Genomic DNA, 57671 nt, shown 5'->3' with positions numbered 1-57671 from the left:
CGTCCACGGCGAAGAGCCCGGCCTTGCCGCCGGCCTCGATAGCCATGTTGGCCATGGTCAGGCGGCCTTCCACGTCCAGGGCGTCAATGACAGGGCCGCCGAATTCCAAGGCCTTGTACAGGGCGCCGTCCACGCCGATGGCGCCGATGAGCAGCAGCATGAGGTCTTTGGCGCGCAGCCAGCGGGGCATCTCGCCCCTGATCTCGACCCGGATGGTGGGCGGCACCTTGAGCCAGGTCTCGCCCAGGGCCATGGCCGCCGCGATGTCCGTGGAGCCCATGCCCGTGGCAAAGGCCCCGATGCCGCCGTAAGTGCAGGTGTGGCTGTCCGCGCCAATAACCAGGTCGCCGGGGGCCACCAGCCCCTGCTCGGGCAGGAGGGTGTGCTCCACCCCGCAGTCGCCGCCCTCGTAATAATGGGTGATGCCCTGCTCTTCCGCGAAGTTGCGGCTGATCAACACCTGATTGGCCGAATCAATGTCCTTCTGGGGCGTGAAGTGGTCCATGACCAGGGCGATCCTGTCCTTGTCGAAAACCTTTTCCGCGCCCATGCCGCGAAATGACTTGATGGCCAGCGGGCCGGTAATATCGTTGGCAAGCACCATGGATACCCGGCACTGGATGATCTGGCCGTCGCACCGCACGGCCTCGTCGGTATGGGCTTGCAAAATTTTCTGCGCAAGCGTCTGAGGCATGTTCAAACTCCTTCCTGACAAATATGTATCTGATTAGCGGGCGCATTTTGCCTTCCGGCACAAGGAAGGCAAGTCGCCCACGACAGGCGCGTAGCCGTCTACGTAACTGGAGTGGGCGGCGTAGCCTGACGCAGCCCGGAAGGCAAAAGACGCCTGCTAATCATGCTGGCAGTGGAGGCGTGTGCCTTCTTCCTCCCTCTTGGCCAGATGATTCAGGGCATCCACATAGGCCTTGGCGCTGGCCACAAAAATATCCGGATGCGTGCCGCGTCCCACGGCGGAATGCCCGTTCTCCTTGATGCGCACAGTCACTTCGCCCAAGGCGTCGGTGCCGCCGGTGATGGCGTTGATGGCGTACTGCTCCAGCTCCGGCTCGCGCCCCACCATATCGGCGATGACGTTGAACAGGGCGTCCACCGGCCCCACGCCGAAGCCCGCGCCGCTCTTTTCCATGCCGTCCACATCCATGAGCACCGCGGCCGTGGGCGGCACGCCCCCGGCATCCGAGCTCTGCACGCTGACGTGCCGCAGGCGCAGGCGGTCCGGGATCCGGTAGATTTCCTGCTGGACCAGGGCCATGAGGTCGTCGTCGTGCAAAGTTTTTTTGCGGTCGGCCAACTGTTTCACGGCCTCAAAGACCAGGTTGAGCTGCTCGTCGTCCAGCTTGTAGCCCATGCTCTCGAACTTATTGCGCACGGCGTTGCGGCCCGAATGCTTGCCGATGACCAGATTGCTCTCGGTGCGGCCCACGGACTGCGGGGTCATGATTTCATACGTCTCGCGGTTCTTGAGCATGCCGTCCTGATGAATGCCCGACTCGTGCGCAAAGGCATTGGCCCCGACCACAGCCTTGTTGTTGGGGATGGGCTGGCCGATGGTCATGGCGAGCAGGCGGCAGGAAGGATAGAGCTGTTCGGTTTTGATGCCGTGCTCCAACCCGTAATAATCCCGGCGCACATGCAGGGCCATGACCACTTCTTCCAGCGACGTATTGCCCGCGCGCTCGCCGATGCCGCTGAGCGTCACTTCGGCCTGGCGCACGCCCACTCTGAGCGCGCCCAGCGTATTGGCCACGGCAAGCCCCAGATCATCGTGGCAATGCACGCTGAACACAGCCTTGTCGCTGTTGGGCGTGTTTTCAATGACATAACGGATCAGGTCCGCGTATTCTTCGGGCTGGGCATAGCCCACGGTGTCCGGCAGATTGATGGTGGTGGCTCCGGCCTTGATCGCCGCCTCGGTCACACGGCAGAGAAAATCCCGTTCCGAGCGCGAAGCGTCTTCGGCGGAAAATTCCACGTTGTCCGTGTAGGAGGCACAGCGTTTGACCCCGGCCACGGCCATCTTGAGCACGTCCTCGGGGTCCTTGCGCAATTTGTGCTTCATATGCAGGGGCGAGGTGGACAGGAAGGTGTGGATGCGCGGATTCTTGGCGCACTTCACGGCTTCCCAGCAGCGGTCGATATCGCTGTCCACGCAACGGGCGAGCCCGGCCACCTGAATGTCTCCGGCCTGCGCGGCGATGGTGCGCACGGATTCAAAATCGCCGGGACTGGAGGCGGGAAAGCCCGCTTCCATGATGTCCACGCCCAGCACTTCCAGCTGATGGGCAAGGCGCAGTTTTTCCTGGAGATTCATGGTGGCGCCGGGCGACTGCTCGCCGTCGCGCAAGGTGGTGTCGAAAAAATAAACGCGGTTTTGCATGTTCGTACTCCTCTGGGTTGACAAGATATATCTGCTTGCATAACGGCCGCCGTAAAGGGCGGCTGTCCAGGGAGCGCGTCTTCCGCCCGACGGGCGGCGAACCGTTACGCAGCCTTAATCGCTCTGGGGCGATAGGGCGCGTAGTAGCTGACGGTTGCGGCGGGGAAGAATCACAAAGGTGTAGGCGAGCCCGCCCGCGATATAGATAGCGCAGAGCAGAAAGCCGAACAGGCGGGGCAGGGAAACCACCAGGGCGAGAAGGAAAAGAAAAGTCACCATGGTGCGGACCGGATGGGCGCGCAGGAAATCATATTCCTTGAAGGAGAAATAGCGCACCCGGCTGACCATCAGCACGCCCACGCCCACGCTCAGAAGCAGGGCGAAGTAAGGCGTGACGGAAGCCAGGAAATCCGGAAACAGAGAGGCGAAAAAGACAAAGGTCACCACAGTGCAGCCGCCCGCCGGAATGGGCAGGCCGATGAAAAAGCGTTTGCCCACGGCGGCGCTGCTGACGTTGAAGCGCGCCAGGCGCAAAGCCCCGCAGGCCGCGTAGATGAACGCTGCGGCCACGCCCAGGCGGCCGAAAGCCTGCAGCTGCCATTGCCAGAGCAACATGGCCGGGGCAAGGCCGAAGGCCACCAGATCGGCCAGGGAGTCGTACTGCACCCCGAATTCACTGGCGGTGTTGGTCAGGCGGGCCACCTTTCCGTCCAGGCCGTCCATGAGGGCCGAGACCAGGATAGCCATGCCCGCTTCTTCAAAGCGGCCCTGCACTGCCCAGACCATCGACAAAAAGCCGAGAAACATGCTCAGCGTCGTGATCATGTTGGGCAGGAGATAGACCCCTTTATGCGGCTTTTTCTTTTCCATAACATCCATACTGTGGCCTGATCGGCGTATCCGGCTCAATGGACCCGGGCGATCACGCTTTGTCCGGCGAAAACCTGTTCGCCGATGCGTACAGCCGCAACATAGCCCCGGGGCAGATAAAGGTCAACTCGCGAGCCGAACCGGATCATGCCGTAACGCTGGCCGCGCGCCAGGGGATCGCCGGGCTCCGTGCGGCAGACGATGCGCCGGGCCACCAGGCCCGCGATCTGGACCATGCTCCAGACCTGGCCGTCGTCGCCGCGCAGGCGGTAGGCGCAACGCTCATTGTCCGTGGAGGCCTTGTCAAAGGCGGCGTTGAGAAATTTGCCGGGCCAGTAGCGGACATCCTCCACCACGCAGTCCACGGGCGCGCGGTTGACGTGCACGCTGAAGACATTCATGAAAATGCTGACGCAGCAGCAGGTTTCGTCACTGAAAGGATCGGCCCTGTCTTCGACACGGATGATTCTGCCGTCCGCCGGGCTGACGGCCAGGCCTTCGCCCTGGGGCACGACCCGCTCCGGATCGCGGAAAAAATGCAGGCTGAACCAGCAGAGCGCCAGCAGCGCCAGCGCCGGAAACCACCAGTCCAGAAGTGCGAAAACCAGAGACGAAAGCCCGGTCAGGCCGATGCAGGGCCATCCTTCGGGCGTTATGCCGCAATGTGCTGGGCGCATGGCAACTCCAAGGGAAACGTCGCGCTGTCCCGCGCGGCGGTATAATTGCAGATGAAGCCAAGATTATAGTCTGAGCCGGAGCGCAAGGCAAGGACGGCGCGGACCCGCGTCGCGGGCGGACGCCTCCCAGCCAGCTTTTGCCGGCTTCTTATTTGCCGCATTATCCGTCAAAACCACGCTTATTCCTTGCCAACGCTGAAAAATCTTATTTTTATTGTGTGAACAATAACAGCAACGGCCATAAGGCGGCAAAGCGCAACTTGCCGGGGAATTGGGGAGCCCCCTCAACAAGCGGATTTTGCAGGTTTGGGCCGGAGGCGCAACACAAGGAAGATCGCAAAATAAAAATTACAACTACACGTCAAAAATGAGAATAAAATACGTTCAATTTATACTGATGATTATGACAACAAATGTTTATAAGCGCTTACTTTTCTAAATTTGCCCAAATCTTCTGTATCGCGGTATTTTTTTATCGATTCCATATCAAATACAGCATACACCAAGCCTTCAAATTCTTCGTCAGCGACGATTATGCTGTTTTCTTGATGTCCCCAAACCATAGGATGAAATGCGCAGGAACAGCCTGAATTTTCCCCTGGTGGGTTTGCCATTGCAATGCCCACCATATTCTGCATGGCCTCCACTGACAATTCTCTTAATCTGAACGGTCTGACACAATCACAATCATTTGGCACCAGTATCAGCTCTGCGCCCTGCATCATTAGCTCTCTTGCACTTTCAGGGTATTCCCGGTCATAGCAAATCATAACTCCAATACATATCCCGTCAAAGTGACATACCTTAAATTCTTTACCGCTTTCAAGATAGCGTTCCAAATCAAAATCACAAGTATGAACTTTGCTGTATTTCAAAATGATTGAACCATCTCTGTCAATTATAAATGCAGTATTTTGAGGATATTTCTTCCCTTTGGTGAGACAAGTGATCTCAACACCGATGCTTAGTTCTTTCGCGACCCGTCTTATCTTTTCAAGATAAGTGCAGTCATCGTCTAAGGCATCTTCACACCACTTGGCAAATTCATCATTAGTTTCAATCTCTTCAACGGGCTGTAATGGTTCACAGATTTTCGGAAATTGATAAGCCGAAAGGAAGCATTCGGGAAAAAGAACAAAATCAGCGCCTTCCGCTTTCGCTTCTGTGATATATCGTATCGCTAGTTCCGTGTTCTCTCCGACATTTGACGTAGGTACTTTGTACTGTACCATTGCGACCTTAAATTTTCTCATAGCTTATTTTCCCTTTTCAAATAGGGGGCTATCAAAAGCGCCTTACCCGCCGACTGCGAACAAATGGCTCTTTGCAGATGAAGCGACTCATAATAAATGAAAAGGCAGTATTAGGGGATTGGTTCAACGTGCTGGAAAGGCCAGTACAAACAGCAATAAATCAGATACGTTAATCAGGCATTCGCTGGCAGCGGTTTTCAAGCAGCTCTGTCCTGCCGAACCCGCATCGCGGGAACACAGGGCCGCCCCGAAAAAAGCTGGGGAAGCACAGAGTAATGAGGATTTTTGTTCTCTGCCGAACGGCGAGTTGCGGGTGGAGGAAGTATATTCAAAGCCGACCTTTGCACGGAGTGAACCGGGCGCGGGCAGAGGGCAAAAAGGCCATCAACCCGCGTTCCTATGCGTCCTCGTCCCCGTACAGACAGATCCGGTCGCGGCCCCCGGCCTTGGCCCGGTACAGGGCCTTGTCCGCGCGGGCCACCAGTTCCGCCCCGGAGCAGCCCTCCCCCCGCCGGGCCACCGCCACCCCGATGCTCACCGTCACATACGGGGCCACCGCCGAATCGGGATGCGGCAGGCGCAACGAGCGGATTCTGTCCATGATCCGCTCGGCCACGGCCAGGGCCTGCTGCGCGACGACATCTTCCAGAATCACGGCGAATTCCTCGCCGCCGTAGCGGAACAAGGTGTCGTCATGCCGATAGAGCGTGGCCTGCATGGCCCTGGCCACGGCGACCAGACATTTGTCGCCGGCCAGATGCCCCAGAGAATCATTGTAGTTTTTGAACAAATCCACATCAATCATCAGCATGCCCACCGAAGCGCAACAGGCGCTTTGCGCCAGACGCGCGTCAAAGCTGCGCCGATTGGCCACGCCGGTCAGGGCATCCACCAGACTGAGGTTCTCGTATTTGTTCTTCTCCTGCTCCAGTGCGCCGGAACGCGCGGCCAGATCTTTCAGGTAGCCGCGCAGGCTGGGCACAAGATCCAGCAATTGCTGCAGCTCACGGATGCGCACGGGCGGCAGCGCCTTGGCCGGGCTGCCGAAGCGGATCTGGCGCAATTCCTGGGCGGCCAGGGAAATGGGCGAGAGGATATGCCGGTGCAGCACCGCCACGGTCCCCAGCACCATGGCGGCCAGCAGGGCGATGGAAATGTAAAAGCCGTTCCGCATGCTGCGGGCTTCGGCCCGCAGGCCTTCCATACCGGTATAGGCCCGCTGAAATTCCTCGCTGGAAGCGGCGTTGCTCAGGTCCTGGAGGGAGGCGTCCAGACTTCTCCAGAGCATCAACGCCTCCTGATCGGCCTCGCCCTTTTCGTTCCAGGCCTGCCCCACCACACGCAGATCACGCTGGAAGGCCGCGCAGTCCTCGCTCAAGGCGGGGGTGAGGTCCATACGGCGGCAGAGAGCCAGCACCGGCTCAAAGCTCTTCCGGGCCCGTTCATACTGGGCTTTGTCTTTCTCCCGAGCGGGCGAAGTGACGTGGCGCGAGCTGTGCGTGGGTTCAAGGGTGTGCACGTCGCCGGCGGCATGGCGCAGGAGCGCCAGCACTCCGGACAGACGCAGTTCGTTCAGATGCAGCGCGTCCGAGGCCTCGTCGCTGCGCTTGCGGGCATTGTCCAGCTTTTGCGTCAGTTCCTGCACGGTCTTGGCGAAGCCGGTGATCTCCGGAGAGCGCTCGAATACGGATTCGGCCACCAAGGCCTGGACCTTGAGCCGGGCCGCGCGCCGTTGGTCGGGATCCTCAGCCATAAAGACCACGGCGGCTTCGCTGCGCAGCACATTGATATTGTCCACCGTGCGCTGGCTGTCCAGGATGCCGGGCAAGTGCTCTTCTTCCAGGGAATCCGTGATCTGACGGATAGTGTCTAGACTGAGAAAGACCGCCAGTCCGGCCACGCCCAGCAGGAGCGCCGCGGGCAATATGAGCAGCGCCAGGAAGCGGTAGGCGCTGATGCGCCTGATTTTCCGGGATGGGGCTTCGGGCCGCCCCTGCTCTGCATCCATGCCGTGGCTCCGTCAATACAAGGTGTACGGGAAATAGTTGCGATTGATCCGCCCGAACACGCCGCTGAAACGGATGCTCCGGATGGCGCGGTTCAGTTCCTCGCGCAGCCCCTCCTCCCCCTTGCGCACGCCGATGTTCACCAGGCTGGGAAAGGAGTCCAGCGGCAGAGGATCGCCCAGCACTTCGAAATCCCGGCCCCGCTCGGAAAGCAGAAAACTGTAGCCCGCCAGGTCATTGGCCAGAACCAGATCCAGCTCCCCGGCGCAGAGCATGTCCAGCAGGCGGCCGAATTCGGCCTGGACAACCTCCGCCCGTTCAGCCCGGCGGTTTCGAAGATGGCCTATCTGCACGCTGCCCCCGCGCGCGCCGATCCTGACCACGCCGTCCTTCCCGGCCCCCACGTCGCCGGGCCTGCCGATATAGCCGGAACGCGCGCGAAAATAGGGCTTGGAGAAATCCATGAATTCCCGCCGCCCGTCAGTCTCACTGACCCCCAGCAAAAGGTCGAGCCCGCCGTTGCGCATGCTCTCAAGCAGTCCGTCCAGCGGCAGGAAGACGAATTCGCATTGGCGGCCCATGGCGCGGCACAGTTCCTCGGCCACCTCCAGGTCAAAGCCCGAGGCGTGACCGCGCCTGTCCACCAGGGAAAACGGAGGATAATTGCTGTCCAGGCCCACCCGCAACGGGGAGGCCCACGCCGGGGCCGACACGCCGAAGAACAGCAGCGACAGCGCAAGAACGCCCGCAAGGCGCAGCAGATCCGGCGCTCCCCACACCCTTTCCATGGCAATCCTCACCCGGATAATTCAGATAATCTGCAATGCCGCACTGCCGGCGGCGCATATATTTCAGGGATATAGGCCCTCTTGACTTCAAATGCAACGAGCCTTTCTCCGCCACTTGCCGGATGGGCCGCGCATGTCTATACTGAGAACCATGAAGGTCCTGGTAAAAAAAATCCGCGCCGCCCTTTCGGCGAAGCTCGTTCCCCTGGTTCTGGCGGCCCTGCTCTTGCCGGTTCTGGCGGGTTGCGGCCCCAAGGGCATCGGGGCGGGCTCCTCCTCGGACGGCGAGCGCGGCGCTCCGGCCCCGTCAACGGCGGAACAGCTGCGCTATCCCATGACCGGAGCCGGCAATACCCAGCGCATGCTCTACTATTACAACCGCCCGGACGTCATGAGCCGGATGCAGGACTGGCAGATCAGCCGCTTCAACCGCCTGACCGGCGCCCAGCCCTCACCCGAAGACCCGGCCTATCGCGCCGTGCCCAAGCAGCGCAGCCCCTTCCGGCAATAAAGGCCTTATGGATCCCATCACCCATGCCGCCAGCGGCGCCGTGGCCATGCTGGCCCTGTCGCGCCGCCCCCTCACCCGCTGGGCCGTGCCCTTGGCCGCCCTGGCCGCGGCCTCGCCCGACCTGGACCTTGTTTTTGTCTCCACGCCGCTGCAGTTCCTGCTGCTGCACCGGGGCATTACCCACTCCCTGGCCGCCATGCCCATACTGGGCCTGCTGCTGGCTCTCTGCTGTTACCCGCTCTGGCGTTCCACCACGCCGGGACGCTGGAATTTCGGCAAGGTCTGGCTGCTGACCTGCGCCATGGTATTGCTGCACATCTGGCTGGATGTGGTGACCACCTACGGCACCATGATTTTTCTGCCCTTCTCGCACGAGCGGGTGCGGCTCAACGGCGTTTTCATCATTGACCTGCTGCTCACCCTGCCCCTGCTCTGGGCCGTGTGGCGCTGGCGGCGCAAACGCGGCCTCATGCTCCTGGCCCTGGCCTGGGTTTTCGTCTATCCGGCGACGGGCGTGGGGCTCAACGCCTGGCACGCGGCCCAGGCGGAAGCCCTACTGCGGGCCGAAAACCGCCAGGTCAGCCATCTGACCGTGCTGCCCGACGCCTTTTCGCCCTTTTTCTGGCGGGTATTATTTGAGGAACAGGGGCCGGACGGCATGCTGGTGCGTGAGCAGAGCCTCAACGCCCTAGGCCGACCGCGCGCGCCCGAAACCACGCATCAGGCCGCGCCCTCAAGGCTGACAGAGGAACTTTCGCGCCAGTCCGTGACGTGCGAGACATTTTTTCAGTTCACGCTTCTGCCGGTCATGACGCCGCTGCGCCCCGAGGATGCCCCAAAGGCGCCCTCCGGCGTTCAGGACGCGCAAAATCTCCTGTTTTACGATCTGCGTTTCGGCAGCGGTCTGGCCTTTGTCCGCAAAATCATGGCCCTGCGCCCCCACGCGGACATTCCCTTCCAGTTGATGGTTGAAGTCGCCCCGGCACAGGCGCAATCCGGTGCGGAAACTGCGGATATGCTCCTGCTGCGCCAACGTCTGCGCTTTTCCGACAGTCGGCGCGACTCGCATTGGCAGCTGCCGCGCGTTCCCCGGCCGCCGTCACTGGCGGAATGGCTGGTGGGCCTGCGCTGAGGATTCCGGCGACTGCCCGGCGGCTTGCACCGCGCCCCTACTTGCAGTATGTGGCGTATATCAGCACATGGCTGGTTGTAACAAAAGCATAGGTTCTCGATAAGGATTCGCAGTATGGAACATACATTTTCACATCTGGACGCCCAGGGCAACGTAACCATGGTGGATGTGGGCGACAAGGCCCCCAGCAAGCGCGTGGCCATTGCCGAGGCCGTGGTGGAGCTGGCCCCGGCCACCTTGGAACTGCTGAAAAAATCCGCCCTGCCCAAGGGCGACGTGCTGGCCTGCGCCAAAATCGGCGGCATTATGGCGGCCAAACGCACCAGCCAGCTGATTCCGCTCTGCCACAGCCTGAATCTGACCTTTGCGGACGTCCGTTTTGAAGTGCGCGACATGCCGCCCCAGGTGCGTATTGAGGCCGAGGCCCGCACCGTGGGCAGCACCGGCGTGGAAATGGAAGCCATTGTGGCGGCCCAGAGCGCCGCGGCCGTTATTTACGACATGTGCAAGGCCGTGCAGCGCGACATCGTCATCAGCCGGGTGCGCCTGCTGCACAAGAGCGGCGGCAAAAGCGGCGAATTCAACGCTCCGGAATTGCCCGCATGACCATGCCGCATATTGATCCCGTAGCCATTTCCATCGGCAGCCTCCAGTTGCGCTGGTACGGCCTCATGTACCTCATCGGTTTTGCCGTGGGCTGGGGCCTGGGCCGCTGGCGGGCGTCGCGCCCCGGTTCGGGCTGGCGTCCCGCCGATGTGGACGACCTGCTGACCTGCGTCATGCTGGGCATCATTCTGGGCGGCCGCCTGGGCTATGTGCTCTTTTACGATCTGCCGGTCTACATCCATGATCCCGTGGAAATCCTGCGCATCTGGAACGGCGGCATGTCCTTCCACGGCGGGCTGCTGGGTGTGCTCGGGGCCTTCTGGTACTTCGCGCGCAGCCGCAAAAAGTCCTTCCTGGAAGTCTCGGACTTTGTGGCCCCATTGGTGCCGCAGGGCCTCTTTTTCGGACGCCTGGGCAACTTCATCAACGGCGAGCTTTGGGGCAAAGTCAGCGACGCGCCCTGGGCGATGGTCTTTCCCGGCGGCGGCCCGTATGCGCGTCATCCTTCCCAGCTCTACGAAGCCCTGCTGGAAGGCCTGCTGCTGTTCATCGTGGTCTGGGTATACTCCGGCAAGCCGCGCAAGCCCGGCGCGGTGTCCGGGCTGTTTGCCGTGGGTTACGGCCTGTCCCGTTTTATGGTGGAATTCGTGCGCGTGCCCGACGCCCAGCTGGGCTACCTGGCCTTCGGCTGGCTCACCATGGGGCAGGCGCTCTGCCTGCCGTTGATTCTGGTGGGCTTGTGGCTGCTCTTCCGCAAGGACGACAGCCCGCACGGTTCCGCACGGACCTGAACAGGCTCTGAACGCGCCCGGAAGCGCCACGGGGCCAGGCCCGCCGCGCGATACGCCGGGCTTGCGGATGCCGTGCGCCGCTCCGGTTGACAGGTGCGGGCTTTTTTGTGAAGCTGTCCGCCGTTCAGAGCGGCTTAATTTCGGGAAGCCGGGCCGTCTGTGGGATTTCAAAAAAATCCCCACCGCGAGGGCGGCAGCGCCGCTTTGCCGTCACACAACACGTTCACGCGCACATTGCCAAATACGTTTTTTACGGAGGCCCCATGGCTAAGGAAGGTTCCATTGAAGTTGACGGCGTGGTGCAGGAAGCACTGCCCAACGCCATGTTCCGCGTGGAGCTGGAAAACGGCCACGAAGTGCTGGCCCATATTTCCGGTAAAATGCGCAAATTCTATATCCGCATTCTGCCCGGCGACCGCGTCAAGGTGGAACTCTCCCCCTATGATCTCACGCGCGGCCGCATCACCTATCGCATGAAGTAGCGCCGGGCACGGCGATTTCTTTTTTCCGCTTTTCCCTGCATATTCCGCCGGAATCCGTCGGTGCGCCCGCTTTGCGCGGCGCTCCGGCGTCATGCCGCGTGTCTTCGGAAAAATCCCGGCTGGGGCCTGTTGACGCTATAGAATTTTTGTTCGCCCGCAAGGAAGATAAGCCTGCTTTGAGGGAGTGTACTCTTTGCAACGCAGGAGCTTTAGCCGTAGGCGAACTTGTGAGCCGTACGGATAAAGACAGCAACGCCCAACTACGGATGAAGACAGCATGCGTAACGACACAGCCTTTTCCATGCAATTACTGTCGCCATCCGTAAGTCCTTCGGACAACGGCTGCCGCGCATAGTGAGCGGGCAAAAAGGCATAGTGTCAGCAGGCCCTAAACCAGCCCGACCCAGTGCAACACCCCCACGCACAGCAGGGCCCAGAGCCCGGCCAGCACGTCGTCCAGCATGACCCCGAAACCGTCGGGCAGCCAGTTTTCCGAGGCGCGCACCGGCCAGGGCTTGGCGATGTCGAAAATGCGGAAGAACACAAAGGCCGCGACCACCAGCGAGACCCCCGGTGTGGCAAACGGCAGCAGCACCAGCCAGACGCCCACCAGTTCGTCAATGACCACTTCGCCGGGGTCTTTGCGGCCCAGCAGCTTTTCCGCGCGCGTGGCGGCCAGCGCGCCCAGCACAAAGAGCAGCAGCAGCGCCAGCACGCGCCAGCCCATGCCGAGCGGCAGAAAGACAAAGGGCGCCAGCAGGCAGGCCAAGGCCGTGCCCCAGGTGCCCGGAGCCTTGGGAGCCAGCCCGGCCACGCCCAAGCGACAGAACGCCAGTACGCAGGTATCCCGGAAACGCATAGTTCCTCCTGTTCGGAATTGCCGCGCGGCGGCCTGTTCCGTGTATATTTCGTGTATAGCGGCTTTTCACTCCCAAGACCAGCCGCGTGTTGCCTAATGCCGGGCTTTGACATATAAAAATCGGCAGATTGAGGCCGCCATGGACAAAAATCGCAGTGAGGTTTTCGGGCAGTTCAGCTACGACGAAAGCCTGACCTACGAAGAACTGCTGGATGTGGAAAGCACGCTGATCGCCGACCTGGAAGCCCTGCTGCTACGGGCCGGAGCGACACACCTGGATTTCACGCCGCTGGGCGACGCGCTGATGTGCCAGTGCGCCTTTGAAGCGCACAAGCTCTACGTCTACCGCAAAATCGCCCAGGAAGCGGCGGCCCTGCTGCCGCGCGGCGTCACGGGGCGGCTGCTCTGCCTGGACAAAAGCCTGGCCGCCCTGCATGTCTACTGGATTCAGGCCGGTCAGTGGCAGGAAGAGGAGCGTCCCGTGCCCGAGGCCCCCCCCCAGGGGCTGAAAACCTGGCGCGTGCCGCCCGCCCCGGCGGCAACGGAAGGAGAAGAGTGACGGCGGCGCGCCCTCGCGGCAGCGGCCTGATGTGACGCACTATGCCCGGATGGTGGAATTGGTAGACACAAGGGACTTAAAATCCCTCACGCACAGCGTATGTCGGTTCGAGTCCGACTCCGGGTACCAGGAAATCAACAAACATCCCGGATTCGTTCAGATGGCGAATCCGGGATGTTTTACTAATCCTGAAAATGCGCCGGCCGGTTTATCCCCGCCAAGCCAGATACAGCAGAGGATAGGGCCGTCCCGCGTTGTCCAGGGCTGACCGCCCTGTCACCGCAAAGCCTTGGCGCTGATAAAAGGCCAGAGCCCGCGCATTCTGCTCGTTGACTTCCAGGCTGAGCGCGCCGTGCAGGTCCCGGGCGTGCCGCAGCAGGACCTTGCCCACGCCGCGCCCGAAATATTCCGGTTCCACAAAAAGCATTTCCACATGCGCTCCGTCACAGCCCAGAAAGCCCACCGGGCAGCCTTCTTCTTTCGCCAGCCAGACTTCATCCACACCCGGCAGATAGACGTCTGCCACTTCCGCGTAAATCCGCTCCAGATCACCGGGCAGCAAAAAGTCATGCGTGGCCTCCACGCTGCGCCGCCACAGTTCAGCCAGGGCCGGGAAATCATCGGCCATTGCCCGGCGGACGGGCCAGGACGGATTGCCGGAAGCGGCGGAAGCGGAATGTGGCGGTACGGACATGGCGGCCCTTCCATTATACGACACAGGCGGCGACGGACGGATCAGTAATTGTACTTCCAGCGCACGCCGCCCCAGGTATCCTGCTGTTCGGTGCGGAGTTCCAGATTGATGCGCGGGGTCAGTTCCAGCTGGATGATAAAGGCCGTGCTGTCCGGCTTCATGCCCTGCTCCACGCCCACGTAGATCAGGTCGCCGATGTACTTGCCCATTTCCAGGGTGGTGCCCCCCGCGGTCTGGTCACCGGGTTCTCCGGCGGCCCCGGTGGACGTGGTGCCGAGGCGCAGCACGTCCACGCCCAAGGCCTTGCGCGTGAAGTCGAGCATGCCTCCCCCGCCCGAGCCGAAACCGGCCAGCTGGGCCACGGCCCCTGCCAGCTGCAGGGCCTCCAGGCGGCTCAGCTCATTGGCGCTGCGGCCAAAAAGAATCCGGGAGAGGATTTCATCCTTGGGCAGGCTGGGCTCGCTGCTCAGGCTGAGCTTCATCTTGCTCACCGTGCCGCTGATGGTGATGTGAGCCGTGAGGTCCGGCGTTTCATTGGTCATCACAATATCCAGCAGGGGATTGCTCAAGGAACCGCCGCCAAAGGTGATGACCCCGCGCGTGAGCGCGAAATTCTTGGTCAGGAAATCGAAATTGCCCTTCACGGCGCGCAGTTCCCCGGTAATCAAGGGCGCGGCCGGGCTGCCGCTGACCAGCAGATTGGCCTGCCACTCGCTGGTCAGGCCATGTCCCTCAACGATGAAGCGGCCCGGAGCGCGGATGCGCAGGTTCAGGGAGCCCTGTCCTTCGGCGGCCGCCGCGGGTGCCGCCGGGGCGGCGTCCGTCACGGTAGCGGCTTCCTGAATGGGCAAGGTGGTGATGCTGCCGCCCACGGCCAGGTTGTTGAGCAGCAACGCGCCTTGGTTGATGATGATTTCACCGCGCACGTCCGGAGCCGTGGCGCTGCCCGTAACCTGGGCCTGGCCGGAAAGATTGATGCGCAGATCCCGGCGGCGCAGAGGACGCAAATGGTCCAGCACAGCCCGCAGATCCAGATTGCGGCCGTCCAGCCCGCCGCCGCCCGTCAGGCGCAGGCTGCCGCCCAGGCCGTCGGCCGCGCTGAGTTCCAGATGCATGCTTCCGGCCAGCGGGCCTGTGCCGCCTGCCGCATTCTTCTTTCCGGCCTCTTTCCCGTTCAGGTCCAGGCGCAGATTGATGTCCGTGAGCAGCACGCCCAGCACCAGGTCCTCATAACGGGCCTTGTCCACGCGCAGGCCGCCGGTCACGCGCGGCGCGGCCAACGTGCCCCCCAGATCGAGATTCAGGGATATCCGGCCGTTGAGACGGCGGTCCGCCAGGGGCAACAAGCTCCAGACGGGACCCACGGCCCCCTCCCAGCGTACCTGCCCGGCCAACTGCCCCCGGGGAGCGGGTTTGGGCAGGCCGTCCGGACCGAAAAGCAACGGCAGGCGCAGGTTGAGGCGGGCCTCGCTGCCGCCCAGGGCCTTGACGGCCTGGGGGTCCAGCTCCAGCCGCGCAGCCAGCGCACTGCCTGAGGCGCCGCGCTCAATGCCGCCCACCAGGGCCAGATCCAGCGGGGCCACGGGACTGCCCGGCACGCGCAGACGGCGTACGCCCAGCCGGAAATCCCCGCCGGGCCGGGCCGGGCTGCCGCTGAGCCGCACGCGGGCCTCGGCCGTGCCCAAAGGCAGAGCGGGCACCAGCGCGCGCCAGGGTTCCAGGGCCAAGCCGTCCAGAACGATCCGCAAATCAAGTTTCTCCGGCGCCAGCGCGCCCTGGGCCTGCAAGCGGCCCGAGGGCGACAGGGCCAGATCCAGGCCGGAAACCGCCAGCCCGGCGTCGCCGTAGCGGATCTCCGCGCCGCGCGTGGCGCGCAGTCCCAGAGCCCGCCCTTTGCTTCCCTTGCCGCTGTTGCCCTCGGCCAGCGCCGCGTTCAGGCGCACTTCCAGGGTTTGCAATGCCACCAGGCCGGGCCGCCACTGGATGTTGAGCCGACTTGTCACGCCGCCCGAGCTTTCCAGATTGAGGTCCAGGGGCCCCTGCAAGGGCCCCGAGGCCCGCGCCCGCGCGCCCAGGCGCAGATCGCCCCGGCTCACCCCTTCCAGATCCAGACGCGCCGCCAGCGCCGCCCGGCCGAAAAGATCCGTGAGCCGGGCCTCGCCGTCCAGGCCGCGCACATGCAGCGCCGCATCCCCGCCTTGCGCGGAGCTGAGATTGAAACGGGGAATCTTCCAGCGCAGCAGGACCTGCTGCGCGCCGGGCCCGGAACCGTTTTGCGGCGCTTCCGCGCGTAATTCCAGATCCAGCCCGGCTTCGCCGTCCAGACGCTGCCCCGGCACAAAGGCGGACAGAGCCTGCCAGTCAGCCACGCGCAGCCGGATCGCGCCGTCCAGAACGGGCGCTTTGCCCGGCGTGAGCACGGCGGTCACGTCGCCCGTGCCTTCCAGGCCCGCCGCGCCCAGGCGCAGCTTGCGCAGACCGGCCACAGCCGCCTCCGGCGCGACGCCCGTCGCGTTTTCCGGGCCGCTCCTCAGGTCCGGCCCGTAAAAAAGTTCCGTCGTGAGGCTGAGAGGACGCTGATCCAGCTCGGCGCGCAGGTCCAGCACCAGCCGGGCCTCCCCACGGGCGCCGTCCAGGCCGAGCGCGTCGCCCCAGGCCAGGGGCGCGCCCGTGAGCGCCAGCGTCGTATCCTTGAGGGCATGGCCGTTGCTCTGAATATCCGCGCAGGCCAGACGCAGGTCCACGTCCGGCCGCCGCAACGCGCCCTTGGCGGCCAGCGTGAGGGAGAGCGGCGCGCGCAGCATGGCCAGCACATCCCCGGCCTCTTCCGTGCTCTCTGCGGTTTTTGCCGGAACGGCGGCCGTGTCCGTCGCCGGACTTTGCAGATTGACGTTCAGACTCAGGTCCAGAGGGCCGTCCGGCCAGCCTTCCCGGCCGCTGTGCCACTGCCCCTGCCCTGTGGCCGTCACACGGCCCGCCGTCAGATTCAGGTCGGCCAGGGCCAGCCGCGCCGAGGACGCCGGGCCGGATTCCCTTGCGGTCGTCCCGCCTGCAAGGGCCAGGTTCAAGCGGGCTTCGGAACCCAACAGGTCCGGCGGCAGAGCGTCCACATGGAGCACAGGCCGCCGCAAGACCGCTTCCAGGCGGCTGTCCACGGCCAGGCCCGGCCCCGGTTCCGCTGCGTTGCCCGGCCCTTTGTCCGTCCCCCTATTCGCCCTGGCCGATGGTCCGGCCTGGGCTTCCAGGCTGACTTCCGCCGCCGCGCAACTGAGCACGGACACGGCAACTGGCGCATCCTCCGCGCCGCTCAGGCGCGCCCGGACGTGCAGCTTCGCGCCCTCTTTTCCGGCCGTGAGCCCGGCGTCCAGATCGGCCCTCAAGGCTTGCACTGCGGGAGCCGGAGCAGGCGCGTCAGCAGTTTTCCGCTCCGGCGTCTGTGCTTTTGCCGGGTCCGGCGTTGGCGGCATCGCCGCGCCGCCCAGCAATTCCGACGGCAGCAGGGCGTTTTCCACGCTCAGCGCGTCCAGACGCACCGCGGGCAGCCAACCGGGCAGGTCATTCAAAGCGCGCGCCGCGTCGCCGAGCATCACGCGCAGGCCCTCCACGGTCAGGGGCTGCCCTGGGGCGGGCGGTTCCGGGGCGGGGGGCAGATCGGGCAGACGACGCATTGCCGGATTGGCGCTGTGGATGGACGCAATACGCACAGTGCCGGGCAGGGCATGCCAGTCCCAGGCAAAGCTGTTTTCCGGAGCCGTAAGCCAGACGCCTTGGGCGTCGGCGGCTTCCAGGCCGAAGGAGCAGGCAAAGGGCAGCGGGCCGGAGAGGTGGGTCAGGCGCACCTGCAGGCCGCTTTCCCGCAGGGAGCTTTCCAGAGCGGCATTGACGGTTTCTGTCAGCCAGGCCTGGCCGCTTTCACTGCGCAGCACCCAGGCCAGCCCCCCCAGCGCCGCCAACAGCAGCACCAGCAGAACGGCCAGCGCGCGGCGCAGCCAGCGCGTCCTCCTTTTGGGATGCCTGGGGCGTCCGCTGTGCCCATCCTGCACGGCGGCCGAAGATTGCGTCGCCGGGTTCGCCGGCCGCTCTTCCTTTATCCGCGCCATCAGAAGGACTGCCCTATGCTGATATAGACCTGCACCGGCGGATCACCGTCAATGCGCCGCAGGGGCGTGGCCACGTCCAGGCGTACCGGCCCGATGGGCGTGTAATAGCGCAGGCCCAGGCCCACGCCCCAATCCATGTCGCCGATGATGCGCGGGAACTCGTCCGTATAGACCATGCCGCCGTCCAGAAAAGGCACCAGGCCGATGTTTTCAGTCACTTTGAAGCGCGCCTCCAGATTGACGATCTGGTAGGAGCGCCCGCCCAGGGGGTCGTCCTTGCTGTCGCGCGGCCCCAGGGCCTGATAGGCATAGCCGCGCACCGAACCCGCGCCGCCCGCGTAATAGCGCATGCTTGACGGGATGCTGTGCAGCGGCGAACCGGCCATGGCCCCGCCTTCCACCCGGCCCGCCAGCACCAGGCGGTCGTCGGGACGGCCCGTCTTGTCGCGCATGGGCGCGTAATAGACGCTGGCCGCCAGGCTTCCGGCCATGGCGCTGAACGACTCCTGATAAAAGCCGCCGAAGGGCGTGAGCTTGATCTCCATTTCCGAGCCACTGCTGGGATTGAGCACATTGTTGCGGCTGTCGCGCCGCAGGCTCACGCGGGGGCTGAATACGCCGTAAGGGTGCTCGCTGTTCTCATTATCCTTGAGGGAACCGCTTTCCATGAACACGCCGACGCCGCCCCACCACTGGCGGGCCAGCTTCCGGTCCAGGCCCGCCGAGGCGTTGCCCGCCATTTTGCGGTAGGCGCTGGTATCTTCGCGCAGGGCCGAGGCCGAGGCCAGCAGGCGCTGCTCGCGCACCAGAAAGGCGGGTTTTTCAAAAGCCGCCTTGATGCCCTGGATTTCCGTGGCCAGAGGCGCGGTGACCGTAAGTTTTTCCCCGTTGTGGAAAAGATTGCGGTGCTCCCAGACGCCTTCCAGGCCCAGACCCGTATCCGTGTCATAGCGGGCGCTGCCGCTGATGGAACGGAAGGGCGCTTCGGCCACGGTAATGTCCGCGGGCAGCACGGCCACGCCGCCGCCCTCGCCGCTTTTTTCCAGATCCGCCGAGGCCGGGGCCGCCTCCACGGAGCGGAACAGACCCAGGCCGCGCAGGGTATTGGCGTAATCGTCCAGCAATTCGCTGTCCCAGGGCTCGTCGCCCGGCGTCCAGGGCGTCAGCCGTTGCAGATATTCGGCGTTGACATCCTGCGCGCCGTGCACGCGGACGGCCCCCATGAGCGCGGGCGGTCCGGTCCGGACCAGGATATCGGCATTGAGCGTGCGGGCCTCGCGGTTCAGGGTATAGCGGGCGTCGGCCACCTTGGCCAGGGGATAGCCCTCGCGGCGGAAGCGTTCCGGCAGGGCGTCCACGGCGGCCAGCATGGCGTCGGCGGTCACCGGCTGCCCCACGTTCACGCCGGGCAGGCTTGCCGGAAAGGACGGCGGGGGCACCGCCTCCCGCTCCAGGCCCCAGAAGCCCGTTTCGCGGCTGCGGTTCTTAAAGGATTCCGGCACCACGGGCGCGGGCTCGTAGCGCACGTCGGCCCGGCCCAGCGTGTAGCGCGGGCCCGGTTCCAGCAGCAGCGTCACCTTCACGGGGGAGGCGGCCTCGTCCATGCTGAAAGAAGCCTTGCCGTCATAATAGGATTGGGAATGGAGCAGCTTGAGCGCGGTTTCCGTATCGGCGCGGGCACGGCGTTCCAGGGCCAGCATGCTGTCCGGCGGCTCCTTGGCGAGCTGGGCGAGCTGGCTGGCGGCCTTCATCTTGCCCTCCAGGGAGGACGGCCCGTCGCGCACCTCAATGCGCAGGGCATAGGGAATGGGCTTGCCCTGCCAGGCCGGGTCCGGCTCGGCGCCCTGTCCGGAGTCCGCCACCTCGGGCCCGGCATCGCCGTTCCTGGCCAGCAGGCCGCAACCGTTGAGCAGGCCCGGCAGAACCAGCAGGGCGGCCAGCATCAGAACACGCGCCGACTGCCCGGCCCGTGGGCGAGGCCGGGCGTCGATAAAAAAAAGCCGTCCGCCGACGGCGTGGAAAAAACATAAAAGAGTAACGAATGCGCAACGCATAGTATATTCCATATACGCTTGAGCGTCAGCGCGCGCAAGCCGGGTTTCACACGAGGGCGAAAAAAACGCCGCAGCGCCCGCCCGCTTGGCAAAGCCGCGCCGCTTTGCTAGCGTAAATGCCGTTTCCGCCATATCGCGGATCCGTGAAACTCTCTGGAGAATACTTATGAATTATGATCTCTGCCTGCATATAGACAGCAACGACCCCGCCATGCTGCGCCTGGTGCTGAAAAACGCGGCCAACTACATCAAGGGCCTGCCCGGCGAAAAATTTCAACTGGCCGTGGTTGCCAACGGCCCCGCCGTAACCCTGTTCACGGACGAACACGCGGATCTGCGCGAACTGGCCGCGCCGCTTCTGGCCCAGGGCGTGCGCGTCATGCTCTGCGCCAATGCCCTGGCGGACAACAAGATCGACCATGCCCGCCTCTGGCCGGGCTGCTCGGTGGTGCCCGCCGGTCTGGTGGAAGTGGTGCGCCTGCAACGCGAAGGTTTTGCGTACATCAAACCTTAACAAGGTACGTTGCACAACAGACAAAGCCCCCGTTTCCGGCTCGCGGGACGGGGGCTTTCCCATGACGCGGGCGTGGGCAAAGGAGCGCGGGAAGAATGATCGCCAGAACCTGGCACGGCTTGACGCCGCTGGAAACAAAGACGGCTTTCCGAAAGTATCTGGAACAAACCGGCGTCAGAGACGCCCTGGCCCTGCCCGGCAACCGGGGGGCCTTTGTTTCAGTTGTGGACCAGGGCGCTTACGCCCATTTCTTTCTCTGCACATTCTGGGAAAGCCGGGAGGACGTCCTTGCCTACGCCGGAGACAATCCCTCACAGGCGGTCACCTATCCGGAAGATGCCGCCTTCGGCCTGATTTCCGACCCCATCGTCATCCATCAGGAAGTGCCGGAGGCGCGCAATCCCTTCGTGGAAGGCGGACCGAGGCAAAACCTCCTTGAATCCGCAAGCGGTCGGGAAAATCCGCCACTGGAAGCCGTTGCGGAAACCCTGCGCGCCGTAAGGCAAACAAGCCCGCTTGTGCATTTCATCACAAATTACGTCACGGTCAATGACTGCGCCAACATCACCCTGGCGGCGGGCGCTTCGCCGATCATGGCTGACGACGCCCGCGAGGCCGGGCAGATCACGGGCCTCTGCTCGGCCCTGGTGCTGAACATGGGCACGCTCAACGAACGCACGGTGCAGGCCATGCTCCACGCCGGTCAGACGGCCAACCTTCTGGGCAGGCCCGTGGTTTTTGATCCCGTGGGCGCGGGCGCGTCCGATTTCCGCAACGACACGGCCCTGCGCCTGCTGCGTGAGATCCGCTGCGCCGCCATCAAGGGTAACAATTCGGAAATCAGCTTCCTGGCCGGAGGCATGGCCGACGCCAGGGGCGTGGACGCCGGTCCGGAGAGCCTGGTCACCGAGGACAACCTGGCGGAAAACGCCCGGCGCGCCCGGAAAGTGGCCGCGCTGACCGGCGCGGTGATCATGGTCAGCGGGCCCATCGATATTGTGGCGGACAGCCGGGAGGCCTGGGCCGTGCGCAACGGCCATGCCATGATGGCGCGCATCACGGGCACGGGCTGCATGTCCGCTGCCGTGACCGGCGCATATCTGGGCGCGAATCCGCAAACTCCCCTGCGGGCCTGCGTCTGCGCCATGGCCGCCATGGGCGTCTGCGGCGAGCTGGCCTATGAAAAACTGCGGGCCGTGGACGGGGGCACCGGCTCTTACCGGATCTTCCTGCTGGACGCCATGAGCACACTGGATGCGGAAACCCTGACCGCGCGGGCCCGAGTAGAACGCCTGGAACTGTAAAAGGCTCTTCCCAGGCATCTCCAAAAGCGGCTGCAGGAGCACAACCGATCATTCCCCCTTCACACGGTTCTGAAGATAGTGCCGCTCGACAGTCTCAAGCCAGCCGTCGCCATAGCGCAGCAAAGCCGCGGGCACTTCCGCGTCGCGCGGGTCGCTGCGACTCATAAAAGAATAGGCAAGGCTGTGAAACGCTGTTTTATACAGACGTTTTTCCGTCTGCAGAACGGCTTCCACAGATGCCTGATCCGTGGGAAAAACACGCGGGACAACCTCACCATCCACGATCAGTCGCAGCACCGCGGTCTGCCCCATATCCGGTTTGATATTTCCTTGCTGAAAATCCTCTTCCAGCCTGCGCACCATTTCAGGATAATACCTGTACCTGTATATCAGCAATGCCGCTATGCGGGAATCCAGGTCACCGCTTAACATGAGGGTCTCGATTTTGGCCTCGCAGGTTTTGCCCCGTTCATAATCACTGCGATAGCCTTCCTTGAGCACCAGGGCGTCCCCGTGCGCCTCAAGATAAGGCTTGACCAGCGGGGCCCGCGCCTCCACAGTCAGCGTCTCCGCAGGACCGTTGTTGCAGATGATCCGGGCCAGATGCGGCAGGGCTCTGTCCCGCGTGCGCGGTTCGTGCACCAGGAGCAGTAGAAAATCCGCCATGCCCGTGCCCAGATTCAAAGCAAGATCCCATTCCGCGCTCCCCACATCCAGAAAGAGTTGGGGTTGTTCGGGAAGGGCATCCAGAAAAGCGTCCACATCCCCGGGAGCGCGGGTCATGGCCGCCAGGGCGTAGAGCGTGACAATCCGCTCCACCGGGCCCGCATTAGCCAGGTTATGGCGCAGAATGCGCACATGCTCCGGCCGCTCGGGCAGCCCCACGGAGAGAAAACAGGCTTCCAGGCGCGTATTACGTTCGGGGTCCTGAAACAGTTCGCTGAAGGCCCGCGCCAGAGGCTCGCCGGGGCGGGCCGGTTGCGCCGCCCACGCGCCGCCCGTTTTCCCTTGCCTGCGACAACACGGCTCAGGACTTGCTCTTGGCGGCCTTGCCCGCTATCTGGTAGCGTTTCAGGGACGAAAGCTCGACCTTGCGCAGGCGGAGGGACAGGGGCGTCACTTCCACCAGTTCGTCCTCACGCACGAAGTGCAGGGCATGCTCCAGAGTCATTTTCTTCACCGGGGTGAGAATGACGTTTTCATCCTTGCCCGCTGCGCGCAAGTTGGTGAGCTTCTTTTCCTTGGTGGCGTTGACGTCGATGTCGTTGTCACGGTTGTGCTCGCCCACGATCATGCCCTCGTAGACCGGGTCGCCGGGCTCCACAAAGAGCGTGCCGCGCGGTTCCAGATTGAACAGGGCGTAAGCCACGGCCGAACCGGGGCGGTCCGCCACGATGGAACCGGAAAAACGCGTGGGGAAGTCGCCGCGCCACTCCTCGTACCCTTCCAGATAGGAATTCATGATGCCCGTGCCCTTGGTGTCCGTGAGAAATTCGTCGCGGTATCCGATGAGCCCGCGTGAGGGCACGGAAAATTCCAGGCGCACCCGGCCCGTGCCGTTGTTGGTGCAATTGAGCATACGGCCCTTGCGCTGGGCCAGCTTGTCCGTGACCACGCCCATGAAGATTTCATCGCAGTCCACATAGAGATGCTCAATGGGCTCCAGGGTCTTGCCGTTGGCGTCCTTTTTCAGGATCACCTCCGGCCGCCCCACGGAAAGCTCGAAACCCTCGCGGCGCATGGTCTCAATGAGAATAGCCATCTGGAATTCGCCCCGGCCCTTGACCAGAAAGGCATCACGGTCCGACGTCTCTTCCACCCGGATGGCTACGTTGCGCAGGCTTTCCTTGACCAGACGGTCCTGGATGGCCCGGCTCTGCACAAGTTTGCCTTCGCGCCCGGCCAGGGGCGAGGTGTTGATGCCGAAGCGCATGGCCACGGTGGGCTCGTCCACGCGGATGCGCGGCAGGGCGCGCGGGCTCTCGCGGGTGCAGATGGTGTCGCCGATGGTCACGTCCTCAATGCCCGCCAGCACCACGATGTCGCCGGGCTGTGCCTCCTCCACCTCGGAGAGCTGAAGGCCGTCGTAGACCTGAAGGCGGGTGGCGCGCAGGGGCCGGGCTTCGCCGCCCTCGCCGATGCAGGCCAGGGATTCCTTGGCAAAAACCTTGCCGTGCATGATCCGGCCCACGGCCAGCCGCCCCAGATAGTCCGAGTAATCCAGGTCAGCCACCAGCATCTGGAAGGGCTGCTCCGGATCGTAGGCCGGGCCGGGAATTTTGGTCAGAATGGCTTCGAACAGCGGGGAAAGATCTTCCTGCGGGTCGTCGATATTGTTCATGGCCACGCCCGAACGGCCGATGGCGTAGAGCACGGGGAATTCCAGCTGTTCCTCGCTGGCCCCCAGGTCGATGAACAGATCGTAGATTTCATTGAGCACTTCCTGCGGCCGGGCGTCCTTGCGGTCGATCTTGTTGACGACGACCACCACGGGCAGACCGGCTTCCAGGGTTTTGCGCAGCACGAAGCGAGTCTGCGGCAAGGGGCCTTCGGAAGAGTCCACCAGCAGAATGGCTCCGCTGGCCATGGACAGGGAACGCTCCACCTCGCCGCCGAAATCCGCGTGGCCCGGCGTGTCGATGATGTTGATCTTCACGCCCTTCCAGCGCACGGCGCAGTTCTTGGCGGCAATGGTGATGCCGCGTTCGCGCTCCAGATCCATTTTGTCCATGACGCGGTCGTCCACGCGCTGGTCGGCGCGGAATACGCCGCTCTGCTTGAAAAGGGCGTCCACCAGGGTGGTCTTGCCGTGGTCAACGTGGGCGATAATGGCAACATTGCGGAGAGAATCATTCTGCTGCATGGGAAAAGCCTTGGATTAGAAAAGGATACGGCGGCGACGAACCGGAAGGCCGCCGTAAAAAACAGTGCAAACGCTCTGGAGAGAGGCCGCCGACGGCGGCGCAAACACTGCGGAGCGGGGCTTGTCATCAGCCTGAAGGAGAGGCTTTGTACGCATTTTTCAAAGTTTTGTCACCAAGGCCCTGAGCAGGCGGTCCAGTTTGGCCCCGGCGCGCCCGGCCACGGCGATGATTTCCTCCAGGGGCGCGGGCGCCATGCAGTCCGGCAAATTCTTGTTGGACAGGCAGGAAAAGCCCAACACGCGCATGCCCAGATGCCGCGCCGCGATCACTTCCAGCACGGTGCTCATGCCCACGGCGTCGGCCCCCCACTGGCGGTACATGCGGGTTTCCGCCGGAGTTTCCATTTCCGGCCCATGCACTCCGATGTAGACGCCCCGCTCCAGGCGGATGCCCAGATGCTCCGCCGTTTCTTGGGCCAGGGCCCGCAGTTCAGGGTCAAAAACCACGCTCATGTCCGGAAAGCGCTCGCCCCAGGACGCGCAATTGGGCCCCATGATCGGCGAAACGCCGGTATGGTTGATCTGGTCGGCCATGCACATCAGGTCCCCGGCCTCAAAGAGCGGGTTGAGCGCTCCGGCGGCATTGGTGATGATCAGGGTTTTCACGCCCAGCCCGGCCATGACCCGCACACCCATGCAGACCTCAGCCGGGCTTCTGCCCTCATACAGATGGCAGCGGCCCTGCTGGGCCAGTACCGGCCGCCCGCCCAGGCGGCCCAGGACAAAGGCCCCGTGGTGCGAATCCACGCCGGGCAGCGGAAAACCGGGCAGTTGCGCGAAGGGCGCCACGCAGGGACCGGCCCCGCCCGCGTCGCCAGCCAGGGCGGCTGCCAGGCCCGAAAGGCCGGTGCCCAGGATCAGACCCAGAGGGGCTTCCGCCCCGAAGGCGGAATCGGGCAGGGCGGCGCGCAACGCCTCGACGGCAAGCTGGACTTCTTGTGGATTTTGCATAAGATTATCTCTCGACTTCTGGTAGATTTTCGGGTGAAAGACATCGCCCGGCCACTATAGCCCGCGCGCATCCGGCCCACAAGGGCGGGCGCGCGGCGCGGGCATGCCATAATAGGGAAGAGCACTGTTCCCTGGGGAGAGAGGTTTGAACAAAGCTCAGGACAGCAGCAAAAAAAAGGCCGCCGCCGGCAGCGCCGCCAAAGGCGCTCCCACGGAAATTCCGTTGACCGAGCATAAAATTCTGGTGGCCAACCGGGGCGAGATCGCCATACGCATCATGCGGGCCTGCCGCAAGCTGGGCGTGGCCTTCACGGCCGTGTACACCGCCGAGGACGCGGCCTCGGGCCATGTCCGCCTGGCCCGCGAGGAAGGCGGGGAAAAGAGCCTGTTCCGCGTGTCCTCCTATCACGACGCCAACGAACTGATGGCCGTTGCCGACGAGGCGGGCTGCACCGCCGTGCATCCGGGCTACGGCTTTTTCGCCGAGGATTTCCGTTTCGCCCGCCGGGTCACCAAGCGCGACCGCAAACTGACCTTCATCGGCCCCTCCTGGAAAATCATCCGCGAGCTGGGCGACAAGATCAATACCAAGCGCCTGGCCCGCAGTCTGGGCGTGCCCACGGTGCCTGGTTCGGACCGCCCCATTTACGACGAGATGGAGGCCGAGCGCATCGCCAAGTCGGTCTTTGAATTCCAGGAACAGCAGGGCATCCAGCGCCCGCTGGTGCTGGTCAAGGCCTCGGCGGGCGGCGGCGGCATGGGCATTGAGGAAGTCTACGACCCGGACCAGTTCCGCTCGGTCTACCGGCGCATCCGCAATTACGCCCTGCGCCAGTTCAAGGACGAAGGCGTGCTCATTGAGCAGCGCATCACGGATTTCAACCACCTGGAAGTGCAGATCGTTTCGGACCGCTCGGGCACGAACCCCGTGCACTTCGGCACGCGCAACTGCTCCATCCAGTCAACGGGCCTGCAGAAACGCATTGAGGTCGCGCCGGGCTTCGCGCCGGACGAACTGGAGTATACCTTTAATGCGGGCCGCGTGCTTACGGACATTGTGGACTATTCCCTGACCATGGCCCGCAAGGTGGGCTATGACAACGTGGGCACCTGGGAATGGATCGTCACCCGCAAGGGCGACCCCTTCCTTATGGAGGTCAACACCCGCATCCAGGTGGAAAACGGCGTCTCGGCCCGCATTTCGCGTGTTCGCGGCAAAGAGGGCGTGGATCTCATCGCCGAGCAGATCCGCATCGGCCTGGGCCAGCCCCTGGGCTACACCCAGGCGGAAATCGCCTCCGAGGGCGTGGGCATCGAGTACCGTCTCATCGCCGAGGACCCGGACAACAATTTCACGCCCTGGGTGGGCCGCATCGAGCACTTCCAGTGGAAGGACCAGCCCTGGCTGGCCATGCTGACTCATGTGCCCCGCAACGAGCCCTACGAGATCCCCACGGAATTCGACCCCAACCTGGCCCTGGCGATCATCTGGGGCAAGGACTTGGAGGAGGCCAAGGCCCGCGGCCTGGAATTTCTGGACTCCCTGCGCCTGGAAGGCCAGAACGGCGCGGGCGACCCCCTTAAATCCAATGTGGGCTTTTTGAAGGCCAATACCGGACGCATTCTGCGTTTTTAACCACGGCCAAGGCGTCGGCATGCACAGTTCCTCCCCACCGCCCCGTTGCGCGGCCTGTCCCTTCAAACGCGAAGAGCGGCTCTGTTGCGTGCCGGGCGGCAAACATCCGCCGGACTGCCCTTCGGCGGCGCACACGGACTTGGTGGAGAAGAGCCGCCGGACCTACGCGCAGCCGGACATCCGGCATTTCGCCCGCCAGGCCGCCCGGGTGGAGCGGCACAGCTACGCGAAACTGCCCGACGGCGGGCGCATGCCCTGCCGCCCCCGGATCTTGGAAATCGTGGCCTTTGCCAGGGCCATGGGCTACCATCGTCTGGGCCTGCTCTTTTGTATCGGCCTGCGGCGCGAGGCCGCGGGAGCGGCGGAAATCTTCGAGGCCCAGGGCCTGGAAACAATTTCCGCCGTTTGCAAGGCGGGCGGGCTGTCCAAGAGCGAGCTGGGCCTCTCGGGCGAGGATCTGCTCAACCCGGAGCAGCCGGAAAGCATGTGCAATCCCGTGCTCCAGGCCGAGTTGATGAACAGGGCCCAGGTGGACTTCAACGTGCTGCTGGGACTCTGCGTGGGCCACGACACCCTGGCCCTGCGCCATCTGGAGGCCCCGGCCACCGTGCTGGCCGTCAAGGACCGCATGCTGGGACATAATCCGCTGGCCGCTGTCCAGTGCAGCGGCAGTTATTTCAACTACCTCAAGACACCGATGTAAGCGGCGCACCTAACTTATGGACAACAACATCGAAAAACGCATCCAGAGCCTGCGCGACCGACTGACCTACATGCAGGACATTTTCGCGGGCAAGCACAAGGACAACGCGGACCTGCTGGAAGAGCGGCTCACGGCTTTCGCCGAACGCGCCCGCTCCGGTTCGCTCAACGATCCCTATGCGGAACTGGCCACGGTCGAGGATCTGTTCTCCTATGTGGAGCGCCGTCTGGAAAGCAGCGTCACGCCCATGGACCGGGTGCGCATCGTGCGTCATCCGCAGCGTATCTGCCTGCGCGACATCCTGGAAAACGTCTACGACAACTTCACTGAAGTGGGCGGCCAGGACGAGCACAGCCTGGACCCCAGCATGCTCATCGCCCGCGCGGTGATCACCCGCCGCCGGGGCAAAAAGATTTACACCCAGTCGGTCATGGTCATCGGCCAGGAGAAAGGCCACGGCGCGGAATTCCGCAACGGCGGCTCGGTCAAGCCCTGGGGCAACGCCAAGGCCCTCCAGTACATGCGCGTGGCCGAAACCGAGGGCATTCCCATCCACGCCTATATTTTCACGCCCGGCTCCTTTCCCATTGAGGACTACCCCGGCGCGGCCCAGCAGATCGCCCGCAACATTTACGGCATGGCGGGCCTGCGCGTGCCCGTGGTGGCCGTGATTTCCGAGGGCGGCTCCGGCGGGGCCGAGGCCATCGGCCTGGCGGACAAGCGCCTGATGCTCTCGCACGGCTATTATTCGGTCATTTCGCCGGAAGGCGCCGCGGCCATCGAAGGACGGCTCAAGGCCGGACAGCGCGCCACGCCCGAGCTGATCGAGCACTGCGCCGAAAATCTGCACATCACGGCCCAGGACAATCTGCGCTTCGGCTATATCGACCGAGTGGTGCAGGAGCCGTCCCTGGGCGCGCGGCCCTGGCATTTCGACTTTTTCCGCTCCTTGCGCCAGGAGGTCATCCGGGCCACGGACGAAGTGGTCATCTCCACCCGCAAGATGCCTGTTTTCCGAGGGCTGGCCCTCTCGCGCCACCGCAATCCGGAAGTCAACCTGGACGAGCTGCACATCCGCTGGGGCCTGTCGGCCGCAGCCAAGGACCGTCTGCGCGAACGCCGCCAGCAGAAATTTTTGCGCCTCTCACGCCAGGCCGCGCGCGACCGCCGCCCCTTCCTGACCAAGACCGCCGCCGCCTTCTGGGACTGGTTCTCCAAGCCCTGGGTCAGCTTCAAGTACGATTTCTATCGCAAGCACCAACGCCAGATCCGGGGCTTCATGGAAGAGGTGGACAACGAGTGGGAAATGTTCAAGGGCCGCCTGCTCTCCCCCTGGCGCAAGCTCACCCGCAATCTGCCCAGCCGCGCGGACAACAAGGCCAGGGAACTCACGGCCCTTTCGGCCTGGACGGACGATTCGCGGCGGCACAAGTGGAATTATCTCTCGCCCCGCTACAAGGTCGACCGCACCCTGACCTGTCCCAACAGTGCTTCCTACGGTTGTCTGGATCTCTGGGGTCCGGACCTTTTCGCGGAATTCGCGGGCGTGTGCAGCCACTGCGGCTACCATTTTCCCATGGAGCCCGAATGGTACGTGAAAAACGTCTTCGATCCCGGCTCGGTCTTTGAGTTCAACAGCGAAATCGAGGCGGGCAATCCCCTGGACTTTCCCGGTTTTGCCGAGCGCATCAGCGACGCCCAGAAAAAGACCGGGGCCAAGAGCGGCTGCATGACCTTTGAAGCCCGCATCGACAACACCAAGATGGTGGTTGCCATGCTCATGGGCACCTTCCGGGGCGGCTCGGTGGGCGCGGCCGAAGGCTACAAATTCGTGGAGGCCGCGCAGCGCGCCGCCAAGAAGCGCTACCCCTTCCTGGCCTACGTGCACGGCACGGCGGGCATCCGCATCCAGGAGGGCACCCACGGCGTGATCCAGATGCCGCGCTGCACCGTGGCCGTGCGCCGCTACATCGAATCCGGCGGCCTGTACATGGTGCTGTACGATACCAATTCCTTCGCCGGGCCGGTGGCCAGCTTCCTGGGCTGCTCGCCCTACCAGTTCGCGGTGCGCTCCTCCAACATCGGCTTCGCCGGACCGGGCGTGATCAAGGAAACCACAGGCATGGACATTCCGCCCAAATACCACCGCTCCTACCGCGCGCTGTCGCGCGGCCACATTCAGGGCATCTGGGACCGGAGGCAGATCCGCGCAAACCTCAAGCAGGCTCTGCTTACCATCGGCGGCAGAAACTTGTATTATCGGTAAGGAAGTACTGAGTAATGGTCTTTTTGCCCTTTGCCTGCGTCAGGCTCACCCCGTGCGAAACTCGTGTATGTTTTGATACACTTCGTGACGCCCGACGTTCGCCTTTCTTGGCAAAGGACAAACATCCTCATTACTCAGCACTTCCTCAAAAACACGACCGTTCAAGCTCTGTTTCCTTATACCGCCACGCTGAGCGTAGCGAAGAAGGCGGGTGCCGGTTTGGACGGGTTTTGCAAAAAATAAGATATTTTTTCGCGGTCAAGGAAAGCTCGTTTTTTTGAGCGTAAACGTACTCAGGTACGTGCGCATCAAAAAAACGAGTATGACGCCGACTGCGGGAAAAAAGCTGTTTTTCGTAAAAGACGAACAAAAAATACGCAGAACGCGCCATAGACATAAGCCATAACGGACAGAAAATGATCGACATTTCCGCCTTGCTGGATGAAATCAAGGCCTCGCCCTACCGCGAGATCGTCATTACCGCGCCCCACACCGGGCGGGTGACCTTTGCCGGTCTCAAAACCGGCGACAAGGTCCTGGGGCCCCAGGGTCAGTGGAAGGAAAAACCCGGCACCCAGCTGGCCACACTGGAGCGCGAACGCAATCCCAAGCCCATCTGCACGCCGGAAAAAGGCGAAATCAGCGAGTTGCACAGCGAGCTGGAGGGCTGCTTCGTAGAGGCCGGAACGCCGCTGGCCGTGCTGCGCCACATGCTCACCCGCGAGGAAGTGCAGCGGGCCATTCTGCAGAAGGCCCTGCATCTGTTCCGCGCGCCCGAGCGGGCCAAATACTATTTCACGCCCGAAGTGGACAAGAAAATCCGCGCTTCGGACGCGCATTCCGTAGCGGTGCGGGACGGCATGGAACTTCTGATCATGTCGCGCATGAAACGCGAAGTACCCTTGCACTACACGGGCCCGGACGGCGTCATTTACGCCGTCTACTTCAAGTACAGCGAAAACATGGACACGGGCGCGCCGCTCATCGGCGTTTGCCCGCAGGACCAGCTTCCGGCCATTCAGGACGTGATCATGCGCGTTCAGACCGAATGGACGGAAAAAGAATAACGGCGGCAAATCCCGCGTCAGCCGACGCGGCCCATGATACGCCGCCCCAACACTAACACATACGGTACACTACTATGGGAAAAGCACTGCAAATACGGGTCAGCGCCGTGACCTGGAATGAAGATCTTCTGGAACAACTCTGGCCCCAACTGACTGAACTGGCCTTCAGCGTGCCCATCAAGCACGAAAAGCGCGGCGTGCTGGAAATGGTACGCGCCCTGGACGAGGGCCTGACCTTCATGAAATGGTCCAAGGCCCGCCAGGACGCCTTGGGACCGGGCATCCGCGAAGCCGCGCGCCTGAAGCAGGAGCTGGAGGCGGCGCTTGCCGACTGGCAGCCGCGCGAAGCCAACGTTCTGAGCGATCAACTGGAAGACGTGCTGGACAATCTGGAACGGGCCTTCGTGGCCTGAGCCCGGCACATCCGCTAACAGCATATTGCGCTTGAAGTTTCCGCGGGCGGGCTTTGCCCGACCGCGGAAATCTCGTGGGTCCAGAGCAGAGTAACTTTGAAATTTTACAAATTTCAAAGTTGGGATTCCGGTGAAAAACGTGGTTTTCGCCGGAATCCACGCCGCGCCCTGTGCGGCGTTAGAGCAATTTCAAAGTAAAACTGCTCTGGTTTCACTTCCGTCTTACGAGGCCGAACATTTTGATAATAACAGAGCAATTTCATTGTGAAAATGCTCTATCCGCTTTCATCCGGAGCAACAGCCATGTTGAATAAAGTCATGATCATCGGCCGCCTGGGCCGCGACCCCGAACTGCGCTACACCCAAAGCGGCTCGCCGGTAGCCAGTCTGAACGTGGCCACCGACGAATCCTATACCGACCGCGACGGCAACAAGGTGGAACGCACCGAATGGCACCGTGTGTCCGTGTTTCAGCGCCAGGCTGAAAACTGCGCCAATTACCTTGCCAAGGGCAGCCTTATCTATGTGGAAGGCAGTCTGCAGACCCGCAAATGGCAGGATCAGCAGGGCCAGGACCGTTACACCACGGAAATCAAGGCCCAGCGCGTGCAGTTTCTGGACCGCAAGGGCGACGCCCCGCGCGGCGGCCAGGGCGGCCCCGGCGGCTATGAGGATGACTACGCCGCCGGTGGCGGGTCCGCACCCCGGCAGGCTCCGCGCGGCCAGGGCGGGGGCCAGCGGGCCCAGGGCGGACAGGGGGGCGGCGGTCAGGCGCAGCAGCGTCAGGCTCCGCGCCAGCAGCCCCAAGACGAGGATCTGGGCCCGGCCTTCCCCTCGGAAGCCTCCAACATGGATGAAGTGCCCTTCTAGGCAACACTGATCGTCAGTGTTTTCCCGAGCAGCTCAAGGTTAGAAAGACCCTGCTCTTGCACCGGCAATCCGTGCTGACGCGGATTGCCGGTGTATCTTTGTCCCCGGCGCGGGCCTTACGGCCGCCGGGGACTTTTTTCCCCACAAGCGCCCGGAGAAGCCACAAAAAATTCTGAAAGGTAGTTGACTTTTTGTTAGATTATTCACAAGATGGATGCCGGAACAGCCCCTTGCCGTCCGACGCGCGTTCTTGTCCGGCGCGGCAAGGCGTCCATAACCAAAACATGGAGGATTTCGCGATGTCCAAACTGGTACCCCCGCATGGCGGCAAAGGCCTGGTGTGTTGCCTGTTGGAAGGCAAGGCTTTGGAAGATGAAAAGAAAAAGGCCGCCGGCCTGAAGCAGATCGAGATTTCTTCCCGCGCCAAGGGCGACCTGATCATGATGGGCATTGGCGGTTTTTCGCCCCTGACCGGCTTCATGAACAAAGCCGACTGGAAGAGCGTGTGCGAAAAAATGCTGCTCTCCGACGGCACCTTCTGGCCCGTGCCGGTGACGCTCGACATCTCCGCCGAAGACGCGAAAGGCCTCAAAGTCGGCCAGGAAGTGGCTCTCGTCCGCAAGGGCGAAATCATGGCGACCATGAAGGTGGAAGAAATCTACGAGATGACCGAAGCCGACAAAAAGTGGGAATGCGAGCTGGTCTTCAAGGGCGAAGGCCCGGACTCCGAAAAGTTCTGGGAAGTGGCCCCCAATGACCACCCCGGCGTCAAAATGGTGCTGGCCCAGAAGGAATATAACATCGCCGGCCCGGTGAAAGTCCTCTCGCAGGGCGAATTCCCCGAAAAGTTCCCCGGCGTGTACATGACCCCCGCCCAACTGCGCGAAAAGATGGACGAACGCGGCTGGCAGAAAGTTGCCGCCCTGCAGCTGCGCAACCCCATGCACCGTTCGCACGAATACCTCGCCAAGATCGGCGTGGAAATCTGCGACGGCGTGGTCATCCACTCCTTGGTGGGCTCCCTGAAGCCCGGCGACATTCCGGCCGAAGTGCGCGTGAAGTGCATTGACACCCTGGTGGACAAATACTTTGTCAAAGACTTCGTGATCCAGGCCGGTTATCCTCTGGACATGCGTTATGCCGGACCGCGTGAAGCCCTGCTGCACGCCACCTTCCGCCAGAACTACGGCATCAACAACCTGCTGGTCGGCCGCGACCACGCCGGTGTGGGCGACTTCTACGGCATGTTCGAGGCCCAAGAAATCTTCCGCAAGATGCCCGCGCCCGCCGATGAAGGCAAACGCCTGCTCTGCGAGCCCCTGAACATCGACTGGACCTTCTACTGCAAGAAGTGCGACGGCATGGCCTCCATGCGCACCTGCCCGCACAGCAAGGAAGACCGCGTGATTCTGTCGGGCACCAAACTGCGCAAGATGCTCTCCGAAGGCGCGGAAGTGCCGGATCACTTCGGCCGTGAGGAAGTGCTCGTGATTCTGCGCGAGTACTATTCCGGTCTCACCGAAAAGGTGGAAATCAAGATGCAGCGCGCCGCCGCCGGTTCCACCATGTAGCAGCGGGCCTCATCGCAAGTATACAAAAGGACGCCCTTCGGGGCGTCCTTTTTTTAGAGCATTTCAATCTTGAAATGCTCTACCGAGACTGCGAGAGCGCCTCGCGCTACGAAGCCGTAAGCGCAACTTATTTGCGCTGTTGCCTCTCCCGTGAGCGAGTCCTCGAGCTTTACGGGCGCGAACAGCATAGCGAAGCGGCGGAGTAAGCGTATCTTTAACGTTGGAATGCGTAGCATTTAACGTTAATCCGCTCCAGGCTCTGAAGCGACCGTTAAGGCGATACGCAACCACGGCCGGAAACGCGCTCTATTTCTTGCACTTCACAATGATATTGCGCATGGGCGTATTGCCCACTCCCACGGTATTGGTGCTGACGATCTCGTACGGGCCGTCGCACTTGTCCGCCGCCTGGTTGTAGCAGTCGGCCCAGTCGTTGTCCGTGCCGTTGCAGTTGATGGAATAGCCTTCGCTGCCGTCAGGCAGTTTGGCATTGCGCGCGCCGCCGCAGGCGCAGAGCAGAAAAGCGAAGGCCCCCAACAGAATAACGTTCTTCCACATGGCACTCTCTCCGGACAAAAGTTCAGGCGGCCGATCCCGCTTGATCTAAAGCAGATTAACTTTGAAATGTTACAAATTTCAAAGTTCGCATTCTGGCGAAAAACACGGTTATCGTTGCTGTCGATCCCCATATGGCTCCGTTGTCGCCAACATGGACAGCCCTTCGGGCTGACTTCGGTCGCTTCGCCGGAATCCACGCCGCGTTGCTCTCGATGCCTGTACGCCCTTTGGGCTATAGGCACGGCCCTACGGGCCGCCCGTCGGGTCGGTCTTCGCGGCACGCCGCATTGTGTGCGGCGTTAGGGCAATTTCACTTTGAGTTTGCCCTAGAGGCTGTCGTCACGAGATGGATTTTCGTGTTATATCAAGGAGAACGAGCCTTTTAGCACTGCTGTCTTTATCCGTAATGCGCGTTCCTCGCATAACGGCTAAAGCATGCAGGGAGTATACTCTTGCCTCAGCCGTTAAGACGAAGGAGCTTTAGCCGTAGGCGAACTTGTGAGCTGTATGGAAAAAACAGCAACTCTGGCTACGGATGAAGGCTGCAATGAGTTACACAAAAATTCTCTCATCGAAATCACAGCCGCTATCCGTATCGTTGCTGTCCTTATCTGTACGCCGCTTTGCGGCTGCAGCTAAAGCAACACAGCAGTGCTGTGAACGGCTGGCGCGACCGGAATAAAAGGCGATGCTCGACACGGAGATAACCGAAGAGACGCTCATGACGACAGACTCCAGACAGTGTGCCCCGCATGGCAGCAAAGGACAAGCGCTTTCCGAAGCGCTCAGCCCGTGATGCTGATCAGGGACGGCAGTAGGCCCGCCAGGCTTATGAGCAGGAGCAGGGCCAGCACCACGCGCCGGAAACGGACCTCGTCCACGCGCCGGAACCAGCGCGAGCCCAGCCAGATGCCCAGGCCCACGCAGGGCAGCATCACGGCGGCCAGCAGGAAAACCTGGCCGGTCATCAGGCCGTAGCCCCAATACACCACGGCGGCCAGCACGTCGGTAAACAGGAAAAAAGCGATGAGCGAAGCGCGGCTCACCGCCACGCTGGAAGGGCCGGACAGAAAAAAGAGAATGACCGGCGGCCCGCCGTTGGCCGACGCGCCGTTGATCAGCCCGGTGAGCGCGCCCACCCCGCAGGCTCCCCAGCGGCCCGGCCGCTGCCGCAGCTTGAAGCCGAAAAAAAGCATGCCCGTCAGGACCAACACGACCGTATTGATGACCGCGGTCATCGGCGCGGCGGGCGCCAAGGCCAAACAGTACGCGCCCGGCGGCGTGCCCAAGGCCACGCCCAGCGCCAGATGGCGCAGGGCTTTCCAATCCGCTTCCTTGTAGACAAAGGGCAAATGCCCAACACTGGCCGCGATCTCCCAGAGCACGATCACCGGCGCGATGTGCGCCGGGGGCAGCAGCAGGGTCAGCAGCACAATGCAGATCATGGAAAAGCCGAAACCTGTGGCGCCCCGGATCAGGCCGGCGCAGAACACGGCCAGGGCGGCGCAGCTCAATTCCAGGGGAGTAAGGGGCATGGCGGGCCTCCGCGAAAGGAGAAAAGCCGTTTCCCGCGCACAAGGCGCGGCACGCTCTTTCTCAATAAGCCGCGGGACCGGACCAAGGCAAGTCCCCGGAAGAGCCGTCCTTCGACCTTTGCCATCCGATGCCGCCGGTGCCGCCCGGTGACATCTGCTCCGCTGAATGCGAAGCAAGCGCATCCGCGGGTTGAGAGTTTGCACAGGGCGCACTCCCTAATGCGCCTGCTCCGCCGCCGAAAGCCCTCGCGCTTTACGAAAAGTAAAAAACAGCCTATAGATGTTGTACTTTTGTGGCCCCGATTCTCTCAGCGGCACGCCCCAGATCACTCCGGCGGAGCAATCCCGACAACATCGGCGCGACACGTCCGCGCCGCACAGCCATACCCACAGGTGTTTCATGAAGCAATCCCGCGAGATACTCACCGGCTCATTGTGCGTCACGCTGCTGGCAGCGGCCTTCTGCGTCTGGAGCGCCTTCGGCAATGACGTCAATTTCTGCGTGACAGCCGGTTGTTCCCTGTATCAGGACTTCACCGTGGGCGGCGTTTCGCTCTGGTGGCTGGGCACGGGGACCTTCGCCCTGCTGGCCTTGCTGGCCCTGCTGGGGGCCGCCGCTGCGGGACGTCTTCTGGCCGGGCTGGCCCTTTTGGGCGATATCTGCCTGCTGTTGCTCATGGCCCTGACCGCGCCCTGCGTGAGCTGCCTGGTGGTGGCCGTGTTCTTCGTCCTGAGCTATCTGGGCTTCCGACAGGCCGAGCCAGCGCAGGCGCGCGGGCGTGACAGCCATGGCCGCCGCTCCGTGCTGCTCTGGATCTGGGTGTTGCTGTTTACCGTCAACGTGGGGGCCGTGGCCCGCTCGCAGACCGAGGTCTGGCCCATCATGGGGGTCGGTGACGAAGCCACGGTACGCATGTTCTTCTCGCCCTCCTGCCCGAGCTGCCGCGAGGGCATCAACATCCTTTCCGGCCATGTGGACGTGGCTTTCTATCCCCTGGCTGAAAACGACAATGATGTGTACAAGGTGGCCCAGATGCGCCGCCTGCTGGACGCGGGCATGAATCTGGCCGAGGCCCTGGCCCAGTCCCAGAACGTGGCCGTGCCGCGCGGGCTCGCGTCCTTGAGCCCCGATCTGCTCTGGCTGCGTTTCAAAATGCTGCGCAACAAGGCCCATGTCTTTTCCGCCGGGGCGCAGACCGTGCCCTTCTTTGAATATCACGGCCTGCCCGCCATGCTGGTCAAGCAGCAAGAGCGCGGACAGCGCCAATCCCCCGGTTCCGTTTCCGACCAGACGGAAGGCCGACCTGGCGTTCCGGCGGCGCAGTCTCCCGTCCTGCCCCCGTCCGACCAAGCCTACCCGACAGGTCAGGCCGGTCAGGACGCCGGTCTGCCTCTGGACCCGCAGGTGGCGGGGCAGTGCGGAGGCCCGACCCCCTGCCCCTAGAGCATTTTGCGCTTGAAATTATCGCTTAACGGCGAAGTAAATTTGCCTTGCGATACTTTCGCGGTGCGGATTTTCATGAAAACTCCGCACAGGGCGTTGAGATATTTTCAATATCAAAACTTTCTAAGGCCTGATTGCACTTGAGCCTTCATGCCTTCGCACGGGGCATGCTTCATACTCTTTTTTTAGCCGTCCGTTTTCTTTCTTCTTAGGCTTGTGTCCATCTTGTATAAAAATTCACAATCCTAAATCTTCCGGCATGCCTCTTGACGGGCAAAGTTTTTCACGGCATGCAACGCGTCCGCTCCCGGCTTGTTTTGCCAAAAGCGACGTATGCTTGCCCGAGGCTCCGGGGCCGGGAACAGTGCGTGAAATGACCGAAAGGGCTTGACGCGCTTTGCCCTTCCCCCTTATATGAGGAATCTATATACTTGGCCGTTTGGCTGGAATTCATGAACGCACAAGAAATTTTTCGCAGCCGGAAAAACGATGTGGTCCGCCTCTGGACAGAGGCGGTGTACTCCACCTATCCCTTTGAGACCACCGGATTCCTGCGCACCAAGCAGGACGCTTTCGGCAATCCCGTGGCAAATATGACCAAGGAGGCGGCGGGAACGCTGTACGACGCCGTGGCTGGAGAAGAGGTGGAGGTGGCCACGGTCAAAAACGCGCTGGAACGCTTCGTGAAGCTGCGCGCCGTGCAGACCTTCACGCCGAGCCAAGGCCTGGGGGTTTTTTACCTGATGAAGCCCCTTCTGCGGGAGCGCATTTTGCCCGAGCTGGCCGAACAGGGGGAGCTTGACGCCTATCTCACGGCTGAATCCCGCCTGGACAGCCTGGCGTTGCTGGCCTTCGACATCTATACCGCGGCCCGCGAAACGCTGGCGGAGTCGCGCATCAAGGAAATCCGCAACCAGTACGCCCAACTGGCGCGCTGGGCGCAGACATTGGAGGAAGGCCCGTCCGGCGCGCGTTGACGCGGCGGCGGGAGGCGGCCTGATGCCGAAGCGCGGCGGCGGACAGTGTCCACGGCCGGCTTTTTACTGTGGAACGGCGGCCGGCGACGGCCCGCCGGGCACCCTGAAAAGCCACGCGCGCGGCACGGGAAAACCCGATCCGGGGCGGCGCACGCCGCCGGACAAGCCCCGGCAAAAACACGCGGACGGCAAGGCCCACAGGCGTGTGGGACGCAACGATCTTCCTGAAATCCCCGGCCGGAATCCGCCGGGCGGTTTCAGGATAACTTGTAGTCAAGCGAGGTAGGGAATGTTCTCATCATTACTGCTGGTGCTGCTCATAGGGGCCATCGCCTGGGCGGGAGCGAGCGCGGGACTCGCCCCTCTGTTCGGCGTGGCGCTGCCTTATGTGGCGGTAGTCGTCTTCATCGCCGGGATGGTCTGGCGCATGGTGTACTGGGCCAAATCGCCCGTGCCCTTCTGCATCCCCACCACCGGCGGGCAGGAGCAATCGCTTGATTTCATCAAGCAGAACAAGATCGACTGCCCCAGCACCACTTGGGGCGTTGTAAAGCGGATGTTCCTGGAAGTCTTTTTCTTCCGTTCCCTGTTCCGCAACTCCCTGGCGGATGTGCGCGAAAATGACCCGATCAGCAACGGGCCGCGCAGCGTCTACTATTCCTCCAAGTGGTTGTGGTGTTTCGCCCTGCTCTTCCACTACTGTTTCCTGTTGATCTTTATCCGGCACTTCCGCTTCTTCATCGAGCCTGTGCCGTCCTGTATCACCTTCCTGGAATCCATCGACGGGATCATGCAGGTCGGTTCGCCGCGTTTCTACTGGACCGGCGGCTTGGTGCTGGTGGCCCTGCTTTTCCTGCTGTGCCGCCGCATTTTCAACCACCGCCTGCGCTATCTCTCCCTGCTCAACGACTACTTCCCGCTCTGGCTGCTCATCGGCATCGTGGGCACGGGCCTCTGCCTGCGGTATTTTGATAAAACCGAAATCGCCGAGGTCAAGATCTTCGTCATGGGCCTCACGCACTTCGCGCCCGTGGCGGCCACAGGCATCAACGCCCTGTTCTTCGTGCACCTGACCCTGGTCAGCGTGCTGCTGATCTACTTCCCCTTCTCCAAACTCGTGCACATGCCCGGCGTGTTCTTCAGCCCCACGCGCAACCAGGCCAACAATTCCCGCCGGGTGCGCCACATCAACCCCTGGAATCCGCCCAAGCAGTACTTCACCTACCCCGAGTACGAGGATACCTACCGCGAAGCCATGGCCGAAGCCGGCCTGCCGCTGGATAAGCAACCCGAAAAGGCCGCCGAGTAAGGAGTCGTCATCATGGCAAAGTTACCTACGCCGCAAATGCTCGTCGCCAGCCGCCCGGCCTTTCCGGACAAAAGCTGGCTCGACACCAAGCCTGAATTCATGCCGGGCAGCTTCTGCTATCCGGCCAAAAAAGAGACCATGGAACTCCTGCACATGCCCAATCCTCACGAGTGGGACCCCGCCGCCGAGGACTGGAACCTGCCGGAGAATTGGGAAAAAATTCTCTGTGACGCCTTTGCCGACCGGCTGGAGAAGCACCGCTCGCTGAAGCTGTTCATGGACATCTGCGTGCGCTGCGGCGCCTGCGCGGACAAGTGCCACTTCTTCCTGGGCACCAACGACCCCAAAAACATGCCCGTGCTGCGCGCCGAGCTGTTGCGTTCCCTCTACCGGCGCGACTACACCATGCTCGGCAAGATTCTGGGCAAGAAGGTGGGCGCGCGCGGCTGGGACATGAGCGTGGTCAAGGAACTCTTCTACTACGCCTACCAGTGTACGGAATGCCGCCGCTGCTCGCTGTACTGCCCCTACGGCATCGACACGGCGGAAATCACCATGATCGTGCGCGAACTGCTGCATGAGGTGGGCCTGGGCATCCACTGGATCATGGACCCGGTCAAAAACTGCAGCTTCACCGGCAACCACCTGGGCATCCAGCCCCATTCCTTTGTGGAAATCGTGGAAATGCTGGCCGACGACTGCGAAACCGTCACCGGCATCCGCCCCAAGACGCCCTTTAACAAAAAGAACGCCGAAATCCTCTTCATCACCCCCTCGGGCGACGTGTTCGCGGATCCCGGCATCTATACCTTCATGGGCTATCTCCTGCTCTTCCACGAGCTGGACCTGGACTACACCCTGTCCACCTACGCCTCGGAGGGCGGCAACTTCGGTTCCTTCACCTCCTTCAACATGGCCAAGAAGCTCAACGCCAAGATGTACGCCGAGGCCGAGCGCCTGAACGTCAAATGGCTTCTGGGCGGCGAGTGCGGCCATATGTGGCGCGTGATCAACCAGTACATGGACACCTACAACGGCCCGGCCCCGGCCAACATGGAAATTCCGGTGTCGCCCATTACCGGCACGGAGTTCAGCAACGCCACCTCCACCAAGATGGTGCACATCGCGGAATTCACGGCCGACCTGATCTACCACAACAAGCTCAAGCTCGACCCGAGCCGCAACGACCATCTGGTGACCACCTTCCACGATTCCTGCAACCCGGCGCGCGGCATGGGCCTGCTGGACGAACCGCGCTACGTGCTCAAGCACGTCTGCAACAACTTCGTGGAAATGCCCGAAAACACCATTCGCGAGCAGACCTTCTGCTGCGGCGCGGGTTCGGGTCTGAACACCGAGGAAATCATGGAGCTGCGCATGCGTTCCGGCATGCCGCGCGGCAACGCCCTGCGTTATGTGCAGCAGAAAGACGGCGTCAACCACATGGCCTGCGTCTGCGCCATCGACCGCGCCACGCTGCCGCCGCTGGCCGACTACTGGGCGCCCGGCGTGAGCGTGAGCGGCCTGCACGAGCTGGTGGGCAACGCCCTGGTCATGAAGGGCGAGATCAAGCGCACCATGGACCTACGCCAGGAAGAGCTGCCCAACGTGGCGGAGGACGAGCCGGAGGAAAGCCCGGCGGATGCGCCTGAGGCGCAGGGGGAGGGCCGATAGATGTATAACGCCAAAGCTGTGATCACGGGCATCGTCATTTTTGTGGTGCTGTTCAGCTCTCCCTTCTGGGTGAGCTATCTGGGACAGGACTACAAGAAAACCGACGTGGTGCTGCCCAAGGATGAAAAGAACTGCATCGAGGACGTGGAATTCATGCGCGCCCAGCATATGCGCCTGCTCAACGAGTGGCGTGACGAGGCCCTGCGCAAGGAAAACCGCATCTATGTGTCCGCCAAAGACGGCAAGAAGTGGGTCATCAGCCTGCAGAACACCTGTCTGAAATGCCACAACAACTACAAGGAATTCTGCGAAAAGTGCCACGTGGCCAACAGCGTCTATCCCTATTGCTGGACTTGCCACATTATTCCCACGGAGGGCAAGTAATGAACACGAGCAGAAGAAGCTTTCTGAAAGTGGCGGGGCTTTCGGCCTTTGCCCTGAGCAGCGGGATGGCAAGCCTTGCCGGTACGGCGGGCGCGGCGCGGGCCCAGATCGCGCCCGGCCGTTATGAGAAAGGGGAGCATGCGCTGACCGCCAAGCGTTGGGCCATGGTCATCGACACCCGCCTCTTCCGCGGCCCCGAAGACTACGAGCCGCTGATCGAAGCCTGCCACAAGGTCCACAATGTGCCGCACATTCCCGGCAACCAGGACATCAAATGGTTCTGGCTGGACAAGTACGACCACGTCTTCCCGGACGACATGAACGCCCACATCAACGACAAGACGCGCCAGGCCAGCTATCCGCTGCTGTGCAACCACTGCACCAATCCGCCCTGCGTGCGCGTCTGCCCCACCCAGGCCACTTACAGAATGGAAGACGGCATCGTGGCCATGGACTACCACCGCTGCATCGGCTGCCGTTTCTGCATGGCCGGGTGTCCGTACGGGGCGCGTTCCTTCAACTTTGTGGACCCGCGCAAGTATCTTTCGGATCCCGTGCCTAACCCGACCTTCCCCACCCGCATGATCGGCGTGGTGGAAAAGTGCACCTTCTGCGCCGAGCGCCTGGCCGCGGGCCAGATACCCGCCTGCGTGGAAGCCGCGGGCGGCAAGATTCTCTTCGGCGATCTGGAAGATCCCAATTCAACGGTGCGTCAGGCCCTGGCCGCCAACTACAGTATTCGCCGCAAGCCCAATCTGGGCACGCAGCCCGGCGTCTACTACCTTATTTAGGGAGAACAGGCCATGCTTGAAAAATTGTTTTCCGGTCCCAAGAGCTATTATGTGTGGCTGCTCTTTCTGCTCTGCGTCATCGCGGGCTGCGGCCTTGTCTATCTGGACCAGCTCCAGAGCGGTCTCGGCATCACGGGCATGAACCGTGAGGTCTCCTGGGGGCTGTATATTTCGCAGTTCACCTATTTCGTCGGCGTGGCGGCCTCGGCCGTGATGCTGGTCTTGCCCGCCTATTTCCACCACTACAAGAAATTCAAGCGCATGATCATCTTCGGCGAGTTCATGGCCGTGGCGGCCGTGGTCATGTGCGCCCTGTTCATCGTGGTGGACCTCGGGCAGCCCCAGCGCATGCTCAACGTCATGCTCCACCCCACGCCCAATTCGGTCATGTTCTATGACATGATCGTGCTGATCGGCTATCTCTGCCTGAACATCGTCATCGGCTGGGTCACCCTGGAAGCCGAACGCCTGGACGTGGAACCGCCCAAATGGGTCAAACCCCTGATCTACCTTTCCATTCTCTGGGCTTTCTCCATCCATACAGTCACGGCCTTCCTGTACGCGGGCATTCCGGGCCGCCATTACTGGCTCACCGCCATCATGGCCGCGCGCTTCCTGTCCTCGGCCTTTTGCTCCGGCCCGGCCATCCTGCTGCTCCTGCTCTTCCTGGTGCGCAGGCTGACCGGCTTCGATCCCGGCAAGGACGCCGTCAAGACCCTGTCCACCATCATCGTCTACGCCATGTGCGTGAACGTCTTCTTCTATCTGCTGGAGCTCTTCACCGCCTTCTACAGCCAGATTCCGGGCCACATGGAGCCCATGCTCTTCCTCTTCTCCGGGCATGGCGGCCATCTGGCCTGGGTGAGCTACTGGATGTGGGCGGCCGTGATCATGGCCTTCGCCTCTCTGGCTATCCTGATTCCGCCGCAGTGGCGGACCGGCCCCCTGCTGCCCGTGGCGCTGATCATGCTGGTGGCCGCCAGCTGGATCGACAAGGGCCTGGGCCTGCTCATCGGCGGTTTCACGCCCAACATGTTTGAAGCCTTCACGCCTTACATGCCCACGGCCAAGGAGATTGCCGTGGCCCTCGGCGTATACGCCGTGGGCGCGCTGGTGCTCTCCCTGCTCTGGAAGATCGCCTTGGGCGTCAAGCGGGAAGCCCATCATTTCAGTGACTAACCTTCCTGTTTCACACTGAAGCGACGCCCCGCGCCATAACGGCGCGGGGCGTTTTTATTTCCGCCCTCGCTTTTCCGGCGCGCGGCGCGGCATTCCCGGCCCAACAGAGCGGGATGCTTGACTTTCAGACCGCCTCCTGTGCATAATTGAACTAGTGCGATATCATGCCCCACCTGTCGGGTCGGCGTGAAGATCGCACAGCAGGACCCATGGTTTTTGCTGTGCTTACGTCGTCTATGGCGGCGCGCAACCCTTTACGGACTTGCGGCATGTGTCGCTTGACGCGACACCAGCGCATTTTACCCTTGAGCCACGCGTATAACGACACAACGGAAGCCGCTCCCGCCGCGACCCGCCCGGATTTTCAGAAAGAATCCCTACCGGGACGGCTTCCCGTCCGTTGCACCGCCATTGCTCTTCCGCGCGTTTTGCGGCCTGCCCGGCCGCGAGGACGACGCTGTGCCCATCTTTCGCAAGGAGCCCACGATGCATCAAGCGCTCAAAGAAGCCATCACCATCTGCAAAACCCTGCTGCGCAACGGCTATGACGCGCATGTCATCAACGCGCCCCTGCAGGAGCAACTGTTGCGCGCCGTCCGGCAGCCCGCCGTGGACATCGCCTGCGAGCCGGATATGGACACCTTGGTCAAGCTCTTCCCCAAGGCCCGCATGGAGTCGGAAAAGCGTGCGCTGGCCGAACTGGAGGAAAACGGGGTGCTTTTCCGTTTCTATCCGTTGGAAGTGGCGGACGCCGGGCATCCTGAGCTTTCGCTGCTGCGCATCACGCCCAGCATGGCCGCCATGATGGACCCCAAGGAACGCGAGCAACTGCGCATGACCGGTTTCGGCAGCCCGGCCCCCACCGGTGACGCCTATGAGGGCTTTGCTGATTTCAAGGGCGGCACCATCCGGCTCACCGGCCTGCCGGACGAAACCCTGCGCCACAACTACCTGCTGGCCGTGCGGGCCCTGCGCTTCGCGGCCAACTTCGACATCCCCATTGATCCCAACACCTGGATGGCGATTGTACGCTCCTCGGTGCGCGTACTGGACTACGTGCCCGCCACGGACATTATGGACGAATGGCGCAAGGTGGCCGCCGAATCCATGTACCGCTTCGTGCGCCTGCTTTACGACGCCCACATCCTCCAAGGCCTGATCCCGGAAGTGGCGGCGCTCTCCTGCGTCTGCCAGGAGCGCGACAGGGACGGCGTGGAGGTGAATGTCTTCGACCACACCCTGGAGTGCATGAAACACTACCCGGAAGAAGGTTTCCACTACGACTGGCTGGGCACCATGGCCATGCTCTTTCACGATGTGGGCAAGCTCTTCACCGGCGAATATTTCGACGGCCAGTGGACCTTCTACCAGCACCACCGGGTGGGGGCCAAGGTCACGCGCAAGATCCTGCGCCGCCTGCACTTCGCCCAGGAGGACATCGACCTGCTCTGTCACCTGGTGAACCACCACATGCGCTTCCACTTCATGATGACCGACAGGGGCATCCGCCGCTTCAAGGCCCTGGACGAGTATCCGCGCCTTATCGCCATGGCACGTGCCGACCTTCAGGCCCGCGAAGGCAGCTATACGTCCTTCAACCACAATATGAAGTACCTGGACCGGGCCGAAACCCCGGAACAGATGCTGGAACCCCTGCTCAACGGCAATGAAATCATGAGCGAAACCCGTCTGGCCCCCGGCCCCATGGTGGGCGTGCTCCGCGACGCGCTGCTGCAGGCCCAGATCACGGGCGAAGTGACGGATCTGGAATCCGCCGTGGCCTTTGTGCGGGAGTATGCGCGGAAGTCCGTGGGGTAACGGCCTTTCCCTTGCCGGATAGCGCGATTCACTCATTTCAAGAGTGAATCGCGCTATCCGGCAGCCCATACCCCTATGCCGCCGGGCAGGACAAGCCAATGATAAATCTCCTCAATTATACTCTCCCCGAACTCACGGACTGGATGCAGACCGAGCTGGGCGAGCCCAAATTCCGGGCCGTGCAGGTCTGGCAGTGGATCTGGCAAAAGATGGCCCGCGATTTCGATGCCATGAGCAACGTCTCCAAAGCCTGCCGGGCCCGCTTGGCGGAAACGGCGCGCATCGACTGGCCTGAAGTGGCCCGCGTGCAGGAAAGCAGCGACGGCACCACCAAGTTTCTGCTCCGTCTCGAAGACGGCGCGCTGGTGGAGACGGTGCTGATTCCCTCGGATTCCCGCGAAGGCGTGCGGCGCTGGACCCAGTGCCTGTCCTCGCAGGTGGGCTGCGCCATGGGCTGTACTTTCTGTGCCACGGGCGACATGGGCTTTGAACGGAATATGACCATGGGAGAAATTCTGGGGCAGATTCTGGTGGCCCGCGAGCATCTGGGCGACAACCGGCCCGACTGGCCCGTGCTGCGCAATCTGGTGTTCATGGGCATGGGCGAGCCGCTGCTCAACCTGCGCGAAGTCATGCGCGCCCTGCAAAGCCTGAACAACGACAAGGGGCTCAATTTCTCGCCGCGCCGGATCACGGTTTCCACCTGCGGCATTGAGAAGGGCTTGGCCGAGCTGGGCGCCAGCGGCCTAGCCTATCTGGCCGTCTCCCTGCATGCGCCCACTCAGGAGCTGCGCGCCCGGATCATGCCCAAGGCCGCGCGCTGGCCTTTGGACCAGCTGCTGGCCGCGCTCAAGTCCTATCCGTTGAAGACTCGGGAACGGATCACCTTTGAGTATCTGCTGCTGGGCGGGATCAACGACGGACCGGGGCAGGCCGGGGAACTGGCCCGGCTGGTGGCCGACATCAAGGGCAAGCTCAATCTCATCGTCTACAATCCCGCCGAAGGCGCGCCCTACGCGGCTCCGGACGAGGCGCGCGTGCTGGCCTTTGAGCAATGCCTCTGGAAGCGCCACATCACGGCCATTGTCCGCAAGAGCAAGGGGCAGGACATCAAGGCCGCCTGCGGGCAGCTCAAGGCGGCGTCCACCAACGAGGCCTGACCGTCCCGCAACGAAAAGACGATAACAACTACCCGCAATGCGGTTCCTTCGCCTTTCGGCATCACGCGGACGGTCACGGGGCGGGAGACGCGCTCTGCCGCCCCGTGACCGTCCGCCGGAACAGCTTTAAGAATAAAAATGCTCTTCTCCGCGACCGCCGCCTGTCGTCGCGGGCAACCACGGAACTCGGCCTCTGCCCATACCACCCGCCACCACTATGGCCGGGCAAGCGAGGCAGTTTCGGGTAAAGTCATTTTGCTGTTATTCCCAACCTGATTGCATGCGGGCGCATGCCTTCAATGCAAAGAGTAAAAATTTCAGCCCGTTCCATTCCGAGCATGGCAGCGCCCTTGTTGATGGTTTCCCTGTTTACGGTCGCCGCGAAACTTCTATCCTTGAATTTTTTGGTCACACTGGAAGCCTGAAGATCGCTTATGCCCGTGGGACGCATTTTCGCGGTCGCGCCCACCAGGGCGGATGCGGCATCAACCACATACAGGGACTTTTCCATCTCCGTCAGAGGCTCCACATCGGAACATACCCCCCAGCCGTGGGCCAGAATCGCTCTGATGCTTTCTTCATCCACACCGGCCTCGCGCAGGGGCGCTTCCGTATGCCGCAGATGCTCTTCAGGATATTGCTGATAGTCATAATCGTGCAGAAAGCCGACCGCTTCCCAGTGCTCGGCCTCGGCCCCGAAGTGCCGGGCCATGGCGCCCATGGCCGCGCTGACGGCCAGGGCGTGTTGCAAAAGCTGCGGGTGTGTGGTTGTTTTTTGTAAAAGTTCCCGGGCCGTTTCCATGGTTAAGCGGTTCATACCTTCTCTCCTAATGTCTGATTGCAAAAATTCCGAGCATAGCTACGCTCTCTATTACAGCCGACTCGCGGCGGCTACGCTACCACATAACTCCGCGGGTTTTGTGTATCCGGCTTTTCAAATTAGATACCGGAGGCTTCGACAAGAAAGGCGTTGTTGTATGTCGCCAACTGTTTATTATAATTTATATTTTGTCAATTTTAATTTATAAATGGAATAAAAAAAATGGAAGTCAGTGTAATCATTGCTGAAAATTTGCAGCGAATCTGTACCGAGCGCGGCCTCAGCCTGCGGCAGTTGGCGAAGCTCTCCGACGTCAACCCCACCACGCTTTCGCAACTGGCCAAAGGAGACGGGAACCCCACCATCAATGTCCTGCTCAAGATCACGACGGCGTTAAAAATTCCCTATACCGGACTCATCGAAGAGCAGAAAAAAGAAGTGACCATTGTTCGCAAAAATGAACGCGTCCCCCTGATCGGTGAAAACCCCACCTACCAGATTTTCAACTACTTTCCCTATTCGGCGCAAAGGAACTTTGAATTTTTCTACGTAACTCTTGATCCCCACTCGAAAAGCGAATCCTCAGGGCACACGGCGAAAGCGCAGGAATATATTTTTATGATCAGCGGCACACTCTGCCTGACTGTGGACGGGAAAACACTTATTGCGGAAGCGCAGGACGCGCTGTGTTTTGAGTCTTCATCAACCCACAGCTATGAAAATAAAACCGACACGGCAATTCAATTTATTGTTGTCAATTATTATCCGGCATAGTTGATGGCAGCGCGGGGACAGGACGACGACATTGTGCTCGCGAAAAAAGCGCACCCGAAACAATTCCGGAGTGCGCCTGAACGCCGCGCGGCATGAGGCCGCTACCCGCCCCCTGCCCCTCTCAGAGCAATTCACTTTTGAAATAAATGAATTACCCTGGCGTCGCGTAAACGGACGCCAGCGCCCAAGAGCAAGGAAGCGACCGGGGCGGCGTAGAGTTTGAAATGTGCAAATGGGCAACATTTCAAGCGCAAAATGCTGTAATTATCCGTTTCAGCAGACACAGAAACGCTACGGCGCGTTTTAATCCGTCGCCGGGAGCCCGCGCGATTTACGCCTGCGCGCGGCCGGCAACAGCCTGACCCAGCGACCGCGCCCCAGAAGACGTAGGCAGCCATGGACAAAGAGAAGCAGGGGCAGGGCCAGGGCGCAGAACAAATGACCGAGTTTGATGACGGCGTAGGTCGCGCCGTATACGGAGAATCCCGGCAGATTGTGCAGGATCAGCAGCAGGCCGGTAACGGCCAGAACCAGCAGCAGGGCCACCCGCAGGCCGCCCCAGGGGGTCAGCGCGTAGTCCCGCCGTCCAACTACGCACCAGACCACCGCCGCGTACGTGCCCAGCAGAAGCAGGGCTGCCGCCGACCAGTAATGCGCCACTGTGGGCGAGGCACGCCAAGTGTTGATCAGCCCGTAGCGGAAAGCAAAGGGCAGATGGGCCAGACCGCTCACAATGGCGGCCAGCATGCAGGCCGCCCAGAGCAGCTTGAAAAAGGCCGAGAACAGACGAGGATCTTCTTTCACGGCCGCCGCCTTTTCTGCTTTTCCCGCCAGATGCGCAGCCAGGCCAAGGCCGCTCCGGCCAGCGGGGCCAGCAGCACCGTGCCCAGCAGGCGGTTTTCCTTGTCCATGCTGGCTCCGGCCGGACGCAGGCTGGGACGGCCGTAACCGATCTGATCCTCGCGCAACAGCTCCGCTTCCATGTCGCGAAAGGCCAGCGAGGAGACATAGAGAGTATTGGTGCCCCCGTTTTCATTGAGGCCGAAAATATCGCCCTTGCGCTCCTCCGCCATGACCCGGGCCGCGCGCACCATATCCTTGCGCGGCCCTATGCGCTGGGCCTGGCGCGGACAGGCCGCGATGCAGACGGGCGGTTTTCCCTCTGCCAGCAGATCCTGGCAGTAATCGCATTTGAACATCTGACCGTTGCCCGCATAACGCGGCGCAAAGCTGAGATACGGCCCCACGCCGGATTGCCGCCGAGGGATCATCCAGGGGCAGGCGCGGTCGCACTGTCCGTCGCCCATGCAACTGCCGTGGTCGATATATACCGCGCCGCTGGCGCGTTGCCGGGCCGCTCCCGTGGAGCAGAGATTGGCGCAGGGCGGATTGGTGCAATGCATGCAGCGACGGGGCAGAAAAACCTTGCGCGCCCCGGCCTCGGTCTGCACCGTGCAGGATTGGAGATAAAGCCAGTTGTACGGCGTAAGCCGGTCAGTGACGTCGCGCTTGCCGGACCAGTCCTGAATGCGTATCCAGCTTGGATAGGGCTGAGGCGGCTGCCGGACCGGCAGGGGCACGCCCTCCAGATTACGATCCCGGCAGGCCCGCACGCAGGCTCCGCAACCGTCGCAGGCGTCCACGTCAATGAGCGTGGTCAGAGGCTCACCGGTAAGATTCCCGGCTTTGGCCGCAACGGGAGCCAGCGCGGACGGCAACGTTCCGCCCAGCAGCAGGCCCGCTGCGCCCTGAAGAAAACGGCGGCGCTGAAAAAAACGATTTTTCCCCACAATCCCTCATTCCTTACGCCCGGCGGTGCCCTCGGCGGCAACCTCGAACATAAAAAGCAATTTATCCCTGAGCGGCTCACCGCGTCAACTGAACGGAGTCAGGCACAGGGGCATTCCGTTCTCCGCTCGTTGTTTTATTCTGCCCTGCGGGCACGGGAGCTTTACGCCTCCCGGCGTTTAGGCCGCCTCCGGCGCGGGCAGGGCTCGAAATTCCTCATCCGTATGACAAGCCCATGGAACAATTACCCTTGAAAGGTAATACCCTATAAATACAGAATAATTCTGCCTACAAGCGCGGAAAGGAATGGCCCTGTTCAGGCAACCGTCAGCGGCGCGGCCTCGTCCTTTTCAAAGGGCGGCGGCGGCCGCCAGAACCAGAACAGGGCCAGCAGCGGCACAAGACCGGCCAGTTCGGCCAGCTCTCGCGGCAAAGCCAGCCCCACGCCCCACCACAGCGCAACGCTGGCGGCAGCGGCACCCAGCATCAGGGCCCACTGGCCCAGAGTCATGGGCTTGGCCGCCCACTGGAAGAAACTGACGGTCAGGATAGCCACCCAAACCTTGGTAATGGTCAGGGAAAGGGCGGCGCCCTCCAGAGGCATGGCCGGGATCATCGTAAAGCAGCAGACAATATTGAGCACCAGACCGCTGAGGTAAAAACCCAGCAGGAGTTTGTGCCGGCGCATGCCGATCATGGCGTATGCCGCCAGATTATGCAGGAAAGCCGTTGCCAGGCACGGCGTGAGCAGGCGCTGGGCCGTCACCGCGCTGGCGTAGTTCGGACCGTAAATCAGGGGCAGGAAGCGGTCGCTCTCCACGCAGATCAGAAAAATCACCGGCAACGAAGCCGCCCAGAGCGTGCGCGCGGTCTGCCCGGCCAGACGCCGGAAAGCCTCGCGATCCTGCTGCCAGGACTTGGCCAGCAGCGGAAAGATCACTTTGCCCAGCAGTGCGCTGGAGACCAGCACGGAAAGGCCTTCCACGGTTTCCCAGGCTACGCCGTAGCCGCCCACATCCGCGTCGCCGCCGTATTGTTTGAGGAAGATCACGTTGATCTTGTTGTAAAACATGGCGCAGGCCGCCATGCAGGTAAAGATCAGCCCGCTCTTCATTTGCCGTGCCAGATCCAGCATGCCGCTCGTGCCCACCCCGGCCAGGGGGTTGCGGCCCAGGGCGCTCAGGGCCAGGGCGATGCAAAGCAGGGATTCCAGGGGCTTGTAAAGAGCTATGAGGATGGGCGGCGCGTGCAGCAACACGCAGGCAATGCCGTAGCCGATGCCGATGAGGGCCGACGGCACGCGGATGCGCATTTCCACATCCTGCCTTCCACGGGCCTGGCAGAGCGCGAAAAAGGAATCACTGAGCGCGTCCAGCCCCAGTCCGGCGGCGATGCAGAACACGATCAGACGTAATTCCGGCGTGTAGTGCTGCCAGCCGGTGATCAGCCAGGTGACGCCCAAAGCGGCCAGCAGCACGACCATTTTGAGCCAGCTCACCTCGCCCAGCAAGGCCCGGGGCCGCCCTTCGCGCCGGGCGAACGTGGAAAGCAGAAAATCGTTGAGCCCCACGTCGGCCACGGTTTTGACCAGATAGCCGTAGGTCAGGGCCAGAACGATCTGGCCCATGATGTCCGGACTGCGGCGCGCCAGCAGAATGGTGAAAATGGTCCAGGAAAGATCGCGCGTCCACTGCGCGCCCAGAATATAGCCGAGCCGTCGGGGAATGCTTTTCAGCTTCATGGAGGCGGCTTACCTGCCGCCGCTGAAGCGCACCACGGCCTTGAAGCCGGGCTTCAATTCAAGGTCAGGGTTGGGCACGGTCAGCTCCACCGTGTAATAGGAAGGGCTGCCCACGCTCATATCGTTGGAGACCCAGGAAATCTCATTGACCGTGCCCGTGAATTTCCGGTTGCCCAGGGACGGGATTTCCACTTCGGCGGTGTCGCCTTCCTTGATGCCGCTCACTTCGGCCTCATAGACCGGCACCTGGATCAGCACGGGATTGAGCTGCCCCACGCGAATGGGCATGGTACCGGCGGCCAGCACCGTGCCGGGATTGAGCGTGGAGTCCAGGGAAAGCACATAGCCCTTGATGGGCGAGGTCAGCACCAGAGTGACGGGCAGTTGTTCGCCCTCCTTGATGGGCACGCCGTAATAACCTTCCAGCTCCCTGAGGCGGGAAGCGAAGTTGCTTTCGGTCTTCTGGATGGTGGTGCGCAACAGCTCGATGCGGCGCTTGAGGGAGTCCACATCGTCCTCCAGCCGGGTCAGAGCCTGGCGGGAACCCAGGCCGGAGGCTACCAGCTGGCGGGCCTTGTTGCGCTGGGCCGTGGTCTCGGCCAGCTGCCGCTCAAAGTCCAGCACCTGGCCCTTGAGATTCTCAGTAGCCGCGCCGATGGTCACTTCGCGCTGCAAAATCCGTTCAGCTTCTTCCTGCAGATGGTAGCGCAGGAGCGGCGAGCCTTTTTCCACGGCGTCGCCGGACTTGACCAGCACTTCGTCCACTACCGCGTTAAAGGGGATGGGCACGGCGCGGGTTACGGTGGTGACCACCTTGCCGGTCAGGATGGTCGTGGACGCAGCGGATTCGGCGGCCAGGGCCGGGCCGGAGGCGACCGGCCAGAGGGCAGCCCAGAGCAGCGCGGCCAACGCGGCCAGTGCGGCACAGAAAATCCGGGACACACGGGTCGGGCGGCCCGGGCAATACGCGCGCTGAAGAAAACACGAAGGGGAAATAGGGGACGGCATCACATGAACTCCTTGGCGGGCAGGCCCAGGAAACGCTCTTGCAGCAGATTGGCGACGTACATCCATTCCAGATTGGCCAGCTTATATTCCAGCTCCGCCTCAATATAAGCGATGCGGGCGTTGGTCATGGCCTCCTGGCGCTCGGCCACCACGGGCAGCTGTTCCGTGCCTTCGTTGAAGGAAATGCGGGCTTCCTTGTACTGCAGCTCGGCTGTGCCGAAACGGGTCTTGGCCAACTTGAGCTGGGTTTCGGCCAGGGCCACGCGCTGCTCGGCCTGCAGCCAGGTATTGGAATAATCCGTGCGTTTGCGGGCCATTTCGTGGAAGGCCTGGGCCTTCTGCATGCGGGCGGTCTGCACGCCGCGATAGCGGCGGCCCCAGTCCAGCAGGGGGAAGTCAAAAGTCAGGTGCAGGAAGGTGTCTTCCTGGCCGCTGACCGGCTGGTACTGTCCGGCCGGGGGACTGTTGTTGATCTGAATGGACATGTCCGGGATATACTGGGCCCAGGCCACCATGATATTGTAGTCGCCCAGCTTGACCTGGGCGCGCAGCAGCAGATCGTCCTCGGTGGCGGGCCAGCGCTCTTCCCACTTCAGCCCGTGCCCGTCAAAACCGGCCAGAATCCCGTCGGCGCTTCCGGTATCCACGTTCAGGCGCTGCTGCGGTTCCACCCCGGCCAGGATCTTGAGCTGGGTGCGCTGCATGATCTCTTCCATCGTGGTCTTTTCGACGGTCAGCTCCAGTTCGCGCTGGTGCTGGGTCGCCAGGTTGAGCGACACGCCCTGGCGTCCTTCCACGGACTCCACCTGCTGCCAGTAGGAGATCAGCTCCTTGCCCACAGGCAGGAGTTCCTTCTGGGCGGCCACGATGTTGCGCTGGGCCTGAAGCTTCAGATAAGCCTGGGCGATTTTGTAAATGGCTTCCCCGATGGCCTTGCGGTGCGTGGAAATGGCCAGATTGACCATGATCTTCTGCACCTGATGCTCGAAATAGGTGGCCACGGGATTGGGAAACGCGGCGTAAAAGCCCACCCGCAACTTGGTCCGCCCGTAATCGCCGGGCGTATCCTTGCTGTCCATGTTCAGCCGGGTCAGGTTGTTGGAGACCTGCAGCGTCATGCGCGGCTCGGGCAGATACTTCCAGACCGCGTCGGTGAGGGCCACGCGTTTGATTTCCAGGTTCACGGCGCTGTTGACCAGCAGGGGAGACTGCTGGATGGTCAGGAAGACGCAGTCCTCAAAGCCGAAAGTTTTACCCGCGTCGTACAGGTTGGGCACGGCGGCTTCCAGCTTGGTCTTGTTTTCCACGGGTACGCCCGGCGCTTCCTCCAGCCAGTGCCTGGCCGGCAGTTCCGGCGACTTGAGTCCGGCCTTGTTGGAAGCACAGGCCGGAAAAAACAGGGTCAGGGCCATGAGCAGCGGCAGGAAAACGCGCGCTGACGGCGTGGGTAATGCGAAATGCGGCATCGGTGATTGACCCTTTGCGGGCTTGCGCCGGAAAACGGCGCCGCGCCATGTCAAGGTTGCGCAACGACGGCGGACGGCGGCTCCTGTTCAAGAGACGCCGTTTCCAGCCGGTCAAATTCCAGATGATGGAGGGTCAGCAATACGCGCTCCCGCGCATCGGAAATCTGAGCGTCAAAGCGCTGCAATCTGCCGTCAGCCCAGGAACGCCGCAATTGCAGACGCCAAGGCCCCTTTGCCCCGCGCTCGCCGCCGAAACGGATGAAACCAGCCGAATTGAGCCGCCAGCGGCACAATTCGGCGGCCATGCCGACACCATCCGCGCGCACCGGGCCGTCCCCTTGCCGGGCCAGGGCCAGCGACGCGGCCTGCACGATCCCCTCCACCATATACAGGCAATCAGTATAGCCCCAATTCCCTTCGGGAGCAATGGGCTCTTCCGGTGTGGGCAAAGCGGCCCGGTACATATTTTCGGGCAGAACCGCAAAGCCGGACAGCAAACGCCAGGGAGCGTCCAGCCCCAGCGCATCGTAAAATACGGCCAATTCCTCCCGCCCCTCGCCGTCCACCGGCTTTCCATCGACGCCGTCAGCACCGGCGGCGGGCCAGAGCGGGGGTACTTCGGCGGGAGCGGCGGCCAGCAGCACCATGCCTTCAGCCACCGGCGCGTACTGCTCCGTATGGCGGCCGTTGTCCGTCAGTTGGCGGACAACGAGGTCCGCGCGGCACATACGGGTCATGACCCGGTCATGCATCAACCAGGGCCGGGCCTCCACAGTGAGACGGCATTCGCGGGTAATGCCGGTCGGCAGCGGGGGCGGCTCATGAAAGCGCACGTCGGACAGGCCGGTGACCGCCAACCAGGGCAGGAACAGGCGGGAACCTTCCAGCAGGGCCTGAAGGGCGCGGCTGGCCGGCAGCCAGGGCGCGGACGCCTGTACGGCATTGGAGCCCCGCCCGCCGTGGGCGGAAAGCGCCGGATCCGCGAAACGGGAAAACTGGCAGGCCCCCTGGAACAGGGTGGACGTGGGCCGGAGCGGCGGCCGCGGATCGGGAAAAACCAGCGGGAAAAACTCCGGCCTTTCCAGCAGGGGCAGGGCGCGCGGCGCGCAGTCCGGGCGCAGGGCATTTTCCCGGCCCCAGATCACCCTTTCACAGTCCCCGCGCAACAGCTCGCGGGCCAGCATGTCACCCAGTTCATTGAGACCGGCCCGCCGGCCGTCATCCAGCAGCTCAACGGCGCGGCAGGCAAAGCCCCCCTCGCGGGCCAGGGCGCTCAGGCGGCCGGACAGGCGCGCGGACGAGGGCCCGGCGGCAAAGGCCCGCTCCACGGCGGCGGGCGTCAGGGGCACGCGATTGAAGCAGCAGGCGTAACGCAGCCCGTGCGCCAGCGCCGGGCGCAGGCAATCCTCCAGCAGGGCCGGAGCGGCGGCGTTGTCCTCGGGCGCGGGCACGAAAAATACGCCGTCCACCCGCCCTTCCTCGGCGGCAAGTCGGCGGAAGGCCGTGCGCAGGCTTTCGGCGTCCGGCCTTGCGGCACAGGTAACGTCCAGCGGCGTCAGACGCGCGCCCGCCTTGGCCAGGGGCGCGCAGACGTCCAGCAGGTCCAGGGGCGGCGCCAGCGTGCAGCCCAACGGCGCAAGGCCGCTCAACAACTGCGGCAGCAGGTCCCGGTCAAAAAAACAAAGCGCCACCACATCGCCGCGCCGCAACGGCAGTCCCTGGCCGCAGGGGTCCAGGGGCAGAGGGGAAGGACACGGCTTTACGGGCGATGAGGCATTACCGCCGTCCGCGTACGGCGGGCGGGGCGCAAAGCGGCAGAGGGGCGCAAGAGCGCGGTTCCGGGCATATTCAGGCGCGGGCTTATGTTCCGGACCGGGCGAGGACTCCCCGCTCTTCCGTTCCGCGCCGGTCTTTGCGCCGGTCAGGGCGCGGGCCAGATCCCCAATGGTCGCCACCTGCAAGAGGTCCTCAAAATTGACGCTCAGGCCCAGGCGCTGTTCGGCCTCCTGGAGGATCAGGGGAAAACGGCTCGAACGCAGGGCCAGATCGTAGCGCAGGTCCATTTCGGGCCGCAGTTCCTCCACAGGCCTGCCGCTGGCCTTCGCCAGCACTTCCAGCACAATGCCCATCTGGCCGGAAGTGACGCCGGACGCGGCGCGCGCCGGGGCGGCCGTGCCCGAAGCCGCCGGAACTTTGCCCGGCGCGGGACCTTCCCGCGCCGCTACGCTTCGCCCGCCCAGGGCCGCGACTCCGGCGCGGATGGCCGCGCGCGGCAGATGGCCCAAAGCATACAACCGGGCGCAGGCCTGGCGCAGGCCCTCGGTTTCCCTGCCCTTTCGCCCGGCGGAAAAACACAGGGCGCGCGGCTCGATATCCCCCACCAGACCGCAGAGAGTATCCTGCGGCCCCAGTTCCAGAAAATGGCGGATGCCGTCCCGCTCCCACATGGCGCGCACGCCTTCCACCCAGCGCACGGAATTTTCGTCCAGATCCGTGATGTAGCGGCAGATGTCCGGCTGCTCCCGGGGGTAAAAGCCGGTGGTGATGTCGCTGAGCATAGGCAGGCGCGGCGCGTGCATTTCAAGAGCGTTCAGCCGCCGCTGGGAAAGATCGCGCAGCACGCGCATGCTTGGATGATGAAACGCCAGGCTGACATTGAGCATGATGGCCGGGATGCGCCGCTTGCGCATATGCTTGCGGGCTTCCAGCAGGACCTCGCGCGGCCCGCTCAGAATGAACTGCCGGGGGGTATTGTAGTTGGAAACATAGAGCGCGGGCCAGGTTTTGCGTGCTTCCTCAATGACTTCAGCGTCGGCGTGCACGGCCATCATGCCGGTTTCGCGCGTGGCCTTTGCCTCCAGCTCGGCCATGTGCACGGCGCGGGTGTCCAGGATGTACCAGGCAACCTCCGGCTCATAAATGCCCGCGAAGCAGAGCGCGATAAGTTCGCCCAGGCTGTGGCCGCACATCAGGGCCGGAGCGAGCCCCAGCGAGACGAACTGGCTCCACTGGGCGTATTCCAGCAGAAAAAGGTAAGGGATCTGCCAGCGGGTAAGGCTGATCTTTTCCACATCCGTCTCGTCCATGAGCCCGAGCACATCCCAGTCGGCCACCGCCGCGATGCGCTCCATGGCCGCCCTGGCCGCCGGAAAATTGTCGTACAGTTCGCGCCCCATGCCCGGCCAAACCGCGCCCAGGCCGCAGCACATGACCGCCAGCGGCGGCGCCGGCATGGCCGGGGCGAGCC

Annotated in this window: 48 protein-coding genes and 1 tRNA gene (2 of these 49 only partly in view); 26 read left to right on the top strand and 23 right to left on the bottom strand. The window is 62.6% G+C overall.

Annotation, left to right across the window (positions count from 1 at the left end; genetic code table 11):
* From HMPREF0326_RS05520 to HMPREF0326_RS05490, 7 genes are all read right to left on the bottom strand, one after another.
* On the bottom strand, positions 1-694 hold the 5' portion of the coding sequence (locus HMPREF0326_RS05520) for a 3-isopropylmalate dehydratase large subunit (RefSeq protein WP_008683513.1). It extends 569 nt beyond the left edge of the window; the window shows 694 of its 1263 coding nt (coding positions 1-694); its start codon is at positions 692-694; its stop codon lies off the left edge, out of view.
* 156 nt (positions 695-850) lie between these two features.
* Entirely contained in the window at positions 851-2398 is a 1548-nt protein-coding gene (locus HMPREF0326_RS05515; protein ID WP_008683512.1) for a 2-isopropylmalate synthase, read from the bottom strand.
* Between the two features lie 114 nt (positions 2399-2512).
* On the bottom strand, positions 2513-3277 hold the full coding sequence (gene pssA / locus HMPREF0326_RS05510) for a CDP-diacylglycerol--serine O-phosphatidyltransferase (protein WP_008683511.1): 765 nt from the start codon (positions 3275-3277) through the stop codon (positions 2513-2515).
* Between the two features lie 26 nt (positions 3278-3303).
* The gene (locus tag HMPREF0326_RS05505; protein ID WP_008683510.1) at positions 3304-3945 is read right to left on the bottom strand and encodes a phosphatidylserine decarboxylase family protein; all 642 of its coding nucleotides are present in this window, start codon (positions 3943-3945) and stop codon (positions 3304-3306) included.
* A gap of 401 nt (positions 3946-4346) precedes the next feature.
* Positions 4347-5198, bottom strand: a complete 852-nt coding sequence (locus HMPREF0326_RS05500; protein WP_008683509.1) for a carbon-nitrogen hydrolase family protein — start codon at positions 5196-5198, stop codon at positions 4347-4349.
* A 397-nt stretch (positions 5199-5595) separates the two neighbouring features.
* Positions 5596-7206 carry a GGDEF domain-containing protein gene (locus HMPREF0326_RS05495; protein ID WP_008683508.1) on the bottom strand — a complete coding sequence of 537 codons (1611 nt, stop codon included), beginning with the start codon at positions 7204-7206 and terminating at the stop codon, positions 5596-5598.
* Between the two features lie 12 nt (positions 7207-7218).
* Positions 7219-7992, bottom strand: a complete 774-nt coding sequence (locus HMPREF0326_RS05490) for a substrate-binding periplasmic protein (protein ID WP_020990289.1) — start codon at positions 7990-7992, stop codon at positions 7219-7221.
* Between the two features lie 133 nt (positions 7993-8125).
* Between HMPREF0326_RS05490 and HMPREF0326_RS05485 the strand changes: the two genes are divergently transcribed.
* The 5 genes from HMPREF0326_RS05485 to infA all read left to right on the top strand — a co-directional run bounded on the left by HMPREF0326_RS05485 (position 8126) and on the right by infA (position 11514).
* Positions 8126-8503 (top strand): hypothetical protein, encoded by a 378-nt coding sequence (locus HMPREF0326_RS05485; RefSeq protein ID WP_020990288.1) that lies wholly within the window; start codon positions 8126-8128, stop codon positions 8501-8503.
* Positions 8504-8510: 7 nt separating this feature from the next.
* Positions 8511-9635: a metal-dependent hydrolase gene (locus HMPREF0326_RS05480; RefSeq protein ID WP_008683505.1), complete on the top strand. Its 1125-nt coding sequence runs from the start codon at positions 8511-8513 to the stop codon at positions 9633-9635.
* 114 nt (positions 9636-9749) lie between these two features.
* Positions 9750-10241, top strand: coding sequence for a cyclic pyranopterin monophosphate synthase MoaC (gene moaC / locus HMPREF0326_RS05475; protein WP_008683504.1), 492 nt, complete (start codon positions 9750-9752; stop codon positions 10239-10241).
* The gene (gene lgt / locus HMPREF0326_RS05470; RefSeq protein ID WP_008683503.1) at positions 10238-11032 is read left to right on the top strand and encodes a prolipoprotein diacylglyceryl transferase; all 795 of its coding nucleotides are present in this window, start codon (positions 10238-10240) and stop codon (positions 11030-11032) included. The genes moaC and lgt overlap by 4 nt, the downstream gene beginning before the upstream one ends.
* 263 nt (positions 11033-11295) lie before the next feature.
* Entirely contained in the window at positions 11296-11514 is a 219-nt protein-coding gene (infA, locus tag HMPREF0326_RS05465; protein ID WP_006008898.1) for a translation initiation factor IF-1, read from the top strand.
* 388 nt (positions 11515-11902) lie between these two features.
* Here infA and HMPREF0326_RS05460 read toward each other — a convergent pair whose 3' ends face one another.
* The gene (locus HMPREF0326_RS05460; RefSeq protein WP_008683501.1) at positions 11903-12373 is read right to left on the bottom strand and encodes a phosphatidylglycerophosphatase A family protein; all 471 of its coding nucleotides are present in this window, start codon (positions 12371-12373) and stop codon (positions 11903-11905) included.
* A gap of 139 nt (positions 12374-12512) precedes the next feature.
* On the opposite strand from HMPREF0326_RS05460, the gene HMPREF0326_RS05455 reads away from it, so the two are divergent.
* Together HMPREF0326_RS05455 and HMPREF0326_RS05450 are read left to right on the top strand one after the other, a co-directional pair.
* Positions 12513-12932 (top strand): hypothetical protein, encoded by a 420-nt coding sequence (locus tag HMPREF0326_RS05455; protein ID WP_008683500.1) that lies wholly within the window; start codon positions 12513-12515, stop codon positions 12930-12932.
* Positions 12933-12975: 43 nt separating this feature from the next.
* A tRNA-Leu gene (locus tag HMPREF0326_RS05450) sits at positions 12976-13061 on the top strand.
* 79 nt (positions 13062-13140) lie between these two features.
* Here HMPREF0326_RS05450 and HMPREF0326_RS05445 read toward each other — a convergent pair.
* From HMPREF0326_RS05445 to HMPREF0326_RS05435, 3 genes are read right to left on the bottom strand one after another with little or no spacing between them, the layout of a single operon-like run.
* Positions 13141-13626 carry an acetyltransferase gene (locus HMPREF0326_RS05445; protein WP_020990287.1) on the bottom strand — a complete coding sequence of 162 codons (486 nt, stop codon included), beginning with the start codon at positions 13624-13626 and terminating at the stop codon, positions 13141-13143.
* Positions 13627-13667: 41 nt separating this feature from the next.
* Positions 13668-17726: a translocation/assembly module TamB domain-containing protein gene (locus tag HMPREF0326_RS17480; RefSeq protein ID WP_020990286.1), complete on the bottom strand. Its 4059-nt coding sequence runs from the start codon at positions 17724-17726 to the stop codon at positions 13668-13670.
* Complete coding sequence (locus tag HMPREF0326_RS05435; protein WP_035073166.1) at positions 17726-19780, bottom strand: autotransporter assembly complex protein TamA; 2055 nt, start codon at positions 19778-19780, stop codon at positions 17726-17728. The genes HMPREF0326_RS17480 and HMPREF0326_RS05435 overlap by 1 nt, the downstream gene beginning before the upstream one ends.
* Positions 19781-19946: 166 nt before the next feature.
* On the opposite strand from HMPREF0326_RS05435, the gene HMPREF0326_RS05430 reads away from it, so the two are divergent.
* Both HMPREF0326_RS05430 and thiM read left to right on the top strand, forming a co-directional pair.
* Entirely contained in the window at positions 19947-20294 is a 348-nt protein-coding gene (locus tag HMPREF0326_RS05430; protein WP_008683495.1) for a DsrE family protein, read from the top strand.
* A gap of 95 nt (positions 20295-20389) precedes the next feature.
* Positions 20390-21598 (top strand): hydroxyethylthiazole kinase, encoded by a 1209-nt coding sequence (gene thiM / locus HMPREF0326_RS05425; protein WP_020990284.1) that lies wholly within the window; start codon positions 20390-20392, stop codon positions 21596-21598.
* A 48-nt stretch (positions 21599-21646) separates the two neighbouring features.
* Here thiM and HMPREF0326_RS05420 read toward each other — a convergent pair whose 3' ends face one another.
* The 3 genes from HMPREF0326_RS05420 to HMPREF0326_RS05410 all read right to left on the bottom strand — a co-directional run bounded on the left by HMPREF0326_RS05420 (position 21647) and on the right by HMPREF0326_RS05410 (position 25472).
* Positions 21647-22456, bottom strand: coding sequence for a serine/threonine protein kinase (locus tag HMPREF0326_RS05420; protein ID WP_232224909.1), 810 nt, complete (start codon positions 22454-22456; stop codon positions 21647-21649).
* Between the two features lie 169 nt (positions 22457-22625).
* Positions 22626-24461 carry a translational GTPase TypA gene (gene typA / locus HMPREF0326_RS05415; RefSeq protein ID WP_008683491.1) on the bottom strand — a complete coding sequence of 612 codons (1836 nt, stop codon included), beginning with the start codon at positions 24459-24461 and terminating at the stop codon, positions 22626-22628.
* 159 nt (positions 24462-24620) lie between these two features.
* Complete coding sequence (locus HMPREF0326_RS05410; RefSeq protein ID WP_008683490.1) at positions 24621-25472, bottom strand: purine-nucleoside phosphorylase; 852 nt, start codon at positions 25470-25472, stop codon at positions 24621-24623.
* A gap of 217 nt (positions 25473-25689) precedes the next feature.
* Here HMPREF0326_RS05410 and HMPREF0326_RS05405 point away from each other — a divergent pair, with 217 nt between their 5' ends.
* From HMPREF0326_RS05405 to sat, 7 genes are all read left to right on the top strand, one after another.
* Positions 25690-27108 (top strand): biotin carboxylase N-terminal domain-containing protein, encoded by a 1419-nt coding sequence (locus HMPREF0326_RS05405; protein WP_035061541.1) that lies wholly within the window; start codon positions 25690-25692, stop codon positions 27106-27108.
* A 19-nt stretch (positions 27109-27127) separates the two neighbouring features.
* Complete coding sequence (locus HMPREF0326_RS05400; protein WP_008683488.1) at positions 27128-27811, top strand: DUF1847 domain-containing protein; 684 nt, start codon at positions 27128-27130, stop codon at positions 27809-27811.
* A gap of 16 nt (positions 27812-27827) precedes the next feature.
* Positions 27828-30077 (top strand): acetyl-CoA carboxylase carboxyl transferase subunit alpha/beta, encoded by a 2250-nt coding sequence (locus tag HMPREF0326_RS05395; protein WP_008683487.1) that lies wholly within the window; start codon positions 27828-27830, stop codon positions 30075-30077.
* A 416-nt stretch (positions 30078-30493) separates the two neighbouring features.
* Positions 30494-31144 (top strand): biotin attachment protein, encoded by a 651-nt coding sequence (locus HMPREF0326_RS05390; protein ID WP_008683485.1) that lies wholly within the window; start codon positions 30494-30496, stop codon positions 31142-31144.
* A 74-nt stretch (positions 31145-31218) separates the two neighbouring features.
* On the top strand, positions 31219-31557 hold the full coding sequence (locus tag HMPREF0326_RS05385) for a hypothetical protein (protein ID WP_008683484.1): 339 nt from the start codon (positions 31219-31221) through the stop codon (positions 31555-31557).
* A 303-nt stretch (positions 31558-31860) separates the two neighbouring features.
* Entirely contained in the window at positions 31861-32427 is a 567-nt protein-coding gene (locus HMPREF0326_RS05380; RefSeq protein WP_009302989.1) for a single-stranded DNA-binding protein, read from the top strand.
* A gap of 299 nt (positions 32428-32726) precedes the next feature.
* Positions 32727-33998 (top strand): sulfate adenylyltransferase, encoded by a 1272-nt coding sequence (sat, locus tag HMPREF0326_RS05375; protein ID WP_008683482.1) that lies wholly within the window; start codon positions 32727-32729, stop codon positions 33996-33998.
* A 306-nt stretch (positions 33999-34304) separates the two neighbouring features.
* On the opposite strand, the gene HMPREF0326_RS05365 is transcribed toward sat, so the two are convergent.
* Together HMPREF0326_RS05365 and HMPREF0326_RS05360 are read right to left on the bottom strand one after the other, a co-directional pair.
* Positions 34305-34556, bottom strand: coding sequence for a hypothetical protein (locus HMPREF0326_RS05365; RefSeq protein WP_008683480.1), 252 nt, complete (start codon positions 34554-34556; stop codon positions 34305-34307).
* A gap of 785 nt (positions 34557-35341) precedes the next feature.
* Entirely contained in the window at positions 35342-36091 is a 750-nt protein-coding gene (locus HMPREF0326_RS05360) for a sulfite exporter TauE/SafE family protein (protein WP_020990283.1), read from the bottom strand.
* A 280-nt stretch (positions 36092-36371) separates the two neighbouring features.
* Here HMPREF0326_RS05360 and HMPREF0326_RS05355 point away from each other — a divergent pair, with 280 nt between their 5' ends.
* The 9 genes from HMPREF0326_RS05355 (at position 36372) to rlmN (ending at position 46827) form a co-directional block, all read left to right on the top strand.
* Positions 36372-37535, top strand: a complete 1164-nt coding sequence (locus tag HMPREF0326_RS05355; RefSeq protein WP_232224908.1) for a hypothetical protein — start codon at positions 36372-36374, stop codon at positions 37533-37535.
* A 452-nt stretch (positions 37536-37987) separates the two neighbouring features.
* On the top strand, positions 37988-38512 hold the full coding sequence (locus HMPREF0326_RS05350) for an RsbRD N-terminal domain-containing protein (RefSeq protein WP_008683467.1): 525 nt from the start codon (positions 37988-37990) through the stop codon (positions 38510-38512).
* Positions 38513-38801: 289 nt separating this feature from the next.
* Positions 38802-39821, top strand: a complete 1020-nt coding sequence (dsrM, locus tag HMPREF0326_RS05345; protein WP_008683465.1) for a sulfate reduction electron transfer complex DsrMKJOP subunit DsrM — start codon at positions 38802-38804, stop codon at positions 39819-39821.
* A gap of 12 nt (positions 39822-39833) precedes the next feature.
* The gene (gene dsrK, locus HMPREF0326_RS05340) at positions 39834-41495 is read left to right on the top strand and encodes a sulfate reduction electron transfer complex DsrMKJOP subunit DsrK (protein ID WP_008683463.1); all 1662 of its coding nucleotides are present in this window, start codon (positions 39834-39836) and stop codon (positions 41493-41495) included.
* Positions 41496-41879: a sulfate reduction electron transfer complex DsrMKJOP subunit DsrJ gene (gene dsrJ, locus HMPREF0326_RS05335; RefSeq protein ID WP_008683462.1), complete on the top strand. Its 384-nt coding sequence runs from the start codon at positions 41496-41498 to the stop codon at positions 41877-41879. It abuts the gene before it with no gap.
* A complete protein-coding gene (gene dsrO / locus HMPREF0326_RS05330; protein WP_008683461.1) occupies positions 41879-42670 on the top strand; it encodes a sulfate reduction electron transfer complex DsrMKJOP subunit DsrO in 792 nt (263 codons plus the stop codon). The genes dsrJ and dsrO overlap by 1 nt, the downstream gene beginning before the upstream one ends.
* 12 nt (positions 42671-42682) lie before the next feature.
* The gene (gene dsrP, locus HMPREF0326_RS05325) at positions 42683-43849 is read left to right on the top strand and encodes a sulfate reduction electron transfer complex DsrMKJOP subunit DsrP (protein ID WP_008683460.1); all 1167 of its coding nucleotides are present in this window, start codon (positions 42683-42685) and stop codon (positions 43847-43849) included.
* A 486-nt stretch (positions 43850-44335) separates the two neighbouring features.
* The gene (locus HMPREF0326_RS05320) at positions 44336-45667 is read left to right on the top strand and encodes an HD domain-containing protein (RefSeq protein ID WP_008683459.1); all 1332 of its coding nucleotides are present in this window, start codon (positions 44336-44338) and stop codon (positions 45665-45667) included.
* A gap of 98 nt (positions 45668-45765) precedes the next feature.
* Complete coding sequence (gene rlmN / locus HMPREF0326_RS05315) at positions 45766-46827, top strand: 23S rRNA (adenine(2503)-C(2))-methyltransferase RlmN (RefSeq protein WP_008683457.1); 1062 nt, start codon at positions 45766-45768, stop codon at positions 46825-46827.
* A gap of 250 nt (positions 46828-47077) precedes the next feature.
* On the opposite strand, the gene HMPREF0326_RS05310 is transcribed toward rlmN, so the two are convergent.
* Positions 47078-47644, bottom strand: a complete 567-nt coding sequence (locus HMPREF0326_RS05310) for a hypothetical protein (protein WP_020990281.1) — start codon at positions 47642-47644, stop codon at positions 47078-47080.
* Between the two features lie 225 nt (positions 47645-47869).
* On the opposite strand from HMPREF0326_RS05310, the gene HMPREF0326_RS05305 reads away from it, so the two are divergent.
* The gene (locus HMPREF0326_RS05305; RefSeq protein WP_008683455.1) at positions 47870-48421 is read left to right on the top strand and encodes a helix-turn-helix domain-containing protein; all 552 of its coding nucleotides are present in this window, start codon (positions 47870-47872) and stop codon (positions 48419-48421) included.
* 303 nt (positions 48422-48724) lie between these two features.
* On the opposite strand, the gene HMPREF0326_RS05300 is transcribed toward HMPREF0326_RS05305, so the two are convergent.
* From HMPREF0326_RS05300 to HMPREF0326_RS05275, 6 genes are all read right to left on the bottom strand, one after another.
* The gene (locus tag HMPREF0326_RS05300) at positions 48725-49225 is read right to left on the bottom strand and encodes a hypothetical protein (RefSeq protein WP_008683454.1); all 501 of its coding nucleotides are present in this window, start codon (positions 49223-49225) and stop codon (positions 48725-48727) included.
* Positions 49222-50211: a 4Fe-4S dicluster domain-containing protein gene (locus tag HMPREF0326_RS05295; protein ID WP_008683453.1), complete on the bottom strand. Its 990-nt coding sequence runs from the start codon at positions 50209-50211 to the stop codon at positions 49222-49224. Before HMPREF0326_RS05295 ends, HMPREF0326_RS05300 begins: the two co-directional genes overlap by 4 nt.
* 314 nt (positions 50212-50525) lie before the next feature.
* Complete coding sequence (locus HMPREF0326_RS05290) at positions 50526-51950, bottom strand: oligosaccharide flippase family protein (protein WP_008683452.1); 1425 nt, start codon at positions 51948-51950, stop codon at positions 50526-50528.
* A 9-nt stretch (positions 51951-51959) separates the two neighbouring features.
* Entirely contained in the window at positions 51960-52958 is a 999-nt protein-coding gene (locus HMPREF0326_RS05285; RefSeq protein ID WP_020990280.1) for an HlyD family secretion protein, read from the bottom strand.
* Positions 52958-54424: a TolC family protein gene (locus HMPREF0326_RS05280; protein WP_008683449.1), complete on the bottom strand. Its 1467-nt coding sequence runs from the start codon at positions 54422-54424 to the stop codon at positions 52958-52960. Before HMPREF0326_RS05280 ends, HMPREF0326_RS05285 begins: the two co-directional genes overlap by 1 nt.
* Before the next feature lie 50 nt (positions 54425-54474).
* Positions 54475-57671, bottom strand: partial view of an acyltransferase domain-containing protein gene (locus HMPREF0326_RS05275; protein WP_020990279.1) — the 3' portion only. The gene runs 748 nt beyond the window's last position; the window shows 3197 of its 3945 coding nt (coding positions 749-3945); the start codon falls outside the window, past its right edge; the stop codon is at positions 54475-54477.

The sequence above is a fragment of the Desulfovibrio sp. 3_1_syn3 genome, from assembly GCF_000145315.2.
GTDB classification, from domain to species: domain Bacteria; phylum Desulfobacterota; class Desulfovibrionia; order Desulfovibrionales; family Desulfovibrionaceae; genus Desulfovibrio; species Desulfovibrio fairfieldensis.
The sequence above is the reverse complement of the archived record's forward strand: the minus strand, read 5'-3'. Positions and strand labels throughout refer to the sequence as shown.

Coding starts and splice junctions, on each gene's coding strand:
- HMPREF0326_RS05350 (WP_008683467.1), top strand. CDS start 37,988: ATGAACGCACAAGAAATTTTTCGCAGCCGGAAAAACGATGTGGTCCGC.
- dsrP (WP_008683460.1), top strand. CDS start 42,683: ATGCTTGAAAAATTGTTTTCCGGTCCCAAGAGCTATTATGTGTGGCTG.
- HMPREF0326_RS05455 (WP_008683500.1), top strand. CDS start 12,513: ATGGACAAAAATCGCAGTGAGGTTTTCGGGCAGTTCAGCTACGACGAA.
- HMPREF0326_RS05380 (WP_009302989.1), top strand. CDS start 31,861: ATGTTGAATAAAGTCATGATCATCGGCCGCCTGGGCCGCGACCCCGAA.
- HMPREF0326_RS05505 (WP_008683510.1), bottom strand. CDS start 3,945: ATGCGCCCAGCACATTGCGGCATAACGCCCGAAGGATGGCCCTGCATC.
- HMPREF0326_RS05500 (WP_008683509.1), bottom strand. CDS start 5,198: ATGAGAAAATTTAAGGTCGCAATGGTACAGTACAAAGTACCTACGTCA.
- HMPREF0326_RS05430 (WP_008683495.1), top strand. CDS start 19,947: ATGAATTATGATCTCTGCCTGCATATAGACAGCAACGACCCCGCCATG.
- HMPREF0326_RS05365 (WP_008683480.1), bottom strand. CDS start 34,556: ATGTGGAAGAACGTTATTCTGTTGGGGGCCTTCGCTTTTCTGCTCTGC.
- HMPREF0326_RS17480 (WP_020990286.1), bottom strand. CDS start 17,726: ATGGCGCGGATAAAGGAAGAGCGGCCGGCGAACCCGGCGACGCAATCT.
- dsrK (WP_008683463.1), top strand. CDS start 39,834: ATGGCAAAGTTACCTACGCCGCAAATGCTCGTCGCCAGCCGCCCGGCC.
- HMPREF0326_RS05435 (WP_035073166.1), bottom strand. CDS start 19,780: ATGCGTTGCGCATTCGTTACTCTTTTATGTTTTTTCCACGCCGTCGGC.
- pssA (WP_008683511.1), bottom strand. CDS start 3,277: ATGGATGTTATGGAAAAGAAAAAGCCGCATAAAGGGGTCTATCTCCTG.
- HMPREF0326_RS05490 (WP_020990289.1), bottom strand. CDS start 7,992: ATGGAAAGGGTGTGGGGAGCGCCGGATCTGCTGCGCCTTGCGGGCGTT.
- HMPREF0326_RS05320 (WP_008683459.1), top strand. CDS start 44,336: ATGCATCAAGCGCTCAAAGAAGCCATCACCATCTGCAAAACCCTGCTG.
- HMPREF0326_RS05355 (WP_232224908.1), top strand. CDS start 36,372: ATGTTGTACTTTTGTGGCCCCGATTCTCTCAGCGGCACGCCCCAGATC.
- thiM (WP_020990284.1), top strand. CDS start 20,390: ATGATCGCCAGAACCTGGCACGGCTTGACGCCGCTGGAAACAAAGACG.
- HMPREF0326_RS05290 (WP_008683452.1), bottom strand. CDS start 51,950: ATGAAGCTGAAAAGCATTCCCCGACGGCTCGGCTATATTCTGGGCGCG.
- HMPREF0326_RS05360 (WP_020990283.1), bottom strand. CDS start 36,091: ATGCCCCTTACTCCCCTGGAATTGAGCTGCGCCGCCCTGGCCGTGTTC.
- dsrJ (WP_008683462.1), top strand. CDS start 41,496: ATGTATAACGCCAAAGCTGTGATCACGGGCATCGTCATTTTTGTGGTG.
- HMPREF0326_RS05480 (WP_008683505.1), top strand. CDS start 8,511: ATGGATCCCATCACCCATGCCGCCAGCGGCGCCGTGGCCATGCTGGCC.
- rlmN (WP_008683457.1), top strand. CDS start 45,766: ATGATAAATCTCCTCAATTATACTCTCCCCGAACTCACGGACTGGATG.
- HMPREF0326_RS05400 (WP_008683488.1), top strand. CDS start 27,128: ATGCACAGTTCCTCCCCACCGCCCCGTTGCGCGGCCTGTCCCTTCAAA.
- HMPREF0326_RS05485 (WP_020990288.1), top strand. CDS start 8,126: ATGTCTATACTGAGAACCATGAAGGTCCTGGTAAAAAAAATCCGCGCC.
- HMPREF0326_RS05410 (WP_008683490.1), bottom strand. CDS start 25,472: ATGCAAAATCCACAAGAAGTCCAGCTTGCCGTCGAGGCGTTGCGCGCC.
- HMPREF0326_RS05460 (WP_008683501.1), bottom strand. CDS start 12,373: ATGCGTTTCCGGGATACCTGCGTACTGGCGTTCTGTCGCTTGGGCGTG.
- HMPREF0326_RS05390 (WP_008683485.1), top strand. CDS start 30,494: ATGATCGACATTTCCGCCTTGCTGGATGAAATCAAGGCCTCGCCCTAC.
- HMPREF0326_RS05395 (WP_008683487.1), top strand. CDS start 27,828: ATGGACAACAACATCGAAAAACGCATCCAGAGCCTGCGCGACCGACTG.
- dsrO (WP_008683461.1), top strand. CDS start 41,879: ATGAACACGAGCAGAAGAAGCTTTCTGAAAGTGGCGGGGCTTTCGGCC.
- HMPREF0326_RS05285 (WP_020990280.1), bottom strand. CDS start 52,958: ATGCCGTCCCCTATTTCCCCTTCGTGTTTTCTTCAGCGCGCGTATTGC.
- lgt (WP_008683503.1), top strand. CDS start 10,238: ATGACCATGCCGCATATTGATCCCGTAGCCATTTCCATCGGCAGCCTC.
- typA (WP_008683491.1), bottom strand. CDS start 24,461: ATGCAGCAGAATGATTCTCTCCGCAATGTTGCCATTATCGCCCACGTT.
- HMPREF0326_RS05515 (WP_008683512.1), bottom strand. CDS start 2,398: ATGCAAAACCGCGTTTATTTTTTCGACACCACCTTGCGCGACGGCGAG.
- dsrM (WP_008683465.1), top strand. CDS start 38,802: ATGTTCTCATCATTACTGCTGGTGCTGCTCATAGGGGCCATCGCCTGG.
- HMPREF0326_RS05305 (WP_008683455.1), top strand. CDS start 47,870: ATGGAAGTCAGTGTAATCATTGCTGAAAATTTGCAGCGAATCTGTACC.
- HMPREF0326_RS05310 (WP_020990281.1), bottom strand. CDS start 47,644: ATGAACCGCTTAACCATGGAAACGGCCCGGGAACTTTTACAAAAAACA.
- HMPREF0326_RS05495 (WP_008683508.1), bottom strand. CDS start 7,206: ATGGATGCAGAGCAGGGGCGGCCCGAAGCCCCATCCCGGAAAATCAGG.
- moaC (WP_008683504.1), top strand. CDS start 9,750: ATGGAACATACATTTTCACATCTGGACGCCCAGGGCAACGTAACCATG.
- HMPREF0326_RS05280 (WP_008683449.1), bottom strand. CDS start 54,424: ATGCCGCATTTCGCATTACCCACGCCGTCAGCGCGCGTTTTCCTGCCG.
- HMPREF0326_RS05445 (WP_020990287.1), bottom strand. CDS start 13,626: ATGTCCGTACCGCCACATTCCGCTTCCGCCGCTTCCGGCAATCCGTCC.
- infA (WP_006008898.1), top strand. CDS start 11,296: ATGGCTAAGGAAGGTTCCATTGAAGTTGACGGCGTGGTGCAGGAAGCA.
- HMPREF0326_RS05385 (WP_008683484.1), top strand. CDS start 31,219: ATGGGAAAAGCACTGCAAATACGGGTCAGCGCCGTGACCTGGAATGAA.
- sat (WP_008683482.1), top strand. CDS start 32,727: ATGTCCAAACTGGTACCCCCGCATGGCGGCAAAGGCCTGGTGTGTTGC.